At 67.4% G+C, this 56,315-nt stretch carries 56 protein-coding genes and 1 other RNA gene (1 of these 57 only partly in view); 23 read left to right on the plus strand and 34 right to left on the minus strand.

Annotated features, from left to right (window positions below; all coding sequences use genetic code 11):
• Window positions 1-246 precede the first annotated feature (246 nt).
• From EV650_RS41440 to EV650_RS31700, 3 genes are all read right to left on the minus strand, one after another.
• Window positions 247-2,553, minus strand: a complete 2,307-nt coding sequence (locus EV650_RS41440) for a DUF222 domain-containing protein (RefSeq protein ID WP_134122851.1) — start codon at window positions 2,551-2,553, stop codon at window positions 247-249.
• Window positions 2,554-2,656: 103 nt separating this feature from the next.
• Window positions 2,657-3,568, minus strand: coding sequence for an aminoglycoside phosphotransferase family protein (locus tag EV650_RS31695; RefSeq protein ID WP_134122852.1), 912 nt, complete (start codon window positions 3,566-3,568; stop codon window positions 2,657-2,659).
• Window positions 3,569-3,613: 45 nt separating this feature from the next.
• On the minus strand, window positions 3,614-4,648 hold the full coding sequence (locus tag EV650_RS31700; RefSeq protein ID WP_134122853.1) for a LacI family DNA-binding transcriptional regulator: 1,035 nt from the start codon (window positions 4,646-4,648) through the stop codon (window positions 3,614-3,616).
• 129 nt (window positions 4,649-4,777) lie between these two features.
• Between EV650_RS31700 and EV650_RS31705 the strand changes: the two genes are divergently transcribed.
• The gene (locus EV650_RS31705; protein ID WP_134122854.1) at window positions 4,778-5,764 is read left to right on the plus strand and encodes a glucuronyl esterase domain-containing protein; all 987 of its coding nucleotides are present in this window, start codon (window positions 4,778-4,780) and stop codon (window positions 5,762-5,764) included.
• A 42-nt stretch (window positions 5,765-5,806) separates the two neighbouring features.
• Here EV650_RS31705 and EV650_RS31710 read toward each other — a convergent pair whose 3' ends face one another.
• The gene (locus EV650_RS31710; protein WP_134122855.1) at window positions 5,807-8,110 is read right to left on the minus strand and encodes a chitobiase/beta-hexosaminidase C-terminal domain-containing protein; all 2,304 of its coding nucleotides are present in this window, start codon (window positions 8,108-8,110) and stop codon (window positions 5,807-5,809) included.
• Between the two features lie 184 nt (window positions 8,111-8,294).
• On the opposite strand from EV650_RS31710, the gene EV650_RS31715 reads away from it, so the two are divergent.
• A complete protein-coding gene (locus EV650_RS31715) occupies window positions 8,295-9,578 on the plus strand; it encodes a hypothetical protein (RefSeq protein ID WP_134122856.1) in 1,284 nt (427 codons plus the stop codon).
• Here the strand turns inward: EV650_RS31715 and EV650_RS31720 are convergent.
• Complete coding sequence (locus tag EV650_RS31720) at window positions 9,575-10,066, minus strand: DUF1269 domain-containing protein (protein ID WP_134122857.1); 492 nt, start codon at window positions 10,064-10,066, stop codon at window positions 9,575-9,577. The genes EV650_RS31715 and EV650_RS31720 overlap by 4 nt on opposite strands.
• 187 nt (window positions 10,067-10,253) lie before the next feature.
• Here EV650_RS31720 and EV650_RS31725 point away from each other — a divergent pair, with 187 nt between their 5' ends.
• From EV650_RS31725 to EV650_RS31750, 6 genes are all read left to right on the plus strand, one after another.
• On the plus strand, window positions 10,254-11,174 hold the full coding sequence (locus EV650_RS31725) for an ABC transporter ATP-binding protein (RefSeq protein ID WP_134122858.1): 921 nt from the start codon (window positions 10,254-10,256) through the stop codon (window positions 11,172-11,174).
• The gene (locus EV650_RS31730; RefSeq protein ID WP_134122859.1) at window positions 11,171-11,905 is read left to right on the plus strand and encodes an ABC transporter permease; all 735 of its coding nucleotides are present in this window, start codon (window positions 11,171-11,173) and stop codon (window positions 11,903-11,905) included. The genes EV650_RS31725 and EV650_RS31730 overlap by 4 nt, the downstream gene beginning before the upstream one ends.
• A gap of 25 nt (window positions 11,906-11,930) precedes the next feature.
• Window positions 11,931-13,067 (plus strand): sensor histidine kinase, encoded by a 1,137-nt coding sequence (locus tag EV650_RS31735; RefSeq protein WP_134122860.1) that lies wholly within the window; start codon window positions 11,931-11,933, stop codon window positions 13,065-13,067.
• A 10-nt stretch (window positions 13,068-13,077) separates the two neighbouring features.
• Window positions 13,078-13,686, plus strand: coding sequence for a response regulator transcription factor (locus EV650_RS31740; RefSeq protein ID WP_134122861.1), 609 nt, complete (start codon window positions 13,078-13,080; stop codon window positions 13,684-13,686).
• 41 nt (window positions 13,687-13,727) lie between these two features.
• Window positions 13,728-14,825: a sulfite oxidase gene (locus tag EV650_RS31745; protein ID WP_134122862.1), complete on the plus strand. Its 1,098-nt coding sequence runs from the start codon at window positions 13,728-13,730 to the stop codon at window positions 14,823-14,825.
• 80 nt (window positions 14,826-14,905) lie between these two features.
• Window positions 14,906-15,127, plus strand: coding sequence for a hypothetical protein (locus EV650_RS31750; RefSeq protein ID WP_238174606.1), 222 nt, complete (start codon window positions 14,906-14,908; stop codon window positions 15,125-15,127).
• Here the strand turns inward: EV650_RS31750 and EV650_RS31755 are convergent.
• From EV650_RS31755 to EV650_RS31795, 9 genes are all read right to left on the minus strand, one after another.
• Window positions 15,107-16,573 (minus strand): multicopper oxidase family protein, encoded by a 1,467-nt coding sequence (locus tag EV650_RS31755; RefSeq protein ID WP_238174607.1) that lies wholly within the window; start codon window positions 16,571-16,573, stop codon window positions 15,107-15,109. The genes EV650_RS31750 and EV650_RS31755 overlap by 21 nt on opposite strands.
• The gene (locus EV650_RS31760; protein WP_134122863.1) at window positions 16,566-16,979 is read right to left on the minus strand and encodes a hypothetical protein; all 414 of its coding nucleotides are present in this window, start codon (window positions 16,977-16,979) and stop codon (window positions 16,566-16,568) included. Before EV650_RS31760 ends, EV650_RS31755 begins: the two co-directional genes overlap by 8 nt.
• Window positions 16,976-17,542, minus strand: coding sequence for a DUF1707 SHOCT-like domain-containing protein (locus EV650_RS31765; protein WP_134122864.1), 567 nt, complete (start codon window positions 17,540-17,542; stop codon window positions 16,976-16,978). Before EV650_RS31765 ends, EV650_RS31760 begins: the two co-directional genes overlap by 4 nt.
• Window positions 17,543-17,711: 169 nt before the next feature.
• Window positions 17,712-19,067: an ABC transporter substrate-binding protein gene (locus tag EV650_RS31770; RefSeq protein ID WP_134122865.1), complete on the minus strand. Its 1,356-nt coding sequence runs from the start codon at window positions 19,065-19,067 to the stop codon at window positions 17,712-17,714.
• Window positions 19,067-19,948, minus strand: coding sequence for a carbohydrate ABC transporter permease (locus tag EV650_RS31775; RefSeq protein WP_134122866.1), 882 nt, complete (start codon window positions 19,946-19,948; stop codon window positions 19,067-19,069). The genes EV650_RS31770 and EV650_RS31775 overlap by 1 nt, the downstream gene beginning before the upstream one ends.
• Window positions 19,945-20,889 (minus strand): carbohydrate ABC transporter permease, encoded by a 945-nt coding sequence (locus tag EV650_RS31780; RefSeq protein WP_238174608.1) that lies wholly within the window; start codon window positions 20,887-20,889, stop codon window positions 19,945-19,947. Before EV650_RS31780 ends, EV650_RS31775 begins: the two co-directional genes overlap by 4 nt.
• A 33-nt stretch (window positions 20,890-20,922) precedes the next feature.
• Entirely contained in the window at window positions 20,923-23,046 is a 2,124-nt protein-coding gene (locus EV650_RS31785; protein ID WP_134122867.1) for an alpha-galactosidase, read from the minus strand.
• Between the two features lie 222 nt (window positions 23,047-23,268).
• Window positions 23,269-24,024, minus strand: a complete 756-nt coding sequence (locus EV650_RS31790) for a nucleotidyltransferase domain-containing protein (protein WP_166678359.1) — start codon at window positions 24,022-24,024, stop codon at window positions 23,269-23,271.
• The gene (locus EV650_RS31795) at window positions 24,014-24,931 is read right to left on the minus strand and encodes a nucleotidyltransferase domain-containing protein (protein ID WP_134122868.1); all 918 of its coding nucleotides are present in this window, start codon (window positions 24,929-24,931) and stop codon (window positions 24,014-24,016) included. The genes EV650_RS31790 and EV650_RS31795 overlap by 11 nt, the downstream gene beginning before the upstream one ends.
• 263 nt (window positions 24,932-25,194) lie before the next feature.
• Here EV650_RS31795 and EV650_RS31800 point away from each other — a divergent pair, with 263 nt between their 5' ends.
• From EV650_RS31800 to EV650_RS31810, 3 genes are all read left to right on the plus strand, one after another.
• Window positions 25,195-25,764 (plus strand): winged helix-turn-helix domain-containing protein, encoded by a 570-nt coding sequence (locus EV650_RS31800; RefSeq protein ID WP_134122869.1) that lies wholly within the window; start codon window positions 25,195-25,197, stop codon window positions 25,762-25,764.
• Window positions 25,761-26,441 carry an SRPBCC family protein gene (locus tag EV650_RS31805; RefSeq protein WP_134122870.1) on the plus strand — a complete coding sequence of 227 codons (681 nt, stop codon included), beginning with the start codon at window positions 25,761-25,763 and terminating at the stop codon, window positions 26,439-26,441. The genes EV650_RS31800 and EV650_RS31805 overlap by 4 nt, the downstream gene beginning before the upstream one ends.
• Before the next feature lie 215 nt (window positions 26,442-26,656).
• Window positions 26,657-27,835 (plus strand): SGNH/GDSL hydrolase family protein, encoded by a 1,179-nt coding sequence (locus EV650_RS31810; RefSeq protein ID WP_134122871.1) that lies wholly within the window; start codon window positions 26,657-26,659, stop codon window positions 27,833-27,835.
• A gap of 62 nt (window positions 27,836-27,897) precedes the next feature.
• On the opposite strand, the gene EV650_RS31815 is transcribed toward EV650_RS31810, so the two are convergent.
• A complete protein-coding gene (locus tag EV650_RS31815; RefSeq protein ID WP_134122872.1) occupies window positions 27,898-30,204 on the minus strand; it encodes a M4 family metallopeptidase in 2,307 nt (768 codons plus the stop codon).
• A gap of 473 nt (window positions 30,205-30,677) precedes the next feature.
• Between EV650_RS31815 and EV650_RS31820 the strand changes: the two genes are divergently transcribed.
• From EV650_RS31820 to EV650_RS31830, 3 genes are all read left to right on the plus strand, one after another.
• Window positions 30,678-32,579 carry an FHA domain-containing protein gene (locus tag EV650_RS31820; RefSeq protein WP_134122873.1) on the plus strand — a complete coding sequence of 634 codons (1,902 nt, stop codon included), beginning with the start codon at window positions 30,678-30,680 and terminating at the stop codon, window positions 32,577-32,579.
• A 69-nt stretch (window positions 32,580-32,648) separates the two neighbouring features.
• Window positions 32,649-33,071 (plus strand): MarR family winged helix-turn-helix transcriptional regulator, encoded by a 423-nt coding sequence (locus EV650_RS31825; RefSeq protein ID WP_238174609.1) that lies wholly within the window; start codon window positions 32,649-32,651, stop codon window positions 33,069-33,071.
• The gene (locus EV650_RS31830) at window positions 33,068-34,258 is read left to right on the plus strand and encodes an epoxide hydrolase family protein (RefSeq protein ID WP_134122874.1); all 1,191 of its coding nucleotides are present in this window, start codon (window positions 33,068-33,070) and stop codon (window positions 34,256-34,258) included. The genes EV650_RS31825 and EV650_RS31830 overlap by 4 nt, the downstream gene beginning before the upstream one ends.
• 51 nt (window positions 34,259-34,309) lie before the next feature.
• Here EV650_RS31830 and EV650_RS31835 read toward each other — a convergent pair whose 3' ends face one another.
• The 9 genes from EV650_RS31835 to EV650_RS31875 form a co-directional block, all read right to left on the minus strand.
• Window positions 34,310-35,188 (minus strand): alpha/beta fold hydrolase, encoded by an 879-nt coding sequence (locus EV650_RS31835; RefSeq protein ID WP_134122875.1) that lies wholly within the window; start codon window positions 35,186-35,188, stop codon window positions 34,310-34,312.
• Window positions 35,189-35,714: 526 nt separating this feature from the next.
• Window positions 35,715-36,089, minus strand: a transfer-messenger RNA (tmRNA) gene (gene ssrA / locus EV650_RS31840).
• A gap of 99 nt (window positions 36,090-36,188) precedes the next feature.
• A complete protein-coding gene (locus tag EV650_RS31845; protein ID WP_134122876.1) occupies window positions 36,189-36,857 on the minus strand; it encodes a YoaK family protein in 669 nt (222 codons plus the stop codon).
• A 21-nt stretch (window positions 36,858-36,878) separates the two neighbouring features.
• Window positions 36,879-37,439, minus strand: coding sequence for a DUF1707 and DUF4870 domain-containing protein (locus tag EV650_RS31850; RefSeq protein WP_134122877.1), 561 nt, complete (start codon window positions 37,437-37,439; stop codon window positions 36,879-36,881).
• A 203-nt stretch (window positions 37,440-37,642) separates the two neighbouring features.
• Entirely contained in the window at window positions 37,643-38,116 is a 474-nt protein-coding gene (smpB, locus tag EV650_RS31855) for an SsrA-binding protein SmpB (RefSeq protein ID WP_134122878.1), read from the minus strand.
• Between the two features lie 21 nt (window positions 38,117-38,137).
• Entirely contained in the window at window positions 38,138-39,571 is a 1,434-nt protein-coding gene (locus tag EV650_RS31860; RefSeq protein ID WP_134122879.1) for a M23 family metallopeptidase, read from the minus strand.
• A gap of 96 nt (window positions 39,572-39,667) precedes the next feature.
• Window positions 39,668-40,579 carry a permease-like cell division protein FtsX gene (gene ftsX, locus EV650_RS31865; RefSeq protein WP_134122880.1) on the minus strand — a complete coding sequence of 304 codons (912 nt, stop codon included), beginning with the start codon at window positions 40,577-40,579 and terminating at the stop codon, window positions 39,668-39,670.
• 19 nt (window positions 40,580-40,598) lie between these two features.
• Complete coding sequence (gene ftsE, locus EV650_RS31870; protein WP_130444829.1) at window positions 40,599-41,288, minus strand: cell division ATP-binding protein FtsE; 690 nt, start codon at window positions 41,286-41,288, stop codon at window positions 40,599-40,601.
• A gap of 176 nt (window positions 41,289-41,464) precedes the next feature.
• Complete coding sequence (locus EV650_RS31875) at window positions 41,465-42,514, minus strand: carbohydrate kinase family protein (protein WP_238174610.1); 1,050 nt, start codon at window positions 42,512-42,514, stop codon at window positions 41,465-41,467.
• Window positions 42,515-42,651: 137 nt separating this feature from the next.
• Here EV650_RS31875 and EV650_RS31880 point away from each other — a divergent pair, with 137 nt between their 5' ends.
• From EV650_RS31880 to EV650_RS31885, 3 genes are all read left to right on the plus strand, one after another.
• On the plus strand, window positions 42,652-43,035 hold the full coding sequence (locus EV650_RS31880) for a hypothetical protein (RefSeq protein WP_238174611.1): 384 nt from the start codon (window positions 42,652-42,654) through the stop codon (window positions 43,033-43,035).
• A complete protein-coding gene (locus EV650_RS40515) occupies window positions 43,028-43,192 on the plus strand; it encodes a hypothetical protein (protein ID WP_166678361.1) in 165 nt (54 codons plus the stop codon). Before EV650_RS31880 ends, EV650_RS40515 begins: the two co-directional genes overlap by 8 nt.
• A gap of 103 nt (window positions 43,193-43,295) precedes the next feature.
• Window positions 43,296-44,570, plus strand: a complete 1,275-nt coding sequence (locus EV650_RS31885) for an ABC transporter substrate-binding protein (protein WP_134122882.1) — start codon at window positions 43,296-43,298, stop codon at window positions 44,568-44,570.
• Between the two features lie 68 nt (window positions 44,571-44,638).
• On the opposite strand, the gene EV650_RS31890 is transcribed toward EV650_RS31885, so the two are convergent.
• Window positions 44,639-44,842 carry a cold-shock protein gene (locus EV650_RS31890; protein WP_134122883.1) on the minus strand — a complete coding sequence of 68 codons (204 nt, stop codon included), beginning with the start codon at window positions 44,840-44,842 and terminating at the stop codon, window positions 44,639-44,641.
• 467 nt (window positions 44,843-45,309) lie between these two features.
• On the opposite strand from EV650_RS31890, the gene EV650_RS31895 reads away from it, so the two are divergent.
• Entirely contained in the window at window positions 45,310-45,726 is a 417-nt protein-coding gene (locus EV650_RS31895) for a cytidine/deoxycytidylate deaminase family protein (RefSeq protein ID WP_134122884.1), read from the plus strand.
• 35 nt (window positions 45,727-45,761) lie between these two features.
• On the opposite strand, the gene EV650_RS31900 is transcribed toward EV650_RS31895, so the two are convergent.
• Window positions 45,762-46,133 (minus strand): VOC family protein, encoded by a 372-nt coding sequence (locus EV650_RS31900; protein ID WP_134122885.1) that lies wholly within the window; start codon window positions 46,131-46,133, stop codon window positions 45,762-45,764.
• A gap of 29 nt (window positions 46,134-46,162) precedes the next feature.
• Here EV650_RS31900 and EV650_RS31905 point away from each other — a divergent pair, with 29 nt between their 5' ends.
• Complete coding sequence (locus EV650_RS31905) at window positions 46,163-46,699, plus strand: winged helix-turn-helix transcriptional regulator (protein ID WP_134122886.1); 537 nt, start codon at window positions 46,163-46,165, stop codon at window positions 46,697-46,699.
• Here EV650_RS31905 and EV650_RS31910 read toward each other — a convergent pair.
• The 5 genes from EV650_RS31910 to EV650_RS31930 all read right to left on the minus strand — a co-directional run bounded on the left by EV650_RS31910 (window position 46,669) and on the right by EV650_RS31930 (window position 50,927).
• Complete coding sequence (locus EV650_RS31910; protein WP_238174612.1) at window positions 46,669-47,667, minus strand: TIGR03842 family LLM class F420-dependent oxidoreductase; 999 nt, start codon at window positions 47,665-47,667, stop codon at window positions 46,669-46,671. The two genes, EV650_RS31905 and EV650_RS31910, sit on opposite strands and share 31 nt — an antisense overlap.
• 6 nt (window positions 47,668-47,673) lie before the next feature.
• A complete protein-coding gene (gene hydA, locus EV650_RS31915; RefSeq protein WP_134122887.1) occupies window positions 47,674-49,080 on the minus strand; it encodes a dihydropyrimidinase in 1,407 nt (468 codons plus the stop codon).
• A gap of 55 nt (window positions 49,081-49,135) precedes the next feature.
• Entirely contained in the window at window positions 49,136-49,978 is an 843-nt protein-coding gene (locus EV650_RS31920) for a nitrilase-related carbon-nitrogen hydrolase (RefSeq protein ID WP_202875134.1), read from the minus strand.
• Window positions 49,979-50,051: 73 nt separating this feature from the next.
• Window positions 50,052-50,720, minus strand: a complete 669-nt coding sequence (locus EV650_RS31925; protein WP_134122889.1) for a PhzF family phenazine biosynthesis protein — start codon at window positions 50,718-50,720, stop codon at window positions 50,052-50,054.
• 15 nt (window positions 50,721-50,735) lie between these two features.
• Complete coding sequence (locus EV650_RS31930) at window positions 50,736-50,927, minus strand: hypothetical protein (RefSeq protein ID WP_134122890.1); 192 nt, start codon at window positions 50,925-50,927, stop codon at window positions 50,736-50,738.
• A gap of 141 nt (window positions 50,928-51,068) precedes the next feature.
• Here EV650_RS31930 and EV650_RS31935 point away from each other — a divergent pair, with 141 nt between their 5' ends.
• The gene (locus EV650_RS31935) at window positions 51,069-51,500 is read left to right on the plus strand and encodes an SRPBCC family protein (protein ID WP_134122891.1); all 432 of its coding nucleotides are present in this window, start codon (window positions 51,069-51,071) and stop codon (window positions 51,498-51,500) included.
• Window positions 51,475-52,023 (plus strand): TetR/AcrR family transcriptional regulator, encoded by a 549-nt coding sequence (locus EV650_RS31940; protein WP_134122892.1) that lies wholly within the window; start codon window positions 51,475-51,477, stop codon window positions 52,021-52,023. The genes EV650_RS31935 and EV650_RS31940 overlap by 26 nt, the downstream gene beginning before the upstream one ends.
• Here the strand turns inward: EV650_RS31940 and EV650_RS31945 are convergent.
• Complete coding sequence (locus EV650_RS31945) at window positions 52,004-53,173, minus strand: serpin family protein (RefSeq protein WP_134122893.1); 1,170 nt, start codon at window positions 53,171-53,173, stop codon at window positions 52,004-52,006. The two genes, EV650_RS31940 and EV650_RS31945, sit on opposite strands and share 20 nt — an antisense overlap.
• A gap of 147 nt (window positions 53,174-53,320) precedes the next feature.
• Here EV650_RS31945 and EV650_RS31950 point away from each other — a divergent pair, with 147 nt between their 5' ends.
• Window positions 53,321-53,971: a flavin reductase family protein gene (locus tag EV650_RS31950; RefSeq protein WP_134122894.1), complete on the plus strand. Its 651-nt coding sequence runs from the start codon at window positions 53,321-53,323 to the stop codon at window positions 53,969-53,971.
• Here EV650_RS31950 and EV650_RS31955 read toward each other — a convergent pair.
• Entirely contained in the window at window positions 53,960-54,859 is a 900-nt protein-coding gene (locus EV650_RS31955) for an EamA family transporter (protein ID WP_134122895.1), read from the minus strand. The genes EV650_RS31950 and EV650_RS31955 overlap by 12 nt on opposite strands.
• A 73-nt stretch (window positions 54,860-54,932) precedes the next feature.
• On the opposite strand from EV650_RS31955, the gene EV650_RS31960 reads away from it, so the two are divergent.
• Window positions 54,933-55,841 (plus strand): LysR family transcriptional regulator, encoded by a 909-nt coding sequence (locus EV650_RS31960; RefSeq protein WP_134122896.1) that lies wholly within the window; start codon window positions 54,933-54,935, stop codon window positions 55,839-55,841.
• 3 nt (window positions 55,842-55,844) lie between these two features.
• Here EV650_RS31960 and EV650_RS31965 read toward each other — a convergent pair whose 3' ends face one another.
• A protein-coding gene (locus tag EV650_RS31965; protein ID WP_134122897.1) for a helix-turn-helix transcriptional regulator crosses the window boundary here: on the minus strand, window positions 55,845-56,315 show its 3' portion. 381 nt of this gene lie beyond the right edge of the window; the window shows 471 of its 852 coding nt (coding positions 382-852); its start codon lies beyond the right edge, outside the window — the gene reads right to left on this strand; its stop codon occupies window positions 55,845-55,847.

The following is a 56,315-nucleotide window of genomic DNA, read 5'->3' on the forward strand; positions in this document are numbered from 1 at the left end:
CGAACCCGCCCCACAGATCGACGGCGTCCCACCCGGGAATCCGTACGCCGACGCAGCACCGACCAACCGTCCGGTCGCGATGATCTGCGCCTGCGGCAGCTGCTAGGGCGGATCGGCCGCGGTCACGGCTGGGCCGAGATCACCGGACCCATCCCACAGCTCGAACGGCATCCCACCCGGGAATCCGTACGCCGACGCAGCACCGACCAACCGGCCGGTCGCGATGATCTGCGCCTGCGGCAGCTGCTAGGACGGTTCGGGGGCTGTTGTGGCTCGGGTGAGATCGCTGGACTCGCCCCAGGGGTCGAACGGCACGCTGTCGGAGAGTCGGTGCGGCGGCTTCGCTCTCCGGTCGTCTGGTGGGCGCTCGCCCCAGATCGCCAGGTACGTCGCATCGCGCAGCGCCGCGCCGTCCTGGGTAGGCGCAGGGGGCGCCTCGTCCCGGAGGCGCCCGTCACTCGCGGCCAACATCAGCCCCGCCTCCCCGGGCGCGACCGAATCCACGGCCACCGACCGAACAGATCCATCGGCCCGCACCGAGCCTTCGTCCCCACCCGCGCGCAGATCCCCGGCGACTACTTCGCCCGCCGGCGACCGACCGACTGCCGGGTCGCCGACTGCCGAGTCGCCGACTGTCTGCCGGTCGGATGCCTGACGGTCAGGTCCTCGGTGGTCGGGGCCGGGGCCGCCAGATGTCGGGCCGTCAGACGTCCCGTCGTCGGATGTCGGGTCGTCCGGTGTTGGGTCGTCCGGTGTCGACCGGCCTGGTGGTCGGCTGTCGAGTGGTGGCCGGTCAGGCGTCGAGCGGGGTCGTGGGGGTGGTGGTGCTGTGCTCTGGCGTGGGTTGGTGTGGGGTGTCGGACGGGGTGGTGGTGCTGTGCTCTGGCGTGGGTTGGTGTGGGGTGTCGGACGGGGTGGTGGTGCTGTGCTCTGGCATGGGTTGTTCTGGTGTGGGTTGGGGTGGGGTGGTGGGTCGGCCCAGGTGGGGCGGGTGACGTGGACCTGGCCGTTGGTGATGGTGATGGTCCAGTGGCCGTTGTGGAGGTCGGTGTGGTGGCGGCGGCAGAGCAGGGCGAGGTTCGAGATGGCTGTTGGGCCGCCGTCGATCCAGGAGGTGAGGTGGTGGGCGTCGCAGATGATCGGGGGTGCTCCGCAGATGACGCAGCCTCGGTCGCGGGTGTTGAGGGCGCGGCGGATGGCGCGGGTGACGAGGCGTTCGGTGCGGCCGACGTCGAGGGGTTCGGAGTTCGAACCGAGGACTATGGGGATGACTTTCGCGTCGCAGGCGAGGCGGCGGATGGTGGCGGCGGAGAGTCCGGGGCCGTAGACGGTGTCGCCGATGGCGTCGGCGGTTGCGGCTTTGAGGTCGTGTAGGTCGATGGTCACGGTGATGTTCGCCTTCGCCCCGAACCCGGGCACCACATCTCCGCTCACCCCACTACCCCCTCGACCCGCCACCGGGCCGATACCTGCACCACCAACCGCACCACCGGGCGCAGCACCGTCCGACCCGCCAGCCGACTTGTCGGACAACCCACCGGCCGACCCAGCGGCCGACCCGCCAGTTGCACCACTGGCCGAGCTACCGGGCGCAGCCTGGTCCGGCCCACCGTCGGACCCGTTCATCGCACCGTCCCGTGTTGGGGCCACGGCACCGGCCGCCGGCGTGGTAGCGCGAGCTGCGGTGTCCGGTGTCGTGGCGCCTGACGTGGATGGGTTCGGCGTGGACGACGGGTCCGGCGTCGTGGTGCCCGGCGTCGTGGTGCCAGGCGTGTGCGGGTTTGCGGTGGTGGGGCGGGGGATGGTTGGGGATGGGGTGCCGGTGTCTAGGGCGGTGGCGGCGAGGGTGAGGGTGGTGGTTAGGGCGTCGGCTTGGCGCTTTTCGCGGGTGCGGGGGTCGGGTTGACCGTCGAGGGTCTTGTGAGGGCCGGCGCCGGCGAGGATCAGTGAGCGGAAGAGTTCTGCGTTTTCGTTCGCGAGGTAGCCCTTGAACTTCACCCCACGGTCGGCGGTCATCAAGGTGAGGGTTTCGCGGGCGGAGGCTTTCTGTTCTTCGGGTTCTGGGCCGTCGGTGTCGAGGATGTCGCGGGCTTGTTCGGCAGCCTTGCGGAGCTCGGCCGGTGGGAGGTGGCGGGCGAGGCGGACCAGTTCGCGTTCGGCGACCTCGATATCAGCCACCGGCACGGTCGTCGGGACCTTTTCCAGGGCGGTGACGATGGCTTCGGCCTGGGCCGGGCGGAGAACCACCGCAGGCGCCGCCTCCTCGTCCTCGGGAAGGTCGGTGATGTCGGGGAGGGCGGTGGTGATGGCTGGGTACTTGGGGAGGGCTCGGGCGAGGTGGACGTCGCGGCGGGCTCGGTAGTGGTCGAGGCGGTAGCGGTATTCGAGGTACTGGACGGTGTCGCGGGCACCTACTTGTTCGGCGTACCCGGACCTGTCCAGCGCGGCCACGAGCCGCAGGCGGCGGGTTTCGATGCGGGCGAGGTCGGAGTCGGCCTGGTCGAGAGCGTGCACCAGCTCCTGGTCGCTCATCAGCTCAGGTGCCCGGTCCATGCATCAACTCTAGGCACCCCCTCCGACAGTTTTCAAAGCCAGAACCCCTTATTTTCAAGGGATTCCGTTATCCACAACTGTGGATCTTGCCATAGGCAACAAGCTAACGGGCGGTGAAGTCCGAGAGGACGTCGGCGATGAAGGTTTGGCCTTCGGGGATGGCGTTGGGGCGGCGGTCGCGGTAGTACGGGATGGCGATGATCTCGAGGGACAGCACCCAGCCGCGCGCGCGGACCCAGGTGTCGCGGTCGATCTCCAGGGACTCGCGGTATACCTTCCGGGACTCGCCCTCGAACAGGAACCACGCGGCCATCACGTCGCCGGCCGGGTCCGCGGCCCGCGCCGTGCCGAAGTCGATCACCGCGGACAACTTGCCGTCAGCAACCAATACGTTGCCCGACATCAGGTCGCCGTGGATCCAGGCCGGCGTGCCGTCCCAGGTGTCCGCCGCCAGCGACTCCTCCCACGCGGCCAGCAGCAGCCCGGTGTCGAAGTACTCGCGCAATTCGTCCAACGCCTCGCGGAACATCCCGTCCCGCGGCGCCAACGGCGTACCCCGGCTGAATGGATCGTCGTCCGGAACCGGAGCCCCGGTGGTGTCGATCTCCCGCAGAGACCGCACGAACCCGGCCAACTCCCGCGCCACGGACACGGGATCGGCCAGCTCCGACGAGAACGGCGACCCCGGCAACCACCGATAAACGCCCCAACTGAAGGGATAACCAGCACCAGGCTCCCCCAGAGCGATGGGCGAAGGGATCGCCAGCGGCAGGTACGGCGCCAACCGCGGCATCCAAGTCAGGTCCATCTCCACCTGCCCCTGCGTCCGCTCCGTCCGCGGCAACCGGACCGCCAGCTCGTCCCCCACGCGGAACGTCACGTTGTCCGTCCCGGACCGCTCGACCACCCGGGCCGGCAACCCTGCCCAGTCCGGAAACTGCTCCGCAACCAGCCGTTCGACCAGCGCGGAGTCGATCTCGACCTCGTCGTCATGCAACTTCGCTACCCGAGCCATCCCGCGACTCTGGCAGTCCAATCGCAAGCAGGCAACCAGTTTCGGTCAGAGTACGTCGTACGGCGAGAGGGTAGGGCCGACCGTCGAGCGGCCCTCGACGAAGCGGGGTTGGACGTAATTGATGCCGGGTTCGCCGGCGCCGGCGATGACTGAGAGCAGCCGCTGCGCCGCCCGCTCGCCGACCGTGGCGAGCTCCGGATCGAACGTACTGAGGGGATGATCCGGGCGCATGACACCCGCCAACCGGTTGTCGTAACCGACGATGGCGATGTCATCAGGAACGCGGATGCCGTGCCGATGGAAGGTTGCAAACAGCCCGATCGCGATCTCGTCATTGGCCGCGAAGATCGCGTCGACCGGTTCGCCACTCGCGATGATCCGCTCCGCCGCGTCGATGCCCCAGCGCTGCAGATAGCTGCCGTAGAGCGGCCCGCCGCCCATCGCGATCGGCAGACCGGCGGCCGCCATGGCTTCGGTGAAACCCGTCACCCGCGCGTCGACCGCCGCATCGTGGACGGCAGCGGTCACGTGGGCGATATGCCGCCGGCCGATGTCGATCAGATGCTCGGCCGCGGCCTGTCCGGCACCGCGATTGTCGGGCGCAACGACGTAATCCGTCTCAGGTGTCGCCGACGAAGACGCGAAAACGACAGGTACGGCGAAGTCCTCGGACAGCACCAGGCTGGCCCGGTTGGGATCATCGCCGACGACGAGGAGGCCGTCGATGCGACGGGAGCGCAGGCGTTTGAGGTAGTCATTGAGGATGCGTGGAGTGCCGTGCGCGTCGAGGGTGACGGCGGCGATGTTCTCCCGCCCGAGATAGTTGGTCGCACCCACGATGAGCGGCATGCTGAACCGGCCGTGGGCGTGTTCGGCAAGCACCCCGACGATGAAGCTGCGTCCGGTGACGAACGACCGCGCGATCATGTCCGGCTGGAACTGCAGCCGCTCCGCGGTCTCGATCACCTTCGCCCGCGTCTCGGCGGAGACCCGGCCGGCACCGCTCAAGGCGCGCGAAGCCGTGGTCAGCGAGACGCCCGCCACCCGGGCGACGTCGCTCATGCTGGCCCGCTTCGCCACAACGCCTCCTCTCGCAGTCGGCCCGATGCTCGAGTGTAAGGGTGTGAAATCGCTTGCGCCCAACTCCCCTGCCCCGGCGTGCAGAACGTGCGAAAATACTTGCGCCGGCCACCCATCATCGGAGCTGCCATGCCAAACCAAGTCACCTCACTCCCCGAGGCCTGGCAACGGGCCACCCTCCCAGATCTGCCAACCGGCCCCAGTGACATCGACACGTTCAGTCGCACGATCTACGGCCGCACCCCCGACGGCGGTCACCTCACCGACGTCGTACTGCTGTCGGAGGAGAAGGGCGTGCTAGACGGAGCCGCCGATCGCCTCCGCCACCGAGCCACCATCGCCTGCCCACTAGGCAATCTCGAGCTCGACACCCTCATTCACCGTCCAGCGACCGCGAGCCCCGCACCGGTCGTCGTCGCGCTGAACTTCACCGGCAACGACGACTCGATCGACGGCGACGAAGCACAACGCTGGCCCTACGCGAAGATCATCGACGCCGGGTACGCCGTACTCACGGTGGACTACCAGCAGATCGAGCCCGACGACCCCGCACCAACAGCAACAGGTGTACGGGCGCTCTTCCCAGAGGAAACATGGGGCGCCGTCGCAGCCTGGGCCTGGGGACTGTCGCGCTGCCTCGACATCGCCACCGGCATCCCGGGCCTGACCCCGGTCGGCGCGATCGCGCTCGGCCACTCCCGCCTAGGCAAGGCCGCGCTCTGGGCCGGCGCGCAGGACGATCGCTTCGCCGTGACCGTCTCCAACGGCTCCGGCTGCGTCGGCGCCTCGCTCTTCCGCCACCCCGGCGGTGAGGACATCGCCGCGATCACCAAAGCCTTTCCGCACTGGTTCGTCCCGTCGTTCTCGGCGTACGCCGGTGCCGAGAGCCGGCTGCCCGTCGATCAGCATCAGCTGCTCACGAGCATCGCGCCGCGCCGCGTGTTCGTCTGCAGCGGTGAGGACGACGACTGGGCCGATCCGGTCGGCGAGTACCTGGCCGTCGTCGCGGCCGGTCCGGCGTTCGAGGACGGCGGGATCGGCTATCACGTTCGGCCCGGCGGGCATGCGCTGACCGAGGTCGACTGGATGCAGGCGCTGGCCTTCGCCCGAGCCTAGGGGCCGCCCTCGGCAAGTGAGGCGGCCCCTAGGCCCACGGCTTCAGTTCTGCACGAGCGACAGGTAGAAGACGTCCTCCTGCTCGGTCTGGTTGAGCGCCTTCACGATCGGGTCGGGGTCGATGATCGGCACCTCGACCTGGATCGTGTCGTGCCCGGAGCTCTTCCACTGCAGCGGCGTACGGTTCCCGTAGAGATCGACGCGGTCGAGCGACTTGACGTTGCGCACGTCCTTCAACGTGACCGTCATCGTCGGCTCGCCGAAGCCGAGGTGGATGGTGTCGCCGGTGTTCGGGTCCTCGAAGATGTTGGCCTGGTTCTGGCGCTTGAGGTCGATCGCGAGCACCAGACGCTTGTCGTCGAGCCGGAAGCCGTTCGCGGTCGACAGCGCCTCGTTCAGCTCCGGCTTCAACTCGGGCGTCGTGGTGAAGTTGTCGTAGGTCTCGGCCTTGGCGCCGCGGAGCAGGTTCGCCAGGGTCACCAGGGTCTTGCCTTTGGGGCTCAGGTTGTTGCCGGAGCGCAGGGTCCGGTTGTAGCCGTACGCAGCCGGGTCGTCCGGCGACCACTCGGCGAAGTACAACAGCTTGAACCGGTCGAGATCGTTGCCTCCCTTGCTCAGCGCCCAGTGGAAGACCCGCGGGTAGATGTCGGCGACGAACTTGTCCTCGGTGGTGAAACCGAGCTCGGTCTGCCAGACGGCCGGGTTCTTGATGCCGCGTTTCTGCGCCGCCGCGTAGATCGTCTGCATCGTGCCGATCGGCATGTAGTGCACGTCGTACACATCAATGCCCTGCCAGGCCTTGTACTTGTCGAGGAGCGCGATGTACTCGCTCAACGGGGCGCCGCAGATCCAGCCGCCGTACACGAGCTTGACGCCGTTGTCGTGGATGATCTTTGCCGCCGGCAACTGGATGTCGGTCATGTACTGATCCATGCCGCCCTCCCAGAAACCGGAGCCTGGGTAGGCCTCGTTCCAGACCTGGAAGTACGTGATCCCGAGCGGCTTCAGGGTGTCGACCGCCAGCTTGACGAAGCTCTTCCAGTCGTCCGGATTCTGCGGCGGCGTACGGCCGATGCTCGTTTGCACGTCCTTCGTCGACAACACGTTGCCGTGGGCATCCTTGGTCACCAGCTGGCGAGTGAACTGCCCGTTGTTCTCGGACTTCACCGGCCCGTACACGTAGGTCTTGCCGTGGAACTCGTACGAGTAGCCGGTCCGGTTGGCCGCCCAGCCGGCGGTGTATCCGAGCACCGGCAGGATGGTGATGCCGTGTGACTTGGCGAGGGTGAACTGACGTACGTACTCGGCGAGCGCGGCCTGGTCGATCTGACCTTTCGCGGGTTCGATCGAACCCCAGTCGAAGTCCATTCGATCCCACTGCACGCCGGCGACGAGACCGGTCTGAGTGCCCTGGTTCTCACCCGCGAAAGCGCGGAACGGCTCGTTCAGCACGAACGGCAGATCGGCCACGACGCTAGGTGCGGAACCGGTCGCGGCGGCCACAGTCTTGAGGCCCGTGTCGGCAGTGATCGCGATGGGACCGCGGTAAGGCTTGGCTGTCGTCGAGGAGTTCGGGTCGCTGCCGTCAGTCGTATAGCGAATGCAGGCGTCCTTCGTCGCGCTCGCAAGCTGCACGGTGTTTCCGGACCTGATCGCGCCCGGGCCGGGCGTGGCGGTGACGGTGGCCGTCTGCGGCGCCAGCTCGGTCGTGATCGTGGCCTTCAGCTTGCCGGGCACCCACCAGGTGGTGACCTGATCGCTGACGAACAACAGGTCGTCGCCCTTCGACGCCACCAGGTCGAGATCGAAGGACGCGGCCTTACCCGTGTAGGTGTAGAGCTCCGTGAACGGGCCTGCGGTGACGGCAGAGTCGCCGTCGTGGGCGAGGAGCACGCGGAAGCGGCCGCCGGGCGACTCGAAGGTGCCGCTGAGGTGGAGGTTCTTGCCGTCGGCCTGGTCGGCGACCGTGTAGGTCTCGGAGATGGCGCGGTCGTCGGTGCCGATCGAGCCGTCGGCCTTGACGAACCAGGCGTGTTCCGGCTTCTTCACGTCGGCGGCCCACTCGTCGGCCGCGAAGACGCCGGAGCCACCCTTCCCGAGCAGTCCGGTGGCGTTGCCGCTGACCGACTGGTACGACCACCGGCCGGGCGCGACGACGTTGGTGTCGAGCCGGTAGTCGGCCACGTTGTCGGTCGTCGGGTTCGCAGGCGCGGGCGTGCAGTCGACCGGAACTGCGGCTGAAGCAGGCTCTGCGGAAGGTTGTGAAAATGCTTGCACTGAGGTCGCCGTCGCGACCGCGCAGAGCATCACCAGAGTGAGCCCTGCAGAGAGCGGACGAATCTTCACGAGTACTCCGTCGTTCGGGAGTGGATAGGCAGGATTCACGCGGAGATCGGGTGTTGATCGGGGACGCTAGAACTGCGATGACAACTTTGTCAACGGTGGGGTACGAGCTCTTGACGAGTCTCCTGCCAGGCCCGCATGCTGACTGCGCAAACTATTGCGCAACCCGAGCCGTCGGGAGTCACGAATGAAGGAAATCTCGCGTCGCCTCTTCCTCGGAGCGAGCGCCTCCCTCGCTCTCGCCGCCGGTACGCCGATCCTCCAGGCCGCGGCAGGAGATTCGCCCAACGCCTCACCGGAGGGCACGACCATCCCCTCGGCCACCTCGATCACCGACAATGGCGGCGCTGTCTGGACCGTCTCCGCGGGCGTGATCTACCGCAACGGCGCGACGGTTGGCGAGACCTACAACGTCTCGGTCCTGCTCTGGTACGGCGGAATGGTCTACCACTCCGGCACCGGCGGCCAGTGGTACGTCTGCCTCAACAACACCTGGCTCAAGGTGACCGACCCGCGCATCCCGCTCTCCGCTCCAGCCGGCTTGATGTACGGCGTCAACGGGCACTACGACACCCAGCTCTCACCCGCCGTCATCGCCGACCGAATGTCCGCACTGGGCGCCTCCGTCTTCCGGGTCAACACCGGCGGCAACGCGAGCACGATCGGCGCCGCCGCCACGATCGCCAGCTACCTGAACAGCGCCGGCAAGACAACGTTCCCAGTGATCGACGCGGGCCTGCGCGACGCGAACGGCGCGCTGGCGTACGGCTCCGAATCGGACGCGTATAACGCCGCCCGCGCGATCGGAACCCAAGTCGCGCAAGCCCTCGCGCCACACGGCGTGACCATGTACGAGTGCGGCAACGAACTCACCCGTGACCCGTACATCATCCTGCCCAGCCATGAGGCCGACGCCGGCACCAAGGCGATCGACTTCAACAACACCAACTGGCCGATCATGCGCGGCTTCATGAAGGGCCTCATCGACGGCGTCAAGACGGTCCAGCCCTCAGCGGCGTGCGGCATCAACTTCTGCAAGTCCGACATCGCCGCCGCCGACGCACTCTGGGACGGTATGCAGCCGGACGGCTCGGGCGGCTATCCGCAGATCCGCTGGGACATCACGACCTGGCACAACTACGAGGGCGACGGCGACATCTTCCACATCGGCACCGATGGCGCCGGCCCGTCCTTCAACCTGCCCGTCTACGTGAAGGCCCGCTACGGCAAGCCGTTCATGATGACGGAGTGGAACTCTGACCCCAACCAGGGCACCGCGCACCGCGCGTCGTACATCCCGACCCAGCTGGCCGAGTTCCAGGCACACCGCAGTACCGAGGCATTCCAGTCAGCCATGTTCTACGAGCTCGACGGCGGCGACCAATGGGGTCTCACCGAAGGCGACGGTACGCCGCTCAACCCGCCGTACAGCGCCTTCCAGAGCTTCGTGTCAGCCCATCCTGACGTCTAGTCCCCGAACATCTCGTGGATGGCTGTTTCCTGGTCGTCGGTCAGATCGGTGTGGATGAGTTTGGCGCGCAGGCGTGTCTTCCGGAACGTCTCGCGCACCTGACCGGTCACCTCGTCGCTGGACAGCAGGAACAGCGCTGAGGTCCCCGGCTGCACCTGCGCGCGTACCTCCTTGATGAAGTCGTCGTCGATCCCCACGTCGATCAGCGACCCCGCCACCGCACCCGCCGCGGCCCCGATCGCGGCACCTGCCCAAGGCATCAGAAAGATCGTCCCGAACAACATCCCCCAGAACATCCCGCCGACAGCGCCGGGCCCGGTCATGTTCCGCACCTGCCGGGTCCGGGGCCGGCGTTTCTCCGGCTGCCAGGACACCGAAGCCGCATCGTGAATCTTGATCAGCTTCTGCTTGGCCAGACTCTCCAACGTCCCGATCGCCTGGTTGGCCCCATCCCAGGTATCGAACTTCCACACCGTCAACGTCGCCATCGCTGCAACTCCCCCACCCTCCTGATCGCCTCTCCACACCTGTGGACGCCCGAACCCGGATCCTTGTTCACCACACTCCCCCAACCACCCCTGAGAAGCGACCCTGAGAGCGGGCTGACGGATGTCATGGGTGGTTCGTGACGGTCGATCCAGAGGTACGACGGGCTGTTCCAGGAAGCTTCTGGGTATGACGACAACGACTGCGGTCAGCCTGCGGGGTGTGACCAAGAAGTACGCGGATGTGCAGGCCGTCGCCGGGGTGGATCTGACCATCCGGGCCGGCGAGGTGGTGGCGTTGCTGGGGCCCAACGGCGCCGGCAAGTCGACCACCATCGAGATGCTGCTCGGACTGGTGAAGCCGGACCAGGGCACCGTCCAGGTATACGACGGGACGCCGGTCGAGGCGATCGCTCAGGGCACCGTCGGGGTGATGCTGCAGAGCGGCGGAATCATCGAGGACGCCAAGGTCGGCGAACTCCTGAACCTGGTCGCCGGTCTGCACAAGGACCCGATGCCGGTGGAGCAGGCGCTCGAGCGGGCCGGCATCGCCGACCTGGCCGGCCGCGTGATGAAGGGGCTGTCCGGCGGTCAGAAGCAGCGGGTGCGGTTCGCGATGGCGATCATCCCGCAGCCCGACCTGATCGTGCTGGACGAGCCGACCACCGGCATGGACGTCGAGTCCCGGCGGGACTTCTGGGCCTCGATGCACGAGGAGACCGCGCGCGGCCGGACCGTGCTGTTCGCCACCCACTACCTGGAAGAGGCCGACTCGTACGCCGACCGCGTCGTACTGATGCGGCAGGGCAGGGTCGTTGCCGACGGCACCGCCGCCCAGATCAAGGCGAGCGTCTCCGGCCGGACCATCCGCGCCACCATCCCCGGCGCCGACCTGGCCGCGCTCGCCTCACTGCCCGGCGTACGGAACGTCGAGACCCGTGGCGAGGTCGTCCTGCTGCAGTGCGCGGACTCCGACAACACGCTGCGGCACCTGCTGGAGAACACCACCGCCCACGACATCGAAGTAACGTCCGCCGACCTCGAGGACGCCGTCCTCGCCATCAGCGACCAGGTCAAGGAACAAGACAAGGCACAGGAGACCCTGGCATGAACCGCAACTACCTGATCTTCGACATCCGCCGGACGATGCGGAACCGCCGGGTGCTGATCTTCTCGATCCTGATGCCGCTGGTGCTGTTCATGATCTTCGGCCTGACCATCCCCAAGGACGCCAGCGAGGGCGGGATCTCCGCGATCGCCTACGTGATGGTGAGTATGGCGATGTTCGGCTCGATGTCCGCCGCGATGAGCAGCGGCGGCGTGATCGCGGCCGAGCGCGACGGCGGCTGGAACCGGACGCTCCGGCTCACCCCGCTGAAGCCCCAGGCGTACGTCGTCAACAAGGTGATCCTCTCGCTGTTGCTGGCCATTCCCCCGCTGCTGTGCGTGTTCGCCTTCGGGATGATCTTCGGCCACGTGCACCTCAGCCTGACCCAGTGGCTGACGGTCGCCGCGGTGTCCTGGCTCGGCGCCCTCCCGTTCGCGGCCATCGGCCTGGTGATCGGCTACATCGCCAAGCCGGACAGCGTGCAGCCGATCACCGGTCTGAGCACGATGCTGATCGCGGCCTTCGGCGGACTGTGGCTGCCGGTCGACCAGATGCCCTCGATCATGAAGCACATCGCCCAGCTCACCCCGGCGTACTGGACCGGCCTGACGTCGCGCAGCGCGCTGACCACGGGCGGCGTGGACACCCAGGCGCTGCTGGTGGTGCTCGGCTGGACCGTTGTACTCGGCTTCATCGGACTGCGCCGCTACCGCGCCGACACCGCCCGCGCGTGAGCGCAAGGGCAGTACCGTGACCACTGTGAAAACCAACCGAAGCCCCAACGTCCTGGACGGGATGGCCGACCGCATCGGCGCCGGTCCGGGCCGTTGGGGCTGGCTGGCGGCAGGGGTCTGGCTGTTCTACCTGGCGCAGCCGTTGCAGAAGATCGCGGAGCGTCAGGACGGCGTCAGCCAGGCCATCGGATTCCTCACGGTGATCCTGTTCGCGGCCAGCTACCTGGGGTTCTTCGGCATCCTGCGCCGGATGGCCCGCAAGCATCTGCTGGCGCGCTGGCAGCGGGTCGGGTATCTGGCCCTGATGATGACGCTCTGCCTGCTGATGATCCCGACCGCCGGCCAGACCGCCCTCACCGGCCTGGTCTACATCGCGTCCGTCGCGATGATGCTGCTGGATCTCCGGGCCGCCTTCGCGTTCGTCGCGATCCTGCTCGCCGGGGCGGAGATCTCGATGCGGGTAGTGCCGGGGTGGAGCGACGACGGCACCTACGGCTTCGCGATCTTCCTCGGCGCGCTGGCGGTGTTCGGGATGCGGCGGGCGATCCAGCGCAGCATCGAGCTGAACGCGACCCGCAAGGACATGGCCGACCTGGCCGTGCAGGAGGAGCGGAACCGGTTCGCCCGGGATCTGCACGACATCCTCGGGCACTCGCTCACCGTCATCACGGTGAAGGCGGAGCTGGCCGGCAAGCTGATCGAGGCGAACCCGACCCGGGCGGCCGCGGAGGTCGCGGACGTGGAGAGCCTGGCCCGGGCCGCGCTGGCCGATGTCCGGGCCGCGGTCGCTGGGTACCGCGAGTTGAGCCTGGCCGGTGAGCTGGTCTCCGCCAAGGCCGCCCTGCAGGCCGCCGAGGTCAAGCCGGACCTGCCGACCACGGTGGACGAGGTGCCGGAGGAGAACCGGGAACTGTTCGCCTGGGTCGTCCGGGAAGGCGTGACCAACGTCGTACGGCACTCCGGAGCCAAACGCTGCACGATCAAGCTCAGCGCCCGGCAGATCGAAGTACTGGACGATGGGAAGGGCCCGACGCCTGGTGGCGGAGCGTCCGGGCACGGGCTGGTCGGCTTGCGGGAGCGGGCGGATCAGGTCGATGCGAGTGTGCAGGTCGGCGAGGCGCCTGGCGGCGGGTTCCGGCTGGCGGTGAAGGTAGGCCTGTGAGGATGGAACTGTGAGTATCCGATTGCTGATCGCCGACGACCAGGCGCTGGTTCGTGGCGCCCTCGCCGCGCTGCTCGATCTCGAGCCCGACCTGGAGGTGGTGGCCGAGGTCGGTCGTGGCGACGAGGTGATCGACGCCGCCAAGAACTGTCAGCCCGATGTGGCCCTGCTCGACGTGGAGATGCCCGGGCTGGACGGGATCGAGGCGGCCGCGGCGCTGCGGACCGCCGTACCCGGGGTGCGGGTGCTGATGGTGACCACGTTCGGCCGGCCCGGGTACCTGCGCCGCGCAATGGAGGCTGGGGCTGCCGGATTCGTGGTCAAAGACACGCCTGCGACGCAGTTGGCCGATGCGGTACGCCGGGTGCATCAAGGGCTGCGCGTGGTCGATCCGTCACTCGCCGCTGAGACCCTGGTCGCCGGGACGAGCCCGCTCACCGGCCGCGAGGCCGACGTACTGCGGGCCGCCCGCGAAGGTGGCACCGTCGCCGACATCGCCAAGGAGCTCCACCTGTCCGAAGGCACCGTCCGCAACCACCTCTCTGCCGCGATCGGCAAGACCGGCGCCCGTACCCGCGCCGAGGCCGCCCGCATCGCCGTCGACAACGGCTGGTTGTAGCCGGTCTCTACCTCTAGGGTTGGGCCTGGGGGTGGGGATTGATGTCGATCGAGGACTTCAGTGTCCGGGGGCGGTTGGCGGACACCGGTGAGGGGATCACCAACGACGAGTTGCAGCTTGCCGCGCGCAACCACGGGATGCCGCTGGAAGGCTTGCGGTACGACGTGACGCCGCCGGGACTGCACTACGTGCTGGTGCATTACGACATCCCGGCAACGAATGCGGGCAACTGGCTGCTCGAGGTGGACGGATGCGTCGAGCAACCGTTGTCGTTCGGGCTGACCGCGTTGCGCGCGATGGGACGCCGTACGATCCGGGTCACGCTGGAGTGTGCCGGCAACGGCCGCGCCACCTTGCAGCCTCGTCCGATCAGTCAGCCGTGGCTGTCGGAAGCGGTTGGTACGGCGGAATGGACCGGCGTGCTGTTGTCCGATCTGCTCCGGCAGGCCGGGATCCGCGAGGATGCCGTGGACGTGGTGTTCACCGGTGCGGATCACGGGATCGAGCGCGGCGTCGAGCAGGACTACCAGCGCGGGTTGTCGGTCGAGGAAGCGCTCGATTCCGGGGCGATCATCGCCTGGGAGATGAACGGTGGGCCGTTGCCGCCGCAGCACGGGTATCCCCTGCGTCTCGTCGTACCCGGGTGGTACGGGATGGCGAGCGTGAAGTGGCTGCGGTCGATCGAGCTGATCGACCACCCGTTCGACGGGTTCCAGAACTCGGTCGCGTACCGGATCCGGACCGGCCCCGACGATCCGGGCGTAGCCGTGACCCGGATCGAGCCGCGGGCGCTGCTGGTGCCGCCCGGGTTCCCGGACTTCATGAGCCGGCACCGCTTCGTTGCCGCAGGCACCGTTCCGCTGTTCGGCCGGGCCTGGTCCGGCTGGGCGCCGATCGAACGGGTCGAGGTCAGCACCGATGCCGGCGTCAACTGGCATCTCGCCACATTGGATGCCCCAGGCAACGACGAACTCGCCTGGCGGGCCTTCGCCTACGACTGGGAGGCGACGCCCGGCGAGCACGTCCTCACCGTCCGCGCGTACGACGCCAGCGGCCGCGAACAACCCATCGAGGCGCCCTGGAACCGCGGCGGCTTCGTCAACAACACGGCCCAGCGGATCACCGTCCTGGTCACCTGATTCCGCGTGTCGTTGTGCGGTTCCGTCGTTCCCGCGTCACATGCTGGAGGAGGACACGGTCTCACTCCAGGAGTGTTGCGGTGAACGAACTGGACCTACAGCTCCACCTGCACGCGCGGGTCTTCCGGACCTTCGACGAGTGGTACGCCGACGTCGACGACGGACTCGACCCCCAGCCGGACAACCCGCTGTGGTGGGGTTCCTACGACTCCCAACGAGCCGCCATCGACGCCGCCTGCGCCCGTATCGCCGCTATGCATCTGGCGCACCAGACCCCGGACTCACTCCGGCTTGTTGTGTGACTTGCCGCCGACGCGGTAGGGCGTGGTGATCCCTTCGTACATGAGGTGGGTCATCAGGCCCTGGGAGGCATGCGGGAGGTTGTGGCAGTGGTCCATCCAGAGGCCGGGGTTGTCGGCGACGAAGGCGATCTCGTAGGTCTCTTTGTTGCCTACTTCAAGGGTGTCGACCCACCAGGGTGAGCCCGTGGCCGCGACGCCGTTGCGGGAGAGTACGACGGCGTGGTGGCCGTGGAGGTGCATCGGATGCGCCTGCCCACTGGTGTTGGAGATCTTCATCCGGACAACGTCGCCCTCGGCAACCATGTACATCGGGACGTCGGGGAACTTGTGCCCGTTGATGGTCCACCACAGCCCCGGCTTCCCGTCCAGGAACCCGACCTGCCGGCCGATCCGGTACTCGAAGTTCCGGTCCGCCTTCGCCGGGTCGAACCCGAGTGGTGCCGGCGTGCCGTAGGTCAGCAGATCGACCGTGTCCGCCGGCAGCTCGGCCTCTGGCGGATCTGTCGATCCGATCCCGAGTGACACCGCTGCCGTACCCGCCACGAGTCGCATCCCGCCGGCTGGCACCACGGCCTCCAGGTCCACCCGTCCACCGGCAGGCAACGGATACGCAGCCGTCACCGGCGTCGGCCCGTGTACGTCGCGTCCGTCCACCGCGACCACCTTGTACGGCGTACCGACCAGGCCGACTCGCAGGACCGTGTTGTCGGTGTTGATCACTCGGACCCGTGCCGTCGTACCCGCCGCGAGATTGATGCGTCCCGTCCCGGTCCGGCCGTTGATCGTCCGCTTCCCGTCGTACGTGTGAATCGCGGCGACCACATCACCAGGGGCGGCCGGCGCGATCACGATCGGGCCGAAGAGCCCGCCCTTGACCTCGTCGCTGGACACCTGATGGGAGTGGTACCAATACGTCCCGGCCTGGTCAGCCTTGAACCGGTACACGTACTTCCCGCCCATCGGTACGGCGTCCTGCGTCACGCCGGCGACCCCGTCCTCGGCGTTCGGCACGTCGATCCCGTGCCAGTGCAACGTCGCGCCGTCGGGCACCGACTCGTTCACGAACGTCACCTGGATCAGATCGCCGACCCGAGCCCGGATCAACGGACCGGGCGACGTCCCGTTGATGGTGTACCCGTCGATCGTCTCTCCGGACGCCAGCTGGAACTTTTGCTTCCGCGCGGTCAGCGTCACGGCGACATTTGGTATACCAGTCGTCGGCCCGGTCAGATCCGCGACGCTCATCCCCGGCATGTCACCGTGACTCATGTGTTCCATCGACGACGCCGGTCCGCCGCCGTAATCGGCGTACCCCATCTCGGCCGGGTCGTACGAGCCCGGGACCAGGCTGGTCGCCCAGAGGTACCCCAGCGGTACGAGTACCGCCAGGGTCACCCCCAGAGCGATCAGCCGGCCCAGCCGCCTGCGCTTCTTGACCTCAGGCACTGGTCACAGGCTGGTTGGGTACAGCGGCCCGTCGAGCCCCCATGCTGGCCACGGCGGCGATCGCGAGCCCGTTGATCCCGTGCAGCACGCCGAGCGCCGGGACCCCGAAGGACACCACCGCGAGCAGGAACTGCAGGACCACCAGGCCGACCACGATCCCGGCCAGCATCCGGCCACGCGGTACGTCGGTCAGGAACGACGCGATCAGGAACACCAGCGCGAGCAGACCGATCACCGAACCGGCGATGCTGTGGTAGCTCTCACCGAGGTTGCTGTAGTCCGCGCCGATCGAGTTTCCGTCGTTCGCATCCTTCGCGATGGTGAACCCGGACAGCGCGATCGAGGCGATCTGCAGGACGACCCCGATCGCGATCACCAGCCCGGTCACCCGGTATACCGTTCTCATGCCCGGCGCTCCATCCGACGCTTCCGGATGACGATGACGGCCGCCACGATCAACACGATCGGCAGGAACGGCGGATGCCCGCCACCCACCACGCACCCGATCGAAGCCAGCGCCGCGAGCACACCCAGCACGATCAGCAACGGCAGCGGAACCCGCCCGATGAACCCGCGCCGAGCCCACTCCGGTCGCTGACCACCGAACGGCCTACCCGGACCCCGACCGCCCCCGGCACCCGGACCGGTCGAACCGGCGGCGTTCTCCGCCGCTGTCCACGGCGGCTTGCGCCAGCCCCACGGCCCGGCCCAGCCCTCACCATCGCCGCTGGAGGCGGCCTCACCGGCGGTGGCCTGACCGGCGCCGGCCGTCTGATGAGCACCCGGTAGGTCTGCGAACAACCCGTCCAGGTCGGCTCCGGTCGTGGCCCGCAACGCCTGATCGACCCGCTCGGAGTGCTCCTCCGCGCTCAGCCGGCCGGCTTCGTAGTGCTCGCCCAGACGCCTGACCGCGTCCTCGCGCTCGCTGTCGCCGATACGGATCGATCCGCCCGGCTTCTCCTCGCTCATGACTCTCCTCGGTGCTCGTGGTTCTTCGATGGCACCAAGGTTGTCTTTCCAAGCCCTGTCAGCGCGTCGCCTCAGCGGCGACACCTCACCTACCCCCGGAGGAGCACCCTGCGCCTACCGACGCAGTACGACGTACTCCCCCGGGCGTAGGCCGTCCCGGGGTAAACCCTCAGCTGTTCACCGAGAGGATCTGGTTCACATCCTTGTTCGCCTTGATCAGCGAACTCGGATCGGCCTCGAACGACATCACCGACTCCATCGCCGGCGTCATCACCGCGGTCACGTCCGCGGCGTTCGGGTTGGCCGGGTACGGGAACACGTCGCCCGCCTCGACCGGCTCCAGGAACGGCGTGACGTCCCAGCCGCTCTTGGCGAACGCCGCCTTCGCCGCCGGCAGGCTCGCCGCCACCGCCGGGAACACCACTCCCGCCTTCGCGACGATGTCCTGCGCGGTCTGCGAACCGAGGAACTTCACCCAGGCCCAGGACGCGTCCCGCCGCTTCGTCCCGGCCCAGATGGTGTCCGCGAGACCGTTCATCATCGACATTCGCTTCCCTATCGGGCCGATCGGGAGCCGTGCCAGCTTGGTCTTCACCTGTTTCAGCTGGCCGTACGTCCCGAGCATCCAGGAGCCGTTCGGGGTCATCCCGTACTTCCCGGCACCGAACGACGTGGTGACGTCCACTCCGGACTTCGCCTCGGCGTACTTCGGCATCAGGCCCTTGGTGATCAGACCGCGCCACCACCCGATCGTGTCGGTGAACTTCGGGTCACCGTAGAAGAACTTCGTGCCCCACGGTTCGCCCTCGGAGTACTTCCACCCGTTGATCGCGGCGTACCAGCTCCAGCTGGTCTGCCCGTCACCACCGCCGGCATCGGAGTACCCGAGTCCGTAGACCTTGACGTGGTCCTTGTCGAACCCGGGTTGGTCACCGCGACGCCCCTTCGAGTCCACCGTCAGCCGGCGGAGGATCTGCTCGAAGGTCCCGCCGTCGCGCGGGTTCCAGGTCATCGAGTTGAGCTGCTCGGTGCTGATCCCGGCGGCCTCGGTGAACGCGCTGTTGTAGAAGTACACCTCACTGTCGAAGTCCTTCGGCAGGCCGTACCGCTTGCCATCGGCACCGATCCAGCGATCGGCGAGACCCTTTTGGTAGATGCCCAGATCAACGTTGTCCTTGGCAACGTATTCGTCGATCGGCAGCACCTGACCCTTGGCCGCGAACAGCGGGTACTTCGACGAGTGTCCGGTGAACACGTCCGGCGCGGTGTCGGAGATGAAGCCGGTCACCAGCTTGGACCAGTAGTCGTTCCACCCGTACTGCTCGATCGTCACGCTGTACTGCGGGTTCTGCTCGTGGAACACCTTGGCGCACTCGGTGTACATCGGCAGTTGAGCGGAGTCCCACAGCCAGTAGATGACCTCGCCCTGCCCGCGGGCCGTCGCGCCGTTGTTGCAGGCGGCAAGCGACGGTACGGCGAGAGCGGCGAGTCCTGCCTTCAGCAGGGTCCTTCGTGACAGCGTCATCATTTGATCCCCGAGAAGCCGATGGAATTGGTGATCCGCTTGGCGAACGCCAGGAACAGGATGATCATCGGCAGCGCCGCGATCAGCGTCGCCGCCATCAACCCGGCCCAGTCCGGCCCACCTTGCGGCGTCTGCGAACGGAACACACCCAGCGCGACCGTCAGCACTCGCACGTTCTCCTGCTGACCGACGAGAAGCGGCCAGAAGTAGTCGTTCCAGGAGTTGATGTAGGTGAGGATCGCCAGCGTCGCAATCGGCGCCGCGCTCAGCGGGATGATCATCCCGAAGAAGATCCGCCGGTGTCCTGCGCCGTCGATCATCGCGGCTTCCTCGAGTTCTCGGTTGATACCGAGGAAGAACTGCCGCAGGAAGAAGATCGCGAACGGCGTCATGAACGCGCCCGGCAAGATGATGCCGGCGAAGCTGTTCAGCAGCCCGAGGTTCTTGATCAGCACGAAGTTCGGCAGCGTGGTGAAGATTGGCGGCACCATCAATGCGGCCAGGAACAAGGCGAACACCTTGTCCCGCCCCGGCCAGCGCAGCCGCGCGAACGCGTACGCCGCCATCGCACTGAAGAACACCTGGCACACCGTCGTGATCGTTGCCACGATCAACGAGTTGCGCAGGTACAGCCAGAAGTTGACGGCCGCACCGGAGCCGCCTTGGGCCTGCGCTTCCTCGATGCTCGACAGTCCGAGTACTCGCTTGAAGGCGCCGAGTGTGGTCTCGACCGGCAGCAGTGAGTGCGGGTGGCCGGGCAGTTGGGTGTTGTCGGAGAACGCCGTACGCAACATCCAGTAGAACGGGAAGAGCGTGACGATCAGCAGGATGAACAAGAGAACCCAGGCGATTGTGCGGCCGACGCTGACCTGCTTCCTCATGCGAGATCACTCTCCCGCGCCCGCAGCAGCCGCAGCTGGACCAGCGAGACGACCGCGAGGATGGCGAACAGCACCAGCGCCATCGCCGACGCGTACCCGAAGTCGAAGCGCGTGAACGCCCGCTCGTAGATGTAGTAGTAGATGACCCGGGTCGCATTGATCGGACCGCCCTGCGTGGTCACGGCGACCGTGTCGAAGATCTGGAACGACCCGATCATGGTGACCACCAGGACCATCACCAGAACAGGCCGGAGCAGCGGCAACGTGATCCGCCAGAACGTCTTCCACTCCGTCGATCCGTCGACTTCAGCGGCTTCGTACACGTACGCCGGGATCGTCTGGAGTCCGGCAAAGACCAGCAGGGCGGTATACCCCATGTGCCGCCAGACGTTGATGCCGGCAACGGTCGGGATCGCCCAGTGCGAGTCGCCGAAGAAGGCGACCGGGTCGATCCCGACCCAGCCCAGGAAGGTGTTCACGATGCCGACCTGGAAGTCGAGCATCCAGTACCAGACCAGCGCGACGACCACGTTCGCCACCAGGTACGGCGCGAGGATGATCGCGCGGACCGTGATCGATTTGGTCAGCCGGTACATCAGCATCGCGATGCCGACCGCCAGCACGGTCTGCAGGCCGATGTTGATCACGACGTACTCGACCGTGACGCCGAGCGCGTTCCAGAAGAAGCTGTCGTGGATCATCCGGTGGTAGTTGTCCAGCCCGTTGAACTTCGGTGCCGAGAGTAAGCTGTACTCGGTGAAGCTCAGGTACGCGCCGCGCAGCGTCGGCCAGATGTAGAACACGACGAAGCCCAGGGTCGCCGGGGCGATGAAGATCATCGCCACCTTCAGATCACCCAGACTTCGCCGCTTCGCCGGCGGCGCCGCCCGATCCCCGTGACTTCGCTTCCTGGCAGGTGGTGCGTTGGTGGTGGCGGTCACGGGGATCTCCTCTTCTGTTGGCGATCGGGCGGGCTACCCGATCGCAGTCACATCCAGCAAGATCGCGCTCTCGGGCCATTGCACGGGCATGAGCACTCCGGCCGAGGCGAGGGCGGCGCCGTTCAGTTCGACACTTCTACCGTCGGCCGACCAGGCCGCGGAGCGCGACTCGGGTCCGGGTGTCGCGATCTTGCTGACCTTGTACGTCCGCTGTGGGTCGAGCCCGGGCAGCCTCACGCGGCCGACCGCGGACGTGACTGACTGCTTCACCTGTACGACGCTGAACACGCCACGCTCGCCGTCCTGCGCAACGACCCCGTGGACGAGTACGTCCTCAGGACCGCGGTCGGCGCGCACCACCCTGCCGGTGTGCAGCAGCGGCCGCAGCTTCTTGTGCAGCGCGACCCAGCCTTTGAGTTCCTCGCGCTCCTCGGGGCTGGCGGACGCGATGTCCCACTCGATACCGAAGTGACCGAACAGCGCGGTGATCGCACGGAACGACAACGTCTGCGTGCGGCCGGTGGTGTGCGCCCGCGGCGGGCCGACGTGGCAGCCGATCAGCTCCGGCGGCAGCAGGAGTTGGGTATACCGCTGGATGGTCTGCCGCTCGAGCGCGTCGTTGCTGTCACTGCCCCAAACCCGGTCGGTCCGCTCAAGGATGGCGAGGTCGACCCGGGCGCCGCCGGACGAGCACGACTCGATCTCGAGACCCGGGTGCCGGCGCTTGAGCTCGTCGATCAGCCGGTATACCGCCAGGGTCTGCTCGTGGATACCCGCCGTGCCCGTCAACTGGTTGCCGCCGTCAACGAAGTCGCGGTTGTGGTCCCACTTCAGGTAGGCGATGTCGTACTCGGTGAGCAGGCTGTCGAGCCGCTCGAGGATGTAGTCGTACGCCGCTGGTATACCAAGATTCAGGCCCTGCTGATGACGGGCGGTCGGCGGCATCCGGTCCCCGGTGGCGAGGATCCAGTCCGGGTGCTCGCGGGCCAGGTCGGAGTCCGGGTTGACCATCTCCGGTTCGACCCAGAGTCCGAACTGCAGGCCGAGACCCTTCACGTGGTCTACCAAAGGATGCAGCCCCTTCGGCCAGATCCCTTCATCGACGTACCAGTCACCGAGCCCGGCGTGGTCGTCGCGGCGGCCGCGGAACCAGCCGTCATCCAGGACGAACCGCTCGGCTCCCACCTCGGCGGCCGCGTCCGCGAGCGCCTTCAGCTTGTCCAGGTCCAGGTCGAAGTACACGGCCTCCCAGGTGTTCAGTACGACGGGACGCTCAGTCTTCGGGTGGTTCGACCGGGCCCGCAGGTAGTCGTGGAACCGCTGCGACACGTCGTCGAGGCCGACGCCGTACGAGCCGTAGATCCACGGCGTGCTGTAGGTGCCCGCAGGCTGGATCCGGCCCTCGCCCGGGAGCAGGAGCTCGCCGCCGCCGATGACGCCGTACCCGCTCATGCCGCGCTCGGCGTACGAACGGTGGTTGCCGCTCCAGGCGGTGTGGACGCCCCAGATCTCGCCGGTACCGAAGCCGAACCCGGGTGTGCCGGCGAACAGCAGCAAGGTCGCATCGGCGCCGGTACGGCCGCGACGGTTGTCGCGGATGTGCGCGCCCTGGGTGAACTCGTGCCGCTGCGGCTGCCGCTCGCCGATATGCCGTCCGGTCAGATCGAGCAACTCGGTCGCCTCGGTCGGCACCGGCAGCGCGAGCAGCAGCCCATCGACCGTGTACGGCGTCGTGCCAGTGTTGACCAGGTCGGCCTTCGCCTTCACGAGACCCGAGTCGGTGAGCTCGATGGTCAGGCGGAGCTCGAGCCCGGCCTCGGTGTCCGTGGCGTCGACCTGAACCGTGTTGTCGGTCTGCGCGACGCTGGTCAGCCGGAAGCTCGCGGAGAAGTCATGGCCGTCGCGGTGCCCGCTCAGTCCTGGCATACCGAACCAGCCCGACGAGTACTCCGGGACGATCGCGATCGGACGGTTCTCGTCCAGGCCGTTGCCGTCCTGGACCGCACCGGCGCCACGACGCAGTTCCAGCAGAGCGTTCTCGGTCAGCTCACCCAGGTCCGCGCCCCAGTGCAGGACGGACGGAAGAGCCGGACCGGAGCAATCGAGCACCAGGCTGACCTCAGCGGCCCGGAGCTGCAGAATCTCGATGTTCGACACTGTTGATTCACTCTGCTTTCTGATTGATTTCAGGACGGAACTATTTACCCCGCCAGCCCCAATGTCAATGCTTCACGAAGTTAAGTAAATACCCTAGAGGGCTTTACAACGAAGGAACAGACCGCAGCTCAGCGACCGAGCCAGGCCTGGACTGAGCCGACCCTCGACCAGGAGCTCAGCGACTGAGGCGGGTCCGGACTGAGCCGACCCTGGACCAGGGGCTCAGCGGCTGAGGCGGGTACGGACCAGCAGGTCGTGCAGGGCCGGCTCCGCCGATGGGCGGTCTGGCAGCTTGCTTGCCGCCTCGGCCACATCCAGCTCGGTCTGCAGCCGCGCGATGTCCGCAGCGAGTCGGTCGTGCGACGGGCCGTCCAGGGGTGCATGCTCGGCCTCGGCCTTGGCCGACATCAGGTCCGGCAGGTACGACGGCCCGCCTGAGAGCTCCCGAAGATCTGCTTGGACGACGCCCGTACGCATCAGGTTGATCCCGGTCAGCAGGACCCGGAACGTGTACAGCAGCGGCTTGAGCTCACCCTTCTTGAGGAAGAACTCCCATTGGGTCTTGGCGAAACCGCGGTAGTGATGCGCATGCCACTTGGTGATGCAGCCGGCTGCGAGCTCGACCAGCTGCGCATGTTCAGGTGTGGTGAGGACTACGAGCGGCGAGAGGGCCTGCTCGAGTACATAGCCGTTGCGGCGGAGCATCAGCCGCGCGAACTTGGCCAGGTCGTGGGTGACCAGGTCGACCTCGGCCTCGTTCTCGAACCACGTCCGGTCGAGTGTCTCCGGACCGGTTCGAAGCCCGACCACGTCAGCGGCCGGCAGGACGTGAACGCCACGCAGGTCGACATCGGAGTCACGAGACGGGAAGCCGTACAGATGCGCGCCGGAGACAGTTGCGAACAGCAACGGATACGGTTGCTCACCCATGATCGTGCGCAGCTCGGCGTAGTCGAGTTGTCGCATGTCACGCGTCATCGAGGCTCCTCCTCCGTACTGACCGCAGCCACTCGTCGACTCCACCGACGTCCGGCGTTGCCGGGAGGGTCGTTCGCTGCAAGGCGTTGTCGAGTTCCTCGTGCAGGGAGAGCCGCCAGCGCTCGACTTCGTCCCATGACACCTCGCCGCGCTTGACTGCCAGCAGGCGCTCCCGATGTGGCCCAACGTCGACGACCAAGGTTGCCTCGAGCAACAGGCTGCGTGCCGCGAGGAGCAGCCGGATCAGGTGCATCACGTGCTTCCACTTCGGTGATCCGTCGCGCCGGAAGTCGGCTTCGAGCTTCTTGAACTGGCTGAGTACGTAGCCTGAGTAGGTTTGGTATACCAGCTGCGAGAGGAACGACTGGCGCAGGTCGACCAGCTCTTCACCTAGCGGCGTTTGGCGTACCACCAGCGGTGAGTGCAGGACCTCGAGCAGGTTCGGGTTGGCCTTCAACGCCAGTTCGCAGAACCGCTCGACCTCCCACGAGAACCACTCCGGCTCCGGCCCGTCCACATGCGTGGGCGGCTTGGCCAGCGACCAGAACGCCTCGGTCGGCGCGACGTACACCCCGCGTGTGTCCGTGTCCGAGGTGTCCGTATCCAGACCGAACGCCCGCGATCCGACGACGGCCGCGTAGATCGTGTGCTCGCGTACCAGCCGGTCCCCGTCCGGCAACTCGAGCTCGATCGCCTCGTCCTGGTACACCGTCCGCAGACTCAACTGATCCCGCCGAGCAACCGTCTCCCGCCCATCAACAAGCCGCACCGAGTAGCGCCCATCCGCAGCAATCCCCGAAACCCGCCCCGTAGCCCCACGCTGCGCCGTACCCCCGTGATCATCAGGCCCCGCCACCCGAATCACCACCTGGGTCCCCACCGGCAACTGCGGCCCTTGCACAGACATGCGGCCAATGCTCCCCCACCGACGGATCGCCAGGCCATCACATTTGCCGTTCGCCGACTGCTCCACGCGGGGCGCGGGCGGTGGCCGCTGGTTGTGATGGCGTGGGTGTCCGCGGCTTCGTGATTGGTGGGGTCCGCCGCGCCCGGCGTGAAGCGAGTGTCGGGCGCGGCGGGTGATGGCGTGGGCGTCCGGGGTTTCGTGGTCGGGTGGGTGGCAGTGGCGGGGTATTGACAGTTTTTTCTGTCAATAGGAGATTGGGGGGCATGTTGCGGTATGTCGAGGAGCCGGAGAAGGTGCGGTTGGCGTTGTCGCCTATGCGGCGGCGGTTGCTGGAGTTGTTGCGGGAGCCTTCGTCGGCGACACAGCTCGCGGTTGTCCTGGGGCTGCCGCGGCAGCGGGTGAACTATCACCTGCGTGAGCTCGAGAACGCCGGCCTGGTTGAGCTCGTCGAGGAGCGGCAGCGGCGTGGGTTCACCGAGCGGATCCTGCGTGCGTCGGCGGGTTTGGTGGTCGATCCGGGCGTGATGGGTCATGCGTTCACCCAGATCCAGGATCAGTACGCCGCCGAGCATCTGGTGGACGTGGCTGCGGGGACGGTTCGGGATGTGGCGCGGATGCAGAACGCGGCCGACGCGGAGGGGAAGCGGCTGCTGACGTTCACCCTCGAGGCCGAGGTGCGGTTCGCGGAGCCGGGTGACGTGCACGAGTTCACCGATGCGTTGACCGCGGCCGTGCAGCAGGTGATCCAGCAGTTCGACAGCGAGGACGGGCGGCCGTACCGGCTGATCGCGGGCGGTCACCCGGCAGCCCGCCGTACCGAAGGAGAATCATGAAGATCGTGGTGACCGTGGCGGCGCCGGTCGAGGCAGTGTGGGACGCCCTGCGGAACAAGGAGAAGATCCGGCACTGGCACGGCTGGGAGTACGAGGGGACCGAGGGTGGGCTGGACGAGGAGATCGACCTCATCTACTTCACCGACGTGACCGAGGACGGTACGACGCTGACTCTCGAGCACGGGGACCGGTTCGAGGTCGAGGCGGTCGAGGGCGGGTCGCGGATCACGCTGACCCGGGCGCCGCGTGGTGCCGATCCCAAGTGGGAGGCGTACTACGACGACGTCACCGAGGGCTGGACGACCTTCCTCCAGCAACTCCGCTTCGCCCTGGAACACCATCCGGACGAGGAACGACACACGCTCTTCTACTCGGGCACCGGCGAGCTCTCCCCCATCACTGAGCTTGGTATACCAAACGGGTCCGCAGGTACGCCGTATGCGGTCGAGTTGATCGGCGAGCAGGCGAAGGGCGAGATTTGGTATACCTCCGAGCACCAGGCCGGCCTGACAGTAGATGCCTGGGGCAACGGTCTGCTGGTGCTCAGCCACATCCCGCCCGGGGACAAGAAGCCGGACGGCGCGTCGATGGCCGTCCTGAGCTTGTACGGCGACGTGGATACCGACGAGGTGGACGCGCGCTGGCGCGCCTGGTGGGAGAAGCGCTACCCGGCCTGAGGACGGTCCGCTGACACGGCGGTGACAGGGCGCAAAGATGTCAGCACGCTCGGTCTACCATCGATGGTTACCCGGGAGTACTTTGACGCCACGGTGATCTGGTGGGGGTCCTGACGATCACCGAAGTCCGGCGAGAGGCACTTCCGGTGAAGATTCCGCCCCGTCCACTCCCTCCCCGTCCACTCCCTCCTTGGCGTCGAACTCCTTGGCGTCGAGTGACCGCAGCAACCCTCCTACTCTCCCTGACCGGGCTCGGCCTGGTCGCTTCCCCGGCGCACGCCGACGGTCCCGGCTCGGGTACGCCGTACGTCGTCACGGTCGGGGACTCGTACATCTCGGGCGAGGCCGGCCGCTGGGCCGGAAGCTCGAACGACTCCGAAGCACCGGCCGACGCGCTCGGTGCGCACGCGTACCACGACAACGCGGACCACACCGCCGAGCAGATCGCCCGGTGCCACCGCAGCCAGTCGGCCGAGGCGTACATCGGCGGCGGGGTCGCGGGGCTCAACCTGGCCTGCTCCGGTGCAAGCACCCAGACCAGCACCGGCGACTACTTCAAGCCGGGCCTCGACTTCTACGACGACGGCGCCGGCAACCTCGGCCAGGCGAAGATGCTGCAGCAGTTCGCCGCGGGCCACAACGTGAAGCAGGTCGTCGTCTCGATCGGCGGCAACGACTTCAACTTCGCGTCGGTCGTCACCCAGTGCGTGCAGGACTTCCTGCTGTCACCGTCCTGGGATCCCGACTACTGCAAGGACGACTCGTCCGTCGTCGCCAACTTCACCTCCGCGAACATCACAACGGTCCGAGCCAAGATCGCGACCGCGTTCCAGAACATCCGCACCGCGATGAGAAACGCCGGGTACGGCGACACCGCGTGGAACCTCGTCGTACAGACGTACCCGTCGCCGATCCCGTCCTCCAGTGGGTTCCGGTACAGCCAGAGCGGTTACACCCGGCAGAGCACCGGCGGCTGCGGCTTCTGGAACGCGGACGCCGACTGGGCGAACAGCACCGCGCTCGTCACGATCAACAACACCGTCCGCGACGCGATCGGCCAGTCCGGCCTGGCCAACGCCCGTCTGCTCGAACTCCAGTCCGCGTTCAACGGACGCCGCCTGTGTGAGAACACGGTCGGCCTGTACGAGGAAGTCGGCCTGACCTCCTGGACCCAGCCCACCGCGGTCGACAAGACCGAGTGGATCAACCAGATCCGCACCGTCACCACGGTCGGCTCGGACTACTTCATCCAGGAGTCCCTCCACCCGAACTACTGGGCCCAGCTCGCGCTGCGCTCCTGCGTCCGCCAGACCTACACCCAGAACCGCGGCGGCACCTGCACCATCTCCGGCACCGGCCTCGTCAACGGCGAGCCGAGGATGTCACTCAACTAGAGCAGGACATGAGCCGGCCGCCGCACCCCCGAAGGTGCGGCGGCCGGGTTCTCTTCAGTGCTTCAGCTCAGGTTCAGGCCCGTGTCGTCGATGACGAACGAGGTCTGGAGGGAGCTGTCCTCGGTGCCGGTGAAGCTGATCGACACCGTCTGGCCGGCGAACGACGAGACGTTGAACGACTTGAGCGAGTATCCGCTCGCCTTGTTCAGGTTCGAGTACGTCGCCAGCGTGGTCGAGCCCGCCTTCACCGTCAGCTTGTCGTACTGCGTCGTGGTGGTGGTCTCAGCGGAGTCGATGTGCAGGTAGAACGACAGGGTCGCGCTGCACCCGGCCGGAATCGCCACCGACTGGCTCAGCGTGTCGGTGTGGGTGGTGCCGTAACCGTTCAGCCACGCCTTCCAGGAGCCGCCGTGTGCGGCCTGGGAGGCGGAGTTGTCGACCACTCCGGCCGACGCCGTCCACGGTGTCGCCGTACCGGTCTCGAAGCCCGGGTTACCGAGCTTCTGGCCGGAACAGGTGCTACCGCCACCGGAGACGGTGATGGTGAACGAGGTGCTGCCCGAACCACCGGCACTCGCGGTCGCCGTTGCGGTGACGTTGAAGGTGCCGCTGGCGGTCGGGGTGCCGGACACGGTCCCGGTGGAGGAACCGAGGGTGACGCCGGCCGGCAGGCCGGTCGCCGACCAGGTGTACGGCGCGGTGCCACCGGTGGCCGACAGCGTGAACGACGGGAGCGCCGTACCGACGGTGCCGGTCTTGTTGCCCGGGTTGGTGACCGTGACGCCGCCGGTGCTGCTGCAGGTCGGGTCAGCCGACTGTGCCGGAACGCTGACCGCGTCCCACGCCGCCTTCACGGTGTTGAACTCGGTGCAGCTACCCGGGTACAGGTTCTTCGCAGCGGTCAGGGTCCAGGTCCGGTACTTCAGGTACGAGCTGCTGCTGGTCTTCATCAGCATCGCGTTGTACATGATCTTGATGGCCTTCTGGATGCCCAGACCGGTCACAGACGAGCTGTTGCAGGTCGGGACGTTCGGCGAACCGCCACTGCCCTGGGAGAGCAGGACGAACCAGTGGTCGCCAGGACCGGCCGCGGCGTGCACCTCGGAGCCCGGGATCGAGCTCGAGTAGCAGTTCGGGTCGCCGACCGCCGACGGGTTGTACATGTTCCGGATCGGACCGCTGCCGACCAGGTTGACCTCTTCACCGACGAGGAAGTCCGGCGGGTCGTACGCCGCCGGCTGGTTGCTGTACCACTCGCTGGCCGCACCGAACGTGTCGGCCACGAACTCCTGCGTGCCCGAACCCGAGATGCCACCCGGGGTGTGGTCGTCGATGCCGTGGCCCAGTTCGTGGCCCACGACGTCCAGCGAACCGATCCAGCCGCCGGCCGTGTTGTGACCGACCTGCACCTGCGTGCCGTCGTAGTACGCGTTCTCGTCGTCCAGGCCGACGCGGATCGGCCAGCCGCCGCCGCTGCCGTCGAAGCCGTTACGGCCGAGCCAGTCGGTCAGCATGTGCCGCTCGGTCTGAGCGGTGTACAGCGCGTCGACGCAGCCGGTTTCCTTGCTGGTGGCGTTGCCGTTGCCCCACAGGTCGTCCGGACCGGAGAACGTGGTGTTGTTCGCCGCGTCCTGGCAGGACAGGTTGGTGGTGTTCGGGTCCTTCAGCGAGAACGTGCTGCCGGAGTGCGTGGTGTCCAGGTGGACCGGGGGCGGTCCGCTGTACGCCGCCGTACCGTCACCGGCCATCACGTGCTCCTGCGTACCGAGCACCTTGCCGCTCTGCGCGTCGACGTACACCGACAGGCTGGACGGCTCCTTGCCGCTGTTGCCACTGACCCGCGACTGCCAGGCGAGCTTCGGAGTGCCGTCGAGCGCGTAGACCGCCAGCGTCGGCTTGGTCGACGAGTCGACCACCTTCAGCTGCTTGTTCGCGGTCTTCTGTGCCGTCGCGGCCGTCACCTTGGCGGTCATCGACAGCTCGGGTACGGCGGTGGTCTGGGCTACCGAGGTGGACTTCACGGCCCCCTTGGCGTCGGTGACGACAACGAAGTCACCACCTACGACCGGGAGACCCTTGTACGAGCGCACGTACGGGACGTACTGCAGGCCGGACGGCTCCGAGACCACCGACAGCGCGGTGAACTTGTCGTCCTTCGAGGCATGCAGGGCGCTCGGCCGGCCGGCGACCAGGGACGACGCGGAATCGACGGCGAACGCCTTCGACTGCGCCTGCGAGGGCCGGGGCGGGGGTGCCGCACTCGGCGCGGCACCTGCGGCCGACGTACCGAATCCGGCTAGTGCTGCCGCTGCGAGGCCGGTTAGCCCCAATACGACGGCAGGCTTACGAGAACGCTGGAACAAGACCATGGATGTGGTCCCTTCGCGAATACGGTGCTTTGGGCGGGTTGCGCCTCGCCGGACTGCAGGCGGTGCACCACTCCGCCTGGAACCTCCGGCCTACTCATCGGGCCTGTTACTGGGCTCCCCCTTTTCATCCGGCCCCGATGCATCGCGCGGACGGACACTATGTCCGCGACCGACCCCGAGCAAGGCGCTACCGTGCCGTTGGCACCCGAAGGACAACTGACCGCGTTGTCATCGCTACTAACAGCTGACAAACCCGACCGGATCCTGAGATTTGTGACAACCGGAGGCCGTACGCCGGGAGGTCCGGGCCAGGGCGTAAGGAGGCTGTCGCGGAGGGTGGCGGTTGGGTACTGCCGGTGGTCTGGGGCGGGCTCGAATGGCAGAATCGCGCAGACGGGTTGGTGCCGCGGGGGTGCGACGTCCCGACGGCGGCACGACGGAACGCGATCAGGATGACGCCGGCTGGGGTGTGAGTGGAAACCGAATTCGTGCTGTCGCTCGGCGAGCAGCAGTGGACGCTGCCGGCCGGGGCGGACACGTTCACCATCGGCCGCGCCTCGAACGCCGACATCCGGCTGCAGGCGGACGACCAGATCTCCCGCATCCACGCCCGCCTCACCCGCGATGCCACCACCTGGACCCTGCACGACGAGTCCCGCAACGGGACCGGTCTGAACGGACGGCGGATCACGGCGCCCACGCCACTCGGCAACGGCGACCGCATCCACATCGGCCGCTCAGTCCTCACCTTCCACAAATCCACCCTCCCCGACGCCACACCGGCCGCCCCCTACGTCCCGGAAGCCGACTTCCCGCCGTCTCCCGCCCCGCCGGTGGCGGCTCCCGCCCCGCCAGCCCCGTCAGCGCCTACAGGCCCCGCCGCAACCGATTTCGGCCCGGACGGCGCCCCCGAGGGTCCGCGGCCCAGCGGCGACGCTCCCGCTGGCCACGCTCGGACCGATCCCGCTCCCGCCGACGCCGATCCGGCCGCCAGCCCCGCTCCTGAGGGCCTGGGGGCAGCCGGTCGCGCTCCCGCGAGCCACGCTCGCACCAGTCCCGCGGGTCCCCCCGGTCCTGGTCCGGCGCCCGCCGATCCCGGTCCCGCCGACTTCGGGCCGGGCGGCACTTCCGACAGTCGGAGCGGTCCCGCTCCCACCGATCGCGGCCCAGGCGGCGGCGCTCCTGGGGGTGCGTCGGCTGAGTACGACGTACCGTATCCGCCGGCCGAGGAGCCGTGGGTGGCGGACGAGCCCGCGCCGGGCGGAGCGGCGTACGCGGAGGAGGCGGCGTACGACGACTACGAGTCAGCGGGGACGTACGAGCCGGACGAGTCGGCGGCGCGGGCGGCCGGCGAGGGTGGGACGTGGGCGGCGTATCCGTCGGCGGACAACCCGGAGCCGGTTCGGTCGCCGTGGGAGATCTCCGAGCAGGTCCATCAGTCGGAGCCGAACTGGAACCAGTCGGACAGTTGGCCGGACGCGAGTCGAGGCGGCCTGACCGATCGGCGCTTGCCCGGCTCTAACCGGCGTACCGGCGGAGCGGATCGCCGTACGCCGGAAGTAGGCCGGCCCCTCCCGGGCCCGGAGTCGGTGCAGCGCGTCGGAGCGGACCAAATCATCGGGGCGGACCAGCTCGTAGGCGCGGATCAGCTCGTCGGGTCAGATCCGGCGGCGAAGCATGACAGAGGCGAAAGTGACGCCGTAGGGACCGTGCGGCTGCCGCGAGTCCTCGCCGTCGCCGCGGGTGTGATCGCCCTCGGGCTGATCGGCAACCTGATCGTCGCGTTCCTCACCGACGGACCCGGCGGCGCGTTGCGCTGGTTGGTCCCGCCGGGGATCGCCCTGGTCGTCGCGATGGTGCTGGTGCTGCTCGACGCGGCGGCACCGAAGTACCACCGGCCCGGCCGGTTCGACGTATCCGTCCTCGTCGCGATCGTGGTCGTCCTCCTCGGCGTCGGCGTCGGCGGGTTCGTGCTGACCGCCGGAGTCGAGTACGTCGGCGGCTATCTGACCGGCAACGAATCCGGTGAGGACCGGCTGATCAAGCCCATCGCGAAGACCAACTCCGCCATCACGTTCACCGTCGAGAACGTCACGTACACCAGCCACTTCACCCGCGTCGAGGTCATGCTCGCGAACGGCGCCAAGCAGCCCGTCACCATCCCGATCGCCGGTACGACGTTCACCGCCGCCGACGGCACCGCTCTGCGTGCCGACACAGGCCGCAGCGGCTGGCCGAGCCGGGTCGCGGCCGGCGGCACCGAGCACGGCACGATCACGTTCAAGGGCCACCTGCCCGACAGCGCGAACACCGCCGTCCTCACCTTCAAGTCCGGCGATATCGGCGTCGCCGTCCCGGTCTCCCTGAGCAACTGACCTCGGCCGCACTACCGCCACGGCAGACCCGCGTCCGCACTTACATCGAAAATTGATATAGTCGCCGACGTGGATGTCGACCGCCTGACCACCGTGATCGAGGACTTCAACACGATCTTCATCCGGCTGCCGTCGGTGCGAAAGTTCAACTTCTCAACGCTTTCGGTGCTGCACACGCTCGATCGCAGAGGTCCGATACGGCTCACCGATCTGCTGGCGACCGAGCAGTTGAAGCAGCCCGCTCTGACCAGCCTGGTCGCGAAGCTCGAGCAGGACGGCCTCCTCCAACGCCGCCCCGATCCCACCGACGGCCGGGCCAGCCTGATCTCGCTGACCCGATCGGGCCGGCAGATCGTCCGCTCCCGGCACGCGCACCGGGTCGCCAAGCTGACCCGCCTCGTCGACCAGCTGACCCCCGAGGAGCGCGCCGTACTCGCGGGCTCCGTCGACGTACTCAACCGCCTGACCGAACTCGCCGAGGAGACCCCATGATTCCAACGCCTATTGACGTATCCGATGAAGTTCTCGACGATCTCCGCCGGCGCCTCAAGGCCACCAAATGGCCGCGCGACGACGGCAACGACGACGGCTTCTACGGCGTACGTCGTACCCGTCTGCAACCACTCGTCGAGTACTGGGCCGATGGCTTCGACTGGCGCGCGGCCGAGCGAGCGATCAACGCTTACGACCACTACCGCGTCGACGTGGGCGGCGTACCGGTGCACTTCATGCACAAGCCCGGCGTCGGCCCGAACCCGATCCCGTTGATCCTGAGTCACGGCTGGCCGTGGACGTTCTGGCACTGGTCGAAGGTGATCGACCCGCTCGCCGACCCCGCGTCGTACGGCGGTGATCCGGCGGACGCGTTCGACGTGATCGTCCCGTCGCTGCCCGGGTTCGGGTTCTCGACGCCGAGCCGCGCGGACATGAACTTCTGGAAGATCGCCGACGTCTGGCACGAACTGATGACGGGAGTCCTCGGCCACCCGAAGTACGCCGCGGCCGGTTGCGACGTCGGCGCGCTGGTGACGGGGCAGCTCGGGCACAAGTACGCCGACGAGCTGTACGGGATCCACATCGGCTCGGCGCTGAAGCTCGACTTCTTCAACGGCGACCGCGGGTGGGATCTCAGCGGCGGCAAGCCGATCCCACCTGGGCTGCCGCCGGAGATCCACGCCCGGATCCTCGAGCTCGAGCACCGCTTCGCGTCCCACCTGGCGGTGCACGTCCTGGACCCGAGCACGCTCGGTTTCGGTCTCGCCGACTCGCCCGCCGGCATGCTCGCGTGGATCCTGGAACGCTGGCAGAAGTGGGCCGAGAGCGATAAGACGTTCACCGACGACGACCTGCTCACCCACGCGACGATCTACTGGGCCGGCAACGCGATCGACACCTCGATCCGCACGTACGCCAACAACAACCGCTACCCGTGGACGCCGTCGCACGACCGCACACCCGCGATCGAGGCTCCGACCGGCATCACGTTCGTCGGCCACGAGGACCCGCCCGGCGTGCACACCCCGGAGGAACGCGTCCAGAACTTCCTCGCCAGCGACCGCGCGCCTTGGTACAACCACGTCAACATCACCGCCCACCCGCGCGGCGGCCACTTCATCCCCTGGGAGGTCCCCACCGAGTGGACCACCGACCTCCGCCGCACCTTCCGCGACCTGCGCTGACGTACCTAAGAACGGGTAGTAGTCGCCTGAACGGTTGTTAGACGCGGCCGTTCAGGCGGGGCGTACGACGGAATTCCGGACTACTACGTGTTCTTCGGTACGCATCCCGGACTGGCGTTCACCGCGGACCAGGTGGAGTCGGATCTGCTGGGCGACCGTGTCCGGGGCGTTCTCGTCGGGGGCGTTGTGGTCGAGGCCGGGCAGGATGGTGTACTCCGCGCTCGGCAGGATCGCGGTGAGTTGCGGGAGTACGCCGGTCAGGTACGCGGGCGACTTCTCTCCACCGAGGAGAAGAGTCCGCGCAGCAATCCCGGCGTACCGGCTGCCGTCGGAGTCGAGCCGGGCGATCTCGCCGATCTCGGCCGGCGTCGTCGGCATCATCTCCCGGGTCTCCCGGCCACCGGAGCCGTTGAGCATCAGGAAAGAGATTGCCCAGAGCAACGGTGCGGCCCGGAACGGCAGCAAATCGGTCCCTTTGAGGAACGTCGTCATCGCCGCCACCTGCCGCCCGTCATCGAGCTGCCGGGTGAACGTGTCCAGCCAGCTCGCATCGAACGATCCGTCGATGCTGACCCCGGGTTCGTAGGCGATCAGCGCATCCAGCGGCTGCCGCAGCCCCACGTGAAGCGCGATCAAACCGCCGTAGCTGTGCCCGAACACCACCCGTGCACCGGTCTCCGCGAGCACCGCGAGTACGTCGTCCGCCTCGGTCTCGATGCTGTACGCCGAACCGCGCGGACCACTCGCCCCGCGACCACGCCGCTCGACCACGTGCACGGTATGAACCCCGGCCAACCCGCGCGCGAGCCTCTCGTAGTGATGCGCCCGTCGATTGTTCCCCGGAATCACCACCACACCCGGCCCGGCCCCGGTGCTCGAGACCTCGACGCCCGCGACCAGGCTCCGCTGCCAGTCCTCTGTCCGCCCCATCCCCGACCTCCCTAGATCACACCCCTACGATGCCCAACGCCACTGTCACCCCTCTGTCTTCCCGCTGACACGACAAATTCCGGGATGCGACTCCGCCACCGGACAGCTTTCACAGGCGTTCCGGTCACCCAACGTCATCACCCTGGCCCTCACAGTCGCCGCGGCCGCCAACGACCCCGAGCATCGGCCCACCGCCCCAATCACAGTCACCGCGATCAAGACCCTCACTACCGATGTGGGGAGGGTTTTGCACCCAGAACGGGCACAAATCCTCCCCGAGCTCCGATAGTCCCGCTCAGGGGCGGAGAAACCTGGGGGAAATGCGCTGCGAGGGGGCGAAACCCTCCACCGTCGCAGCTGGGCTCCCGCTGGGGGCGTCTGGGCGTGCACGCTCGCTGACCAGCTACCGCAGTTTCTGGCGTGGCGACTGGCTCGGTCTGACCAGAGAGGTGGCCAGGTGGTCGTTGACTGGTCCTGGAACGACGAAGTGCCTGGTCAATGTTGCTCTGACCAGGCACTTCTCGAGGGGTGGAGGTGGCGGGAATCGAACCCGCGTCCTTCAGCGTTGCTTCAAGGCTTCTCCGGGCGCAGTCTGTTAGGCGATTTTCTCAGCCCCAGCGCTCTCACAGACACGTCGCTGACAGGCTCAGTCACTGTAAATGTCCCGTGCTAACCCCGTGACCGGGTTAGCAAAGCAAGCTTCCTAGCTGAGGCCAGGATCCGGGTCGGAAGCATCCCCGGGCTGACCCTTCGTTTATCTCAGGCCGTCAGGCGGCGAGAGCGAAGTCAGTGCGCTGTGAATTGGCACTTATTGGTTTCCAGAGATCGTTTACGAGATAACCCTGGATCCTCGGCCCGCTTCTCTTGGAACTAACGTCCAAAGTCGAAACCGTTCACCCCCTGTTGAGTTTTCAAACTCCCACCGTGCCCCGAGGGGCGGGTGGAAGATCCAACACTACCAAGTCCAACAGACCAACCGCACCTGACATTCCCCTGGCGGTCAGTCGGCCGGAGCGAGCAGGAAGATCACGGCTGCGGCGGCGACGACCGCACCGGCCAGCGCGATCACCCAGCCGGTGGTGGATCGCAGCAGCAACGCGCCCGCCGCCGCGCCGGCCAGCATCGCGGCGATCGAGCCCAGCCGGCGGTACGGCTTGGCGGCGCGCCCGGTGCCGAGCACGCTGTCCGCGGCCAGCCCGGTCAACGTCAGCGTCAGCACGGTGGTCGTCATGTCACGCGGCGCCGCACGCCGTACGGTCGCGTTCTGCAGCCCGAAGCACGCGGCCAGCAGCACGATCAGCACGTACGACGTACCGCCGGTCTCCTCGAGTACGCCGGTGCCGACCAGCAGCGCACATAGCAACAGCAGGCCCGCCTGCGCCCCGAAGACCGTCCCCAGCCACCGCCGCGGCCGGGATTCCAGCATCCGAGCCGCCCGTCCACCGGCCAGCGACCCCAGTACGAACCCCAGCACCGCCACGATCGGCGGCCCCAGCTTGAACCCCCACCCCGGTGCCGCTGCGAACCCGAGGAACACCACGTTCCCGGTCATGTTCGCGACGAACGTATGCCCGAGCTTCAGATAGCTGACCGCATCGACCAACCCGGTCGCCGCGGTCAGCCCAAGAAACGCCCCAACTTCCCACCGCGCACCAACCGGAACACCCATGCCAGCAGGGTAGAACTCCGGCTACTTGATCAGGCGCAGGGTGAACGGGTAGCGGAACTTCGCCCCGGCCGCGGTGGCCAGGCCTCCGATGCCGGTCAGCAGGAACCACAGGATGCCGAGGATCGGGAACAGGAAGCCCAGGAACCCGTGCGTGAAACCGGTCATGATCCCGAGCAGCGCGAAGGCTCCGACCGCGGTCAGCTGGAAGTTCAGCGCCTCGACGGCATGCCGGCGTACGGCGGGATTCTTCTGACCGGAGGTGGCGACCACCAGTGCCGGCCCGACGAAGAACGTCGGGTAGCCGAGCCAGTGAGCGATCGTGCCCATCCCCCGCCCGTCACCACGGTAGGTCTGCAGCGGCGCCGGACGAGTGAAGGCGGCCGGCGCGTACGTCGGGACCGGACGGGAGACCAGTCCGTCGAACGTGCCGTTCAGCTCGGCCCGGGTCCGAGCACTCAGGGCCTTGTCGAGCCGGAGGTCGAACTCCATGTGGTCGAGCCGGCCGTCGGCGTACATCTCTTTCAGGATCTCGACTGCGCGGTCCCGTTGGGCCGGCGTCACCAGCAGCTCTGAAGTGGACATGCTTCCACTCTGCGCGCGGCCTGCCGTTCACCCCATCGGGTTCAGCCCCCAACAGCCCCTGACCGGACCCCACCTGAACTCCGGGCCGGGCGCCGCCGCCCCGCACCCTGCCCTTCCTGCTTGAGCGTATCCGCTCTCACCAGTTCGCCCGCGGGGTTATCCACACCACCGGTCCGAGCCAGCTCCACCCCGGCCGCGACCAGTCAGCTGCGGCGGCGGTCGGACAGGGCTCGTTGGGCCTCGCGGTTGGCTTGGCGTTCGGCCAGGGCGTGCCGCTTGTCGTAGTCCTTCTTGCCGCGACCGGTGGCGAGCTCGACCTTCGCGTACCCGTCCTTGAAGTAGAGCGAGAGCGGGATCAGCGATACGCCCTGCTGCTCGATCTCCTTGATCAGCTTCTGCACCTCGTCCTTGTGCAGCAGCAGCTTGCGGGTACGCCGGGGCTCGTGGTTCGTCCAGGTGCCGTGCTTGTACTCCGGAATGTGCATCCCCTGCAGCCAGAGCTCATTACCCCGGACCGCTGCGAACGCGTCGACGAGGGAGGCCCGGCCCTGCCGCAGGGACTTGACCTCCGTCCCCGTCAGCACCAGCCCGGCCTCCACCACGTCTTCGATGTGGTAGTCGTGTCGCGCCTTCCGGTTCTGCGCGATCGGCTTCTCCCGGCCGGTCTGTTTCACCATCCGACCAGTATCTCAGACTCGTCAGAGCCACTTCATCGGATTAACGACGTTGCCGTCCTGGTAGACCATGAAGTGCAGGTGGCAGCCGGTCGAGTAGCCGGTCGTGCCGGACCACGCGATGATCTCGCCCTTCTGGACGCGCTCACCGACATGCGCCTTGTACCGCGACAGGTGGTTGTAGACAGTCGTAATCGACGACCCGTCCATCACTCCGTGCGAGACGAACAGTCGGTTTCCGTAACCACCGTTGTAGTACTTGTCCGTCACGACCCCGTCGGCCGCGGCGCGTACCGGCGTACCGCAGGGAGCGCGGAAGTCGGTGCCGTCGTGCAGCTTCCAGTAGTGCAGGACCGGGTGGAAACGCATTCCGTACGGCGACGTGATGTAACTGCTGACCGGATAGCTCAGACGCCCGCCACCGGACCCACCCGGATCCGGGATGTTCCGCGGCGGCCGGTGCTCCTTGCGGGCCTTCTCCTGCTCGGCCCTCTCGGCTGCCGCCTTCCGGCGCGCGGCCGCCGCCTTCTCGGCCTTCGCCCGCGCGACCAGCAACTGCTCGACCCGAGCCCGTTCCCGCAGCAGCGAGTTGTACTGCGCCAGCTCGGTGTTCTTCTCCTTCTCGGCGGCCTGGAACGCGGTCAGCTTGACCTTCGCGACCGCCGCGGCCTCGGCCTTGTCGGCCGCCACCTGCTTGGTCAGCACGGTCACCCGCTGCACCGTTGCCGCCGCCTCGGCCCGGGCCGACTCGGCACCCTTCTCCGCGGCCGCGACCTTGACCCGCTTGCTGGCCAGTTGCGCCTGCGCGTTGTTCAGGTTGGTGATCGCGTTGCTCTGGATGCCGAACACGTTCCGCTGGACCTGCATCCCGGTGGCGATGTCGGAGGGCGCCGCGCCTTGCAGCGCGATCGACAGCCCGACCAGAGTGTTCTGCTGCTGGTACGCCGACCGTACGGCGCGACCGGCGACGGCCCGCTTCTCCGCGATCAGCTCCTCGCCCGCCTCGACGTCGGACACCGCCGTCCGCAACGCCGCCTCGGCCGCGGCAAGCTTGCCCGCGGCAACCGCGTCGGCGGCCTGCGCGGCGGCCAGTTGGCCCTGCGCGGCGGCGTACCGGACCTGGACAGCCTTGTACGTCGTCTCCGCTTGGTTGTAGGCGGCAACGGATTTGCCGAGTTGGTCGGACGCGTCGTCGAGATCGGCCTTCTGCTGACCGAGTTGCGCGTCGAGCTGTTTCTTCTTGGCGGCTGGATCCGGTGGTTTCGCCTCTGCGGGCGGGACCGCGGCCAGGACTCCGGCGGACAGGGACAGGACAAGGCAGCAAGCGGCAACCATCGTCGGCCGGCCCGGCGGTCGCATGCGTGATCGCTGGTACGGCGTGCTGGCGGTGCCGGTGCTGTCGTCTCGCTGGATGCTCCCCCGCTTGCGCGGGTTCGCACCGGGGAAGTGCGGGACCACAGGTCGACCCCTTGCTCTGGGTTCAGTTGTCGTGCGGTACAGGAGTTACTTCTGTTACTTCTGTGACTCCTGATACAGCACGATAGGTCACCCGGGTCAGACTTTGAGGTATTTCCGCGTTGTCAGGAATGTCGGGATGACGGCCAGGATCAGGCCGACCACGACCATGATCAGGGTGGCGCGGAAGGTTTCGGCCGCGCCGACCCACTGCCAGACCCGGAACGTCTCCTGGGCCCGCTGCATCACCACGAAGTACACCCCGACCCACAGGGTGCCGCAGGCGAAGACCGCGCCGATCAGGGCCGCCAGCACCGCTTCGAGCAGGAACGGCAGCTGGATGTAGAAGTTCGAGGCGCCCACCAGGCGCATGATGCCTATCTCCCGTCTCCGGGCGTACGCCGCCAACCGGATCGTGTTGGAGATCTGCATCAAGGCCGCGACCAGCAGCAACCCGGCCGCGATCAGCGCGCCGACTTGCAAGCCGTTGAGGGCCTTGAACAACGGATCGAGGTACTGCCGGAGGTCCTGGACGGTGTCTACTCCGGGCAGGCCGGCGACCGCGCTGACCAGATTCTGATAGCGCTGTGGATCCTTCAGCTTGACCCGGAAGGACTCCTGCATCTGGTCCTGGGTGACCGTGCTGACGATCGGCGAGTCCTTGTACAGCTTCTTGAACGACTCGAACGCTTCCTGCTTCGACTCCGAGAAGACGCCGTCGGGCGCGGTGTCCGGGTTCGTCTGGATGACCTGCTGGATCCGGTTCTTCTGCTCCTGGCTCACCTCGGCGCCGCTGCAGCCGCGGCCGCCGGAGTCCTTGGTACAGAGGAACACCGAGATCTGGATCTTGTCGTACCAGTTCCCCTTCATCAGGTCGACCTGCTCGCGGGCGAGCAGCGCGCTGCCGAACAGCGACAGCGAGACCCAGATGGTGACGACGACCGCGATCGTCATCGACATGTTCCGCTTCAGGCCGATCCCGAGGTCGGAGAGGATGTAGTTCAAGCGCATCAGTCAGTCAGTCCCCTGGTCAGTGCTGGTAGCCGTAGACGCCACGCGACTCGTCGCGGACGACGTGGCCGTTCTCCAGCTCGATCACGCGCTTGCGCATCTGGTCCACGATCGACACGTCGTGGGTCGCCATCACCACGGTCGTGCCGGTCCGGTTGATCCGGTCCAGCAGCTTCATGATGCCGACCGACGTACCCGGGTCGAGGTTTCCGGTCGGCTCGTCGGCGATCAGGATCATCGGCCGGTTCACGAACGCGCGGGCGATCGCGACCCGCTGCTGCTCGCCGCCGGACAGCTCGTCCGGCATCCGGTCCTCCTTGCCGTCCAGGCCGACCAGCTCCAGCACCTCGGGCACGGTCTTGCGGATGTGCGAGCGGGGCTTGCCGATCACCTGCAGCGCGAACGCAACGTTCTCGGCGACGGTCTTGTTCGGCAGCAGCCGGAAGTCCTGGAACACGGTGCCGATCTGGCGCCGCATCTGCGGGATCCGCCAGCTGGCCAGCCGGTTCAGGTCCTTGCCGGCGACCATGATGTGACCCCGGGTGGTCCGGTGCTCACGCAGGACCAGGCGAAGGAACGTCGACTTGCCGGACCCGGAGGTGCCGACCAGGAAGACGAACTCGCCTTTCTCGATCTCGACGTTGACGTTCAGCAGAGCGGCCTTGGACTGGCCCTCGTACGTCTTGGACACATTCTCGAAGCGGATCACGGGTTCATCCGGCCGTGGTCGGGAACAGGGGGCGACGCGACGGTAACCACGAAGTGCACCGTACGCCACCGGAGCGGCCGGCGATCAGTCTAGGCGCTCCACGGCGTGCCGCCGACCAGACCTGCCGGTCCGGAGACCCGCGTCCGATACCCGGCGCGTTTGAAACAGGTGTACTACTACGCGTCCGACTGCCGCGCGATCGTCGCGGACGCCCGCCGCACGATCGGAACGGGCCCTTCGGGGAGGACGTCGCCGATGAATGTGTAGTAGTCGAGGACGCCCGGGTCGACGTCGCCCGGCCGATGCCGGCTGTGATCGCGGACCCAGTCGATGATGTCGCCCCAGCCTGGAGCCGCGAGCGAGCCGCCGAAGTGCTGCACCGACAGGCCGGCACAGAGATTGCCGAACGCGAGCCGATGGGCCAGCGGCCAGCCGCGGAGCGTGCCGAGCACGAGCGACGCGAGGAAGACATCACCGGCACCGGTCGGGTCGTACGACCGCACCGGCAGCGCGGGCACCTGCTCCTCCTCGCCGGTGGTCGAGTCGATCGCGAGTACGCCGTCGGCGCCGTTCGTCACGACCGCGAGCGGGACCCGCTCGGCGAGCTTGTGCAGCGCGGCCTTCGGCGTGTCGGTCCGCGTGTACGCCATCGCCTCGGTCGCGTTCGGGGTGAACGCGTAGAAGCCTTCCAGTACGTCGAGAACGGCCGGGGACCACTCGTCCGTCGGATCCCACCCGACGTCGCCGAACAGCAGCGCGCCGGACTGCCGCGCCTCGAGCGTCCAGTCGGGCAGCTCGTCGGCGACCGGCACGATCGCGGACCGTGTCTTCAGGCCGGGACCGACCAGTTTGCTGGGGTTCCCAGGGGCCTCGTGGGCGTGCGTGACCATCGCCCGGTCCCGATCGATCGACATCGAGACGGTGACGGGCGAGTGCCAGTGACCGATCCGCCTCGAGTGCGACAGGTCCACACCCTCCTGGTCGGCCAGGGTCCGCCAGCAGAAGTCGGCGTACACGTCGTCGCCGAAGACGGCGGCCAGGCCGCTGCGCAGGCCGAGCCGGGCGGCCGCGATCGCGAAGTTCGCGACCCCGCCGGGGCACGAGCCCATCCCCTCGGCGAAGATCTCGGTCCCGGTGGTGGGGGCGGTCTCCAGGCCGGTCATCACGATGTCGTAGAACACGGTGCCTTGTACGAACACGTCGTACATCTCGGGTTCGTCGGTCACTGTGACACCGCTCCTTGTCATCCTGGGTCAGCCTGATCAGCCAGTAGCAGCCTGTATCGGTTCTGTCGGTGGCGGGTGGAATGCTCCTTCGTAACATCATCGACCGGTCAGCACCACGGAATTGGGAGGACGCGTAGGTGATCCCCACCTGGATCTCGATCGTCGGCGTCGTCATGACGGTGCTCAGTCCGCTGCTCGCGCTCGGCGGCGTCTTCCTCGGCTCGTACCTGGTTCGCAAGTCCGACCGCGAGCTCGACACCTGGCGGCACCGCGAGGAGACCATGCGGATGGTCCGGTGGGCGGTCGAGCAGATTCTCGACGGCGAGGACGACGCGGGCACGGACGCCGGTGTGGTGACACTGCGTTCACTGATGCGGTCGGAGCTGTTACAGCCCGAGGACTACGACCTGGTCGCCGCGCTGACGGCTGCGGTAGCGATCGACCGGGTCGGTGCGGCCGCGTACGCTGAGATGGCGGATACGGATATCGAGGTCGTCGAGGGAGACAGTGACCATGGCTGAGAAGAAGACCGTCAAGGTCTCGCGCCAGGCTGTCGAGCTGGCCCGGTTGCACGTCGAGGCCGCTCGTAAGGCCGGCCGCAAACCCGACGCCGGCGTCGCCCGGATCGCGGGCGCCCGCCCGGACAACGGCGCAGGTGCCACGCCGGCTCCTGCCTGAGCTTTCTCTCGCGGGCTGGAATTGCCGCTGCGCGACACCGGTGGAGACGTAGGGTCATCCGGTGTGCACGGGCTGTGGGACCGTGCGGGACGGAGACGGCGTGATGAGTGCTGGGATCACCAGGCGGCGGATGCTGGGATTCGGAGCCGGGCTGGCGGCGATGGCGGTGGCCGGGTGCGGGTCGAACAGTGGCCGGCCGTCCAGCGGAGGCAGCAGCGGTGACAAACCCGCGCTGTCGCAGTGGTACCACCAGTACGGCGAAGCAGGGACGCAGCAGGCGGTCGAGCGGTACGCGAAGGCCTATCCGGACGCGACTGTGACGGTCCAGTGGTCGCCGGGTGACTACGAGAAGAAGGCCTCGACGGCGCTGCTCACCGATCAGGGTCCGGACGTGTTCGAGTACCCGAACGGCCCGACGATCGACATGATCAAGGCGAAGCAGGTCGTCGAGGTGACCGACCTGCTGGGCGATGCCAAGGGCGACTTCAACCCGGCCCTGCTCGAGCGGATGTCGTACCAGGGCAAGCTGTACGGGATCCCGCAGGTGATCGACATGCAGCTGCTCGTGTACCGCAAGAGCCTGCTGACCGCGGCCGGCGTACAGCCGCCGCAGACCGTCGACGAGCTGCTGGCCGCCGCGAAGAAGCTCACCAACGACAAGGTCAAGGGCCTGTTCGTCGGCAACGACGGCGGAGTCGGCGTGCTCGGCGGACCGGCGCTGTGGTCGGCCGGACTCGACTACCTGACCGCGGACAACCAGTTCGGTTTCGACGATCCGGCCGCGTTCGAGTCCCTGAGCAAGCTGCGCGAGCTGTGGACCTCGAAGGTTCTGTTGCTCGGGGCACCGACCGACTGGTCCGACCCGGCCGCGTTCACCCAGGGGCTGACCGCGATGCAGTTCACCGGCCTGTGGACGCTACCGGTGATCGAGAAGGCGCTCCCCGGCGACTACGGCGTACTGCCCTGGCCGAAGCTGAACGCGACCACCGGCAATCCGAGCGTCCCGGTCGGCGCGTACGCCGCGTGCGTGAACGGGAAGTCGAAGAACGCCGACGCGGCGAAGAAGTACATCAAGTGGCTGTGGGTCGACCAGACCGACGATCAGCTCGACTTCGCGCAGTCGTACGGCTTCCATCTGCCGGCCCGGAAGAGCCTGACCGCGAAGGCGGACAAGCTGAAGTCCGGCCCGGCCGCCGACGCCGTCAAACTCCTGAACGACAGCGGCCGTCCGCAGAACCCGATGCTCTGGTCACCGAAGGCGAGTACGGCGTACTCCGACGCACTGAGCCGGATCATCCGTAGCGGTGCCGACCCGGCCAGCGAGATCAAGACCGTCAAGACGGTCACCGAAGCTGAACTCAAGCGCATCGCCGGCTGACGAAACGGCCGCGGCCCCTCCACCGTGAGGTGAAGGGGCCGCGGCTGTGCCGACTGTGCTGCCTGGAATCAGACGATCTTGACGTACTCCGCCTGCTGACCCTTCGGGCCCTGGGCGATGTCGAACTCGACCCGCTGGTTCTCTTCGAGGCTACGGAAGCCTTCGGTCTGGATGGCGGAGAAGTGGACGAACACGTCCGCTCCGCCCTCGTCGACGGTGATGAAGCCGAAGCCCTTGTCGGCGTTGAACCACTTCACAGTTCCCTGTGCCATGTTGTTGCTCCTTGATCGGAGATGGGGCGTACCGCGGTCGCGGCAGGCCCGGCCGTCGTCGCACCGGCGGCACACCATCTCTCGCAAGGAAAGATCGAGATAAACCACAGCTACTAGAACTAAACCTGCTCTATAGAACCACGACCCCACCCAGTCCATTCCCACCGGGACCACTCCGGGGACTGCGAGCAGCCGCCCGCCGCGCCCGTCCGGACAGGGTTCTGCCTGGCTGGGGAGGATCTTGTGCCGTTCTGGGTACAAGATCCTCCCCAGACTGGTTGCCGCGGTCGGCGTGAGCCGGGTGCGGACCTGGGCTACTGACCAAGCGCACGCAGTCCCGCCTGATCACGCTCAGCCCTGGGCCGGTGAAGACTCGAGGGCGGGGTTGGTCAGTGATGCAGATCCGCAGCCACGACTACCCCCCGCCCCACACCGATGGCGGCGACGGGCGTGGCAGGGTAGGGCGCATGTTCACTGTGCAACCGCTGACCGACCACGACCGGGAGCTGATCGAGCTGGCCCGGCAGACGGTCGATGCGAACACCGACGGGGCCGACGGTGTCCACACGATGGGTGCCGCGGTCCGCGGTATCGACGGCCGGATGTACGCCGGCATCAACCTGTACCACTTCACCGGCGGACCCTGCGCCGAGCTCGTCGCCCTCGGCCGGGCCCGCGCCGAGGGCGCCCGCGAACTGACCACGATCGTGGCCGTCGGCAACGAGAACCGCGGCATCTTCGGACCCTGCGGCCGCGACCGCCAGATCCTCATCGACTACCACCCGGGCATCCGCGTCATCCTGCCAACGGAAGACGGTCCGGGATCGGTTCTCGCCACCGACCTACTCCCCGGCGCCTACCGCTGGACGCCTACCCCAGACTGACCTCGCCCTCCCGGAACCACCAGGTCAGGGCGTACTCATAGCAGTCTCTCGGCGAGCATGAAGGTGTTGCCGTCCGGGTCGTAGAACGTGGCGAGGCGGACCTCTTCGGCGATCTGCCGGGTCTCGCCGTCGAAGCGCGTGCCGAGCGACTCCAGGTGCGCGCGTGACGTGTCGATGTCGCGTACGCCGAAGGTGACCACGACACCGCCGTCGGTCTTCGGCTCCTCGACCTGGCCGAGCCCGATCGAGATCCCGGGCAACGGCGTACTCAACTCGGCCCAGCCCCAGGACTCCAGCCGGTGTACGACCTCGAAGCCGAGCGCCTGCTCGTACCACTGCACGGCCCGCTCCAGGTCGGAAACGTCCAGCGCGCAGACCGCGCGCCCGTCGTACTCGATCCCACCCATAGTCCTGTTTTTATACTAAGCTTACTTTCGTGTCAACGCTTGCCCGCCTGGTCCATTTCCGCTGGGCCGTCCCGGTGCTGGCCGAGCTGCACCGCGGCCACGGCGGGCGCTTCGTGAACCTCACCCACACCCTGGGCGTAAGCCGCGAGTCGCTGCGAAGGACGCTGACGTTCCTCCTCGAGACCGACCTGATCCGCCGCAACCCCGGCAAGGGCCACCCACTGCGACCCGAGTACCTACTGACCGACCCACAGCTCGGCGCAGACGCCGCCGTACTCACCGACCTCCTGGACAACCTCGGCGTAACCGACGTAGGCCTGAAGAAGTGGTCCCTCCCAACCCTCACCCTGCTGGCCTCGGAACGCCGCTTCTCGGAGATCCGACGCGCGTTGCCAGACGTGACACCGCGCGCCTTGACGCTCACGTTGAAGGACCTCGAGTCGTCCGGCCTGATCAACCGAACCGTCACCGAGCACTACCCACCGTCAACCGTCTACAGCACAACACCGCCAGGCCTCCGCCTAGCTCACGCAGCTCAGAAGTTGGGGATGATGTCCTTGCCGTAGGCGGCTAGCGTCGCTTCTTTGGCGTCGTGTTGGAGGTAGAGGGCGAACTGGTCTACGCCGAGGGCTTTGAGGTCGTTCAGGCGGGTGAGGTGGTTCTCGACCGGGCCGAGGATGCAGAAGCGGTCGACGACCTCGTCGGGGACGAAGTTTGTGTGGGTGTTGCCGGCGCGGCCGTGTTCGGCGTAGTCGTAGCCCTTGCGGCCTTCGATGTAGTCGGTGAGGGCTTTGGGTACGGCGCCGCTGGACCCGTAGCGTTCCACGATGTCCGCGACGTGATTGCCGACCATGCCGCCGAACCACCGGGTCTGTTCGCGCTGGTGCTCGAGATCATCCCCGACGTACGCCGGCGCCGCGACGCAGAACTTGATCGCCATCGGATCCCGGCCCGCCTGCTCGGCAGAACGGCGTACCGCGGTGATCATCCACTGCGCGATGTCGGGATCCGCCAACTGCAGGATGTACCCGTCGCCGACCTCGCCCGTCGCGGCCAACGCGCGAGGCCCGTACGCCGCGACCCATACGTCGAGCGCGCCGTTGTCGACCCAGGCGAACTTCAGCTGCTGCCCGCGGTACTCGACCGTCTCGCCGCGAGCCAGCGACCGGACAACCTCGACGCACTGCTTCATCTCGTCGATCGTGCCGGGCTTCGCGCCTAACGTCCGCAAGGCCGAGTCGCCGCGGCCGATCCCGCAGATCGTGCGGTTGCCGAACATCTCGTTCAGCGTGGCGAACTGGGACGCGATCACGGTCCAGTCGCGCGTGCCCGGGTTCGTCACCATCGGCCCGACGATGACTCGCTGCGTGTTCGCCAGGATCTGGCTGTAGATGACGAACGGCTCCTGCCACAGCAGATGCGAGTCGAACGTCCACACGTAGTCGAACCCGGCGTCCTCCGCCTTCCGGGCCAGCTCCACGACCGTGGACGCGGGCGGATCACACTGGAACACCACACCGAAGTCCACAGCCATTCCCCCTTACATCAAGTACGACGACAGGCCGCGCTTCAGGAACTTCCCCCGGCCCTTCCGGCCATGGTAGTTGCCGTCAGCCACGATCACCTCGCCGCGCGAGATCACGGTGCCCACTCGGCCCTGGATCTCGACCCCTTCGTACGCCGAGTAGTCCATGTTCATGTGGTGGGTCTCGACACCGATCCGCGTCGTACCGTTCGGGTCGTAGATGACCAGGTCGGCGTCGGAGCCCGGCTGGACGATGCCCTTCTGCGGGTACAGCCCGAACATCCGGGCCGGCGTGGTCGCGATCGTCTCCACCCAGCGCTCGAGCGAGATGTGGCCGTCGACAACACCCTGGAAGATCAGGTCGACGCGATGCTCGACGCTACCGATCCCGTTCGGGATCTTGGAGAAGTCGCCGATGCCCATTTCCTTCTGATCCTTCATACAGAACGGGCAGTGGTCGGTCGACACGATCGCCAGGTCGTTGCTCCTGAGACCCTTCCACAGATCGCGGGCGTGCGACTCGTGCTTGCTCCGCAGCGGCGTCGAGCAGACCCACTTCGCGCCTTCGAACCCGGGCGCGCCGAGCTGGTCCTCCAACGTCAGATACAGGTACTGCGGACAGGTCTCGGCGAACACGTTGCGGCCGAGATCCCGCGCCTCGGCAACCTTTTCGAGAGCCTGGCTCGCGGACAGGTGGACGATGTACAGCGGGCAGTCCTGGGCGACCTCGGCCAGCGCGATCGCGCGGTTCGTGGCCTCCGCCTCGAGTGCGGCCGGGCGGGTGATGCCGTGGTAAATCGGGTCCGTCTCACCGCGTTCCAGAGCCTGTTGCACAAGTACGTCGATCGCGATGCCGTTTTCCGCGTGCATCATGATCATCGCGCCGTTCGCCCGCGCGGTCTGCATCGCCCGCAGGATCTGGCCGTCGTCGGAGTAGAAGACACCCGGATAGGCCATGAACAGCTTGAAGCTGGTGATGCCCTCGTCGGCGACCAGCTGGTCCATCGCCTTCAGCGCATCGGCGTCGACGCCGCCGAGGATCATGTGGAACGCGTAGTCGATGTGGCACTCGCCCTCGGTCTTCGCGTGCCAGGCGGCCAGCCCGTCCTGCACCACCTCACCGGTCTTCTGGATGGCGAAGTCGATGATCGTCGTGGTGCCGCCGTACGCCGCCGCGCGGGTACCGGTGTCGAACGTGTCGCTGGCCGACGTACCGCCGAACGGCATCTCCATATGCGTGTGCGCGTCGATCCCGCCCGGGATCACATACTTGCCGGAGGCATCGATCACCTCGTCGGCGGTGATCGTCGGGGTGAACGACGGGTCGAGTAGGGCAACGATCTTCTCGCCGTCCACCAGCACGTCCGCGACCCGCGTCCCGGTCGGTCCGACGACAGTTCCACCTTTGACCAGCAAAGACATCTATGCCACTCCCCTTTGAGCGGAAAGAAAGGAAAAAGGACGGATTAGTTGAGTTCTACGGCTTCGTCAGGTCTCCGTAGGCGTCCGGGCGGCGATCACGGTAGAACTGCCAGCGGTCCCGGACCGTGTCCAGCAGACCGAGGTCCAGGTCGCGGACGATCAGTTCCGGATCGTGGTCATGCCCGACCTCGCCGACGAACTTGCCCTCCGGGTCGACGAAGTACGACGTACCGTAGAAGTCGTTGTCGCCGAACTCGGACTCGATGCCGACCCGGTTGATCGCGCCGATGAAGTACTCGTTGGCGACCGCGGAGGCCGGCTGCTCGAGCTGCCAGAGGTACGCCGAGAGTCCACGGCTGGTCGCGGACGGGTTGAAGACGATCTTCGCGCCGGCCAGACCGAGCGCCCGCCAGCCTTCCGGGAAATGCCGGTCGTAGCAGATGTAGACGCCGATCCGGCCGACCGCGGTGTCGAAGATCGGGTAGCCGAGGTTGCCCGGACGGAAGTAGAACTTCTCCCAGAATCCCTTCACCTGCGGGATGTGGTTCTTCCGGTACTTGCCCAGGTAGGTGCCATCGGCATCGATCACGGCCGCGGTGTTGTAGAGCACGCCCGGCTGCTCCTGCTCGTACTCCGGGAGCACCATCACCATCCCGAGCTCCTGCGCGAGTGCGGCGAACCGCTCGGTCGTCGGGCCCGGGACGGACTCGGCGTACTCGTAGTACTCGGCGTCCTGCTTCTGGCAGAAGTACGGCCCGTAGAACAGCTCCTGGAAGCAGATCACCTGCGCACCTTGAGCCGCGGCCTGGCGCGCGTACTCCTCATGCGCCTTGATCATCGACTCTTTGTCGCCGGTCCACGACGTCTGCACCAAAGCTGCCCTGACAACGTCCGCCACGAGACCTCCCCAAGTAGAGGCCCCCATGCTCCATCCGTCCCCCACCACCCGTCAACGGAAGCGCCGAACGCGGTCAGATCGTGATGGTGCGCCGTCCGCCGAGCCGGACCCGCCCGCCGACGGTGGCGTGAGTCGGGGGTTCGTGGGTCGTGTAGAGGTGGGAACCGGTGCCTTGGATGACGTGGAGGTCACGGCCTAGTTGAGCGGTCAGCTGGGTGACGGCGGAGCCGGTGGCCTCGTCTTCAACCACGCCCATGGCGGGTGCGAAGGCTCGGGCGCGGATGGCGTCGCCTTGCCAGGACCACAGGTAGGTGTGGCCGCCGGAGTACGCCGTGGGGTCCGCGGCGAGGACCGCCTCGGGTGAGTCGAGGTGGTGCCACTCCCAGGTGCTGCCCCAGGTGGTGTCGGCGCGGACGGAGAAGAGGTCGTCGCTGCGGGTAACGGCGATGGGGCCGGCCGGGACGTGAAGGGTGTCGACCGGGTGGCCGGTGGCGTGGAGCCAGGCGGCGGCGCCGACGGTGGGGTGGCCGGCGAACGGCATCTCCCCGGTGGCGGAGTAAATACGGAGCGTGCCGGTGGCCGGATCATCGACGTACACGGTCTCGCTGTCGCCGAGGTCAGCGGCGAACCGCTGCCGGTCGGCGGGTGGGACCAGGCGGCCGTCGACGATGCCCAGGGGGTTGCCGAACCGGCCGTCCGGGTCGGTGAAGACGTGGACGACCTGGACAGCCAGACCGGTCAATACAGTTCGGTCAAGTCAGAGGACGGCGATCGCGGCGATCACCGCGATCAGGAGCACGGCGGCGCCGACGACGGCGAGGATGCGCCCGTTGAGCCTCGGTTGGCGGGCAACCTCGGTCTCGCCCTCGTTGACGAAGGCGCGGAACATCTGCGTGTTCGCACCCGGGTCCTGCTCGTTCTCCACGTTCGGGACGTTCTGGTCAGCCATGGCCCAAGACCCTACCTGCACCCCGGACCCCCGGCACTCACCAAGGGCCCGGCTTTACCCACCCCTCACGCTCCGTTCAGCCTCCGTCGACGGCCGGCAAACACGTTGGTGAGTGGCCCAGGTCCATGTACCATTTGGTACATGCGCTTCGATCACTCCACCACGATCCAGGCCTCGCCCGAGCGGGTCTGGGAGGTTTTCAGCGACGTCGAGCGGTGGCCCGACTGGACCCCGACCGTCGATTCCGTCGAGCGGCTCGACCCGGGCCGGATCCACTTCGGCTCCCGGACCCGGATCCGCCAGCCCAAGCTCCCGGTCGCCGTCTGGGAGGTGACCAAGCTCGAGGAGGGCGAGTACTTCGAGTGGGTCTCCCGGGCTCCCGGGATCACGACCACCGGCGGCCACCGCGTGATCAGTACGCCGGAAGGCACGGTGGCGACCGCGACAATCATCCAGGAAGGTCCGCTCGGCTGGCTCTTCGGCAGGCTGTACGCCGGCCTGACCAGGCGCTACATCGCGACCGAGACCGAGAAGCTGAAGGAAGTCAGTGAGTCGGGAAAGTCTGTTAGCTGACGCGGTCGAGCATTTCGCCAAGAACGGGATCGGCGACGCCAGCCTGCGCAGTATCGCGACCTCGGTCGGCACCAGTCACCGGATGCTGATCTACCACTTCGGATCGCGCGAGGGTTTGCTGGCCGAGGTGGTTCGTACGGTCGAGCAGCAACAACGCGACCTGCTGGCCGAGGTGCTGGCGACCGATCTCCCGGTCGCCGAGCAGAACGAGCTGTTCTGGCGCCGGGTCACCGAGGCGACCCTGATCTACGGCCCGCTCTTCTTCGAGCTCAGCGCGCACGCGATGCAGGACCTGCCGCACACCGAGTCCCTCAAGGCGGACCTGATCAACGTCTGGCTGCCGCCGTTGATCGACCTCTGTATCCGCGCCGGGATCCCGGCCGACGAAGCACCGGCGTACGCGCGGCTCGGCCTGGCGGCGTCCCGCGGTCTGCTCTTCGACCTGCTGCTGACGGGCGACCGAGCGGGTGTCGACGAGGCATCCGCGCTGCTGAACCGCCTGTTCACTCTCCCGGTTCGGTAGGCGTCGCGACCCAGCCGGCCACGATCGGCAGCCGCGAATCCCGCAGTACGGCGGTGAACGCGAACGGCCGGTCCAGCGCGACGTCGAGTCGACGCTCCTTACGAGTAACCATCGCCGCCCGGGTCATCGCCATCGCGGTCACGGCCGCGGCCTCGAACCCGGTCGCGAAGAACCGCGCGAGCACCTTCTGCTTCGCCTGACCGACCTGGAGCGGCGTCGGACTGAGCGCGCTGAAATGCCCGTGATCCCCAGGATCCGAGGTGACCGCGGTCAGCCCGAACAGCTCCTGTGACTCGAGCAGATCGTGTTCGACCTCGATGCTGAACGACGGCAGCGAAAGCTTCACATCGGGTCGCGCCGACGTGGTCTGCGCGATCCGCACCCCCGGCGCAACCTCCGCACCGGGCTCGCCTTGCTCAATCAACTCCCGGCCGGACACCCCGCCGCTGGGGTCGGCGACGGCGTCCAGCAGTCCCGCCAACACCTCGGCCTGGGAGGTCTGCGGCTGACCGATCCCGAGAAGCACGTCCACGTCGGCGTCACCCACGACCGTGGCAACGGTCAGATCGCCATACCGCCGTACGGCGTCGAGGTCGGAGTCGACCCGTTCGAGCCAGTGCCACGAGCCTGCGAACGGACCATCGGGCACCCGCCGGAACTGCTCGGTGAAGGGACGAACCCAGGTCGTCCGCAGCAGCAGTGCCGAGGCAAGCACAAGCAGTACGCCGGAATCGAGGTCGAGCGGCATCTGCCGGATCAGGCCGTCGGTGTGCTCGGCGGCCCACGCGTCGAGTTTCGCCTTGTCGACGCCCGGGTTGCCGGTCAGCATGCCGACCAGCGGCGCGGGCATCACGCTGTCGAACGACTCCGCGAGCTTCAACTGCTCGCTCACCCAAACCCCGAGCGCAGCATGCAGATCCGCGGATCCTTCGATCGCCTCGATCAGCCGAACTGCGTCCGTCGATCCCGTCGCCGCATCGACTCCCGCGGCAGCAGCCAGCTCGCTACGACCAGGCTCGTCCGCGCCGGTCGCGAGGAGCGCGAGCAACGGCCAGAGGCCGAGCCCGGACACGACTGTGTTCTCCGCGGGGAGGCTCCGGGCCCAGCGGCTGGTCAGTTCGTTGACTGCGCGCACCACGTCGGCGTCCATGTCCTCCACCATGCCATGCCGGACCGCCAGGCCATCACAATCGCCGGGTCCCGACCCGCGCCACGCTCAGCGTCGCCGCCGTCCGCGCATTGTGATGGCCTGGCGGTCCGCCACTCACACGTCTCAGCCCGCCCACGTTCCATAGGTATGAAGCGAAACGTCGAACCCAAGGTCCTGTACTTCGGTACGCCGGTTGTGCTGATCAGCTCGCGCAACCCGGACGGCAGTACGAACCTCAGCCCGATGTCGTCGGCCTGGTGGCTCGGGTACACCGCGATGCTGGGAATGGGAACGAGCGCGCAGGCGGTCAAGAACCTGATCGAGCGGCCCGAGGTGATCCTGAACCTGGTCGATCCGGCCATGGTCGCGGCCCTGGACCGGATCGCGTTGCTGACCGGCTCGGAGGAGATGTCCGACAAGAAGCGTGCCCGCGGCTACCGCTACGAGCCGGACAAGTTCGCGGCCGGCGGGCTGACCCGCGAGCCGAGCGACCTGATCGAGCTCGACGCGGTCGAGGAGAGCCCGATCAACCTCGAGGGCCGGATCGTGAACATCCACGAGATCGGTGGTCCCGACTCGCTCCTGTGTGCGCTGGAGATGAAGGTCGAGCGGGTGCACGTCCGTGAGGACCTGCTGATGAGCAACGACCGCTACATCGACCCGCTGCGCTGGGATCCGCTGATCATGAAGTTCACCGAGTACTTCGCCGGCGGCGCACCGGCGTACGCCTCCTCGCTCGCTCGCGGGTGGGAGATGCCGCCGATGCCGATCCCGGCCTCCGTCGGGTCAGCCGACTGACGTCAACTCCGAGTCGGACTCCGCGAGCCGCGGAGTCCGGCGCCGGATGATCGTGCAGGCCATGCCGCCGATCACGAGCACGGCCGCGATCCCCTGCTGCAGTCCGACCGCTTCGCCGCGCAGTACCCAGGCCGCGGACATCCCGACAACCGGCACCAGCAGCGAGAACGGCGCGACCGTGCTGGCGTCGTACTGCCGGAGCAGGTAGCCCCAGACGCCGAAGCCGAACAGGGTGGCCGCGAAGGCGAGATACGCGATCGAGCCGATGCCGCTGAGGTCCATCCCGCGCAGCGCGTCGACGTCGGCCTGCGGACCTTCGGTGATCAGGGACAGGATTGTCAGCGGTACGACGGCGACCGCGCTCACCCAGACCATGAACCGCAGCGTGTCCGGCGGCTTGGCGTACCGGGTGATCGTGTTCGACACACCCCAGAAGCAGCCCGCGAGGATCACCAGCGCCAGCGCGCCGGCCGGAGCCGACAGCTCGCCGTCGAGCACGATCAGCACGATCCCGACACACGCGATGACGATGCCGACGAGCTGCGTCGGCCGCGGACGCTCCCGCAGTACGGCGATCGCGAAGAGGACTGTGAAGATCACCTGAGACTGCAGCACCAGCGACGCCAGACCGGCCGGCACGCCGTGATCCATCGCAATGAACAGCAGCCCGAACTTCGCCACCCCGAGCGCGAGCCCTACACCGACGACGTACCGCCAAGGGACTCGTGGCTTGCCGAGCAGGAAGATCGCGGGTACGGCGGCGAAGAAGAACCGCAGCGCGGACAGCAGCAGCGGTGGAACGCCTTCCAGGCCGACCTCGATGACGACGAAGTTGATGCCCCAGACAACGACGACGGCGAGCGCGAGGAGCAGGTCACGAGGCTTCATACGGTCCAGTCTGGGTGGCAGTACACTTAAGGACCAGCACCGATTACTACCGCCTTCAGTGTAGGAGTGCTAAATGATCGATCTCGGTCGGCTCCGCGCGCTGCACGCGGTCGCGCAGTACGGCTCGGTCAACCGCGCGGCCGAGGTGCTCGGCTACACGCCCTCCGCGGTGTCGCAGCAGCTGACGAAGCTGGAGCGCGAGACCCGGACGACACTGGTCGAGCGGCAGGGCCGCGGGATCGTGCTGACCGACGCGGCCCGGCAGCTGGCCTCGACGGCGGCGCGGATTCTCGAGCTGGTCGAGGACGCCGAGCTGACGCTGGACGAGCAGCGCGGGCAGGCGATCGGGACACTGAGTATCGCGGCCTTTCCGACCGCGGCCCGCGGGCTGCTGCCGCCGGTGTTGGCGCGGCTGATCCATGATCACGAGCAGCTCGACGTCCGCGTGCTCGAGACGGATCCGTTCGAGGCCGTTGCCGCGGTCAACCGTGGCGAGATCGACGTGGCGATCGTCCACGACTGGCAGAACACACCACTCGGTCTGCCGGACGGATTGTCGCGGGTGAAGCTCGGCTCGGATCCGGCCGACGTACTGGTGCCGGCGTCGCATCGCCTTGCAGGCAAGGAATTCGTCCGAGCGGAGGACTTGGTCGGCGAACGCTGGATCTGCCAGCCGGTCGGGTCGATCTGCCACGAGTGGCTGGTCCGGACGATGCGTCGCGCCGGCGTCGAACCAGAGGTCGCCTACTCGATCGCGGAGTACCAGACCCAGCTCGCGATGCTTGCCCGCGGCATCGGCATCGGGCTGCTCCCACGGCTCGGTCGCGGTCCGGTCCCCGACGGCGTGGTCGTCGTACCCCTGCAGCCGGCTCCGAGTCGCCGCCTGTACGCCGTCTGGCGGACGACCACCTCCCGCCGTCCCGCGATCACGGTCACGCTCGCCACGCTGAAAGCCGCCTGGCCAGACCGCGACACCGCCTGAAGATCACTTGTTGACGATTAGCCGGAGCTTGGCCTCGGTCTCCTCGTCGAGTGCCGTGTAGACGGTCACCCGCAGCGGCCCGAGCTGCGACAGCCACAGGTTGACCGGCTCGATCTGCAGGAGTCCGAACCCGTCGACCGAGAGCACCTTGGTGCGGGTGCTCGGCGCGGCCACGTCGTACCGCTCCCAGAGCTCCGTGAAGTACGGCGAGTTGCTCAGCAGCCCCTGGATCAAGTCCTGCCAGAGCGCCTCGCCGACGTGGTTGGCCGAGGCCGCGCGGAACGCCGCGACCATGTGGTGCTTGGTCGTCTCCGCGTCGACGAAGCTGCACTTCCAGCCGTCCGAGACGAAGTTGAGCCAGAGCAGGTTCCGCTCTTCGACCGGCACCGTGTTCAGGTCGATGACCACTTTGCAGTAGGCCTCGTTGAACGCGAGGATGTCGTACCGCGAGTTCATCACGAGCGCCGGATACGG

Source organism: Kribbella kalugense (genome assembly GCF_004365875.1).
Taxonomy (GTDB): Bacteria; Actinomycetota; Actinomycetes; order Propionibacteriales; family Kribbellaceae; genus Kribbella; species Kribbella kalugense.

Excerpts from the sequence above, each read along its gene's own strand:
- EV650_RS41440 (WP_134122851.1), bottom strand. The coding sequence starts at position 2,553 with ATGGACCGGGCACCTGAGCTGATGAGCGACCAGGAGCTGGTGCACGCT.
- EV650_RS31695 (WP_134122852.1), bottom strand. The coding sequence starts at position 3,568 with ATGGCTCGGGTAGCGAAGTTGCATGACGACGAGGTCGAGATCGACTCC.
- EV650_RS31705 (WP_134122854.1), top strand. The coding sequence starts at position 4,778 with ATGCCAAACCAAGTCACCTCACTCCCCGAGGCCTGGCAACGGGCCACC.
- EV650_RS31715 (WP_134122856.1), top strand. The coding sequence starts at position 8,295 with ATGAAGGAAATCTCGCGTCGCCTCTTCCTCGGAGCGAGCGCCTCCCTC.
- EV650_RS31720 (WP_134122857.1), bottom strand. The coding sequence starts at position 10,066 with ATGGCGACGTTGACGGTGTGGAAGTTCGATACCTGGGATGGGGCCAAC.
- EV650_RS31725 (WP_134122858.1), top strand. The coding sequence starts at position 10,254 with ATGACGACAACGACTGCGGTCAGCCTGCGGGGTGTGACCAAGAAGTAC.
- EV650_RS31730 (WP_134122859.1), top strand. The coding sequence starts at position 11,171 with ATGAACCGCAACTACCTGATCTTCGACATCCGCCGGACGATGCGGAAC.
- EV650_RS31745 (WP_134122862.1), top strand. The coding sequence starts at position 13,728 with ATGTCGATCGAGGACTTCAGTGTCCGGGGGCGGTTGGCGGACACCGGT.
- EV650_RS31760 (WP_134122863.1), bottom strand. The coding sequence starts at position 16,979 with ATGAGAACGGTATACCGGGTGACCGGGCTGGTGATCGCGATCGGGGTC.
- EV650_RS31765 (WP_134122864.1), bottom strand. The coding sequence starts at position 17,542 with ATGAGCGAGGAGAAGCCGGGCGGATCGATCCGTATCGGCGACAGCGAG.
- EV650_RS31770 (WP_134122865.1), bottom strand. The coding sequence starts at position 19,067 with ATGACGCTGTCACGAAGGACCCTGCTGAAGGCAGGACTCGCCGCTCTC.
- EV650_RS31775 (WP_134122866.1), bottom strand. The coding sequence starts at position 19,948 with ATGAGGAAGCAGGTCAGCGTCGGCCGCACAATCGCCTGGGTTCTCTTG.
- EV650_RS31790 (WP_166678359.1), bottom strand. The coding sequence starts at position 24,024 with ATGACGCGTGACATGCGACAACTCGACTACGCCGAGCTGCGCACGATC.
- EV650_RS31795 (WP_134122868.1), bottom strand. The coding sequence starts at position 24,931 with ATGTCTGTGCAAGGGCCGCAGTTGCCGGTGGGGACCCAGGTGGTGATT.
- EV650_RS31800 (WP_134122869.1), top strand. The coding sequence starts at position 25,195 with ATGTTGCGGTATGTCGAGGAGCCGGAGAAGGTGCGGTTGGCGTTGTCG.
- EV650_RS31805 (WP_134122870.1), top strand. The coding sequence starts at position 25,761 with ATGAAGATCGTGGTGACCGTGGCGGCGCCGGTCGAGGCAGTGTGGGAC.
- EV650_RS31815 (WP_134122872.1), bottom strand. The coding sequence starts at position 30,204 with ATGGTCTTGTTCCAGCGTTCTCGTAAGCCTGCCGTCGTATTGGGGCTA.
- EV650_RS31830 (WP_134122874.1), top strand. The coding sequence starts at position 33,068 with ATGATTCCAACGCCTATTGACGTATCCGATGAAGTTCTCGACGATCTC.
- EV650_RS31835 (WP_134122875.1), bottom strand. The coding sequence starts at position 35,188 with ATGGGGCGGACAGAGGACTGGCAGCGGAGCCTGGTCGCGGGCGTCGAG.
- EV650_RS31845 (WP_134122876.1), bottom strand. The coding sequence starts at position 36,857 with ATGGGTGTTCCGGTTGGTGCGCGGTGGGAAGTTGGGGCGTTTCTTGGG.
- EV650_RS31850 (WP_134122877.1), bottom strand. The coding sequence starts at position 37,439 with ATGTCCACTTCAGAGCTGCTGGTGACGCCGGCCCAACGGGACCGCGCA.
- smpB (WP_134122878.1), bottom strand. The coding sequence starts at position 38,116 with ATGGTGAAACAGACCGGCCGGGAGAAGCCGATCGCGCAGAACCGGAAG.
- ftsX (WP_134122880.1), bottom strand. The coding sequence starts at position 40,579 with ATGCGCTTGAACTACATCCTCTCCGACCTCGGGATCGGCCTGAAGCGG.
- EV650_RS40515 (WP_166678361.1), top strand. The coding sequence starts at position 43,028 with ATGGCTGAGAAGAAGACCGTCAAGGTCTCGCGCCAGGCTGTCGAGCTG.
- EV650_RS31885 (WP_134122882.1), top strand. The coding sequence starts at position 43,296 with ATGAGTGCTGGGATCACCAGGCGGCGGATGCTGGGATTCGGAGCCGGG.
- EV650_RS31890 (WP_134122883.1), bottom strand. The coding sequence starts at position 44,842 with ATGGCACAGGGAACTGTGAAGTGGTTCAACGCCGACAAGGGCTTCGGC.
- EV650_RS31895 (WP_134122884.1), top strand. The coding sequence starts at position 45,310 with ATGTTCACTGTGCAACCGCTGACCGACCACGACCGGGAGCTGATCGAG.
- EV650_RS31900 (WP_134122885.1), bottom strand. The coding sequence starts at position 46,133 with ATGGGTGGGATCGAGTACGACGGGCGCGCGGTCTGCGCGCTGGACGTT.
- EV650_RS31910 (WP_238174612.1), bottom strand. The coding sequence starts at position 47,667 with ATGGCTGTGGACTTCGGTGTGGTGTTCCAGTGTGATCCGCCCGCGTCC.
- hydA (WP_134122887.1), bottom strand. The coding sequence starts at position 49,080 with ATGTCTTTGCTGGTCAAAGGTGGAACTGTCGTCGGACCGACCGGGACG.
- EV650_RS31930 (WP_134122890.1), bottom strand. The coding sequence starts at position 50,927 with ATGGCTGACCAGAACGTCCCGAACGTGGAGAACGAGCAGGACCCGGGT.
- EV650_RS31935 (WP_134122891.1), top strand. The coding sequence starts at position 51,069 with ATGCGCTTCGATCACTCCACCACGATCCAGGCCTCGCCCGAGCGGGTC.
- EV650_RS31945 (WP_134122893.1), bottom strand. The coding sequence starts at position 53,173 with ATGGACGCCGACGTGGTGCGCGCAGTCAACGAACTGACCAGCCGCTGG.
- EV650_RS31950 (WP_134122894.1), top strand. The coding sequence starts at position 53,321 with ATGAAGCGAAACGTCGAACCCAAGGTCCTGTACTTCGGTACGCCGGTT.
- EV650_RS31955 (WP_134122895.1), bottom strand. The coding sequence starts at position 54,859 with ATGAAGCCTCGTGACCTGCTCCTCGCGCTCGCCGTCGTCGTTGTCTGG.
- EV650_RS31960 (WP_134122896.1), top strand. The coding sequence starts at position 54,933 with ATGATCGATCTCGGTCGGCTCCGCGCGCTGCACGCGGTCGCGCAGTAC.